52 protein-coding genes (1 of these 52 running past the window's edge) are annotated in these 57,171 nt (G+C 71.0%); 27 read left to right on the forward strand and 25 right to left on the reverse strand.

The genetic code is table 11. The features are described 5' to 3' along the window. Positions 1-13: 13 nt before the first annotated feature. The 4 genes from H4W80_RS30285 to H4W80_RS30295 form a co-directional block, all read right to left on the reverse strand. Positions 14-661, reverse strand: a complete 648-nt coding sequence (locus tag H4W80_RS30285) for a response regulator transcription factor (protein ID WP_318787131.1) — start codon at positions 659-661, stop codon at positions 14-16. Then, positions 652-2,349 (reverse strand): sensor histidine kinase, encoded by a 1,698-nt coding sequence (locus H4W80_RS61235; protein WP_225963744.1) that lies wholly within the window; start codon positions 2,347-2,349, stop codon positions 652-654. Before H4W80_RS61235 ends, H4W80_RS30285 begins: the two co-directional genes overlap by 10 nt. Before the next feature lie 210 nt (positions 2,350-2,559). After that, positions 2,560-2,970 carry a VOC family protein gene (locus tag H4W80_RS30290; protein ID WP_192788197.1) on the reverse strand — a complete coding sequence of 137 codons (411 nt, stop codon included), beginning with the start codon at positions 2,968-2,970 and terminating at the stop codon, positions 2,560-2,562. Positions 2,971-3,032: 62 nt separating this feature from the next. Continuing rightward, positions 3,033-4,184, reverse strand: coding sequence for an ROK family protein (locus H4W80_RS30295; RefSeq protein ID WP_192788198.1), 1,152 nt, complete (start codon positions 4,182-4,184; stop codon positions 3,033-3,035). A gap of 129 nt (positions 4,185-4,313) precedes the next feature. On the opposite strand from H4W80_RS30295, the gene H4W80_RS30300 reads away from it, so the two are divergent. The 4 genes from H4W80_RS30300 to H4W80_RS30315 are packed head-to-tail and all read left to right on the forward strand — an operon-like array spanning position 4,314 to position 8,664. Next, the gene (locus tag H4W80_RS30300) at positions 4,314-5,555 is read left to right on the forward strand and encodes an ABC transporter substrate-binding protein (RefSeq protein ID WP_192788199.1); all 1,242 of its coding nucleotides are present in this window, start codon (positions 4,314-4,316) and stop codon (positions 5,553-5,555) included. 31 nt (positions 5,556-5,586) lie between these two features. Beyond that, complete coding sequence (locus tag H4W80_RS30305) at positions 5,587-6,516, forward strand: carbohydrate ABC transporter permease (protein WP_318787132.1); 930 nt, start codon at positions 5,587-5,589, stop codon at positions 6,514-6,516. Beyond that, positions 6,509-7,372, forward strand: a complete 864-nt coding sequence (locus tag H4W80_RS30310; protein ID WP_192788200.1) for a carbohydrate ABC transporter permease — start codon at positions 6,509-6,511, stop codon at positions 7,370-7,372. Before H4W80_RS30305 ends, H4W80_RS30310 begins: the two co-directional genes overlap by 8 nt. Before the next feature lie 5 nt (positions 7,373-7,377). Continuing rightward, positions 7,378-8,664 (forward strand): alpha-L-fucosidase, encoded by a 1,287-nt coding sequence (locus H4W80_RS30315; RefSeq protein ID WP_318787133.1) that lies wholly within the window; start codon positions 7,378-7,380, stop codon positions 8,662-8,664. On the opposite strand, the gene H4W80_RS30320 is transcribed toward H4W80_RS30315, so the two are convergent. The 3 genes from H4W80_RS30320 to H4W80_RS30330 all read right to left on the reverse strand — a co-directional run bounded on the left by H4W80_RS30320 (position 8,654) and on the right by H4W80_RS30330 (position 11,416). Beyond that, positions 8,654-9,085: a DoxX family protein gene (locus H4W80_RS30320; RefSeq protein WP_192788201.1), complete on the reverse strand. Its 432-nt coding sequence runs from the start codon at positions 9,083-9,085 to the stop codon at positions 8,654-8,656. The genes H4W80_RS30315 and H4W80_RS30320 overlap by 11 nt on opposite strands. Positions 9,086-9,372: 287 nt before the next feature. Beyond that, entirely contained in the window at positions 9,373-10,626 is a 1,254-nt protein-coding gene (locus tag H4W80_RS30325) for a serine hydrolase domain-containing protein (RefSeq protein WP_192788202.1), read from the reverse strand. A 124-nt stretch (positions 10,627-10,750) separates the two neighbouring features. Beyond that, a complete protein-coding gene (locus tag H4W80_RS30330) occupies positions 10,751-11,416 on the reverse strand; it encodes an esterase/lipase family protein (protein WP_192788203.1) in 666 nt (221 codons plus the stop codon). A 143-nt stretch (positions 11,417-11,559) separates the two neighbouring features. On the opposite strand from H4W80_RS30330, the gene H4W80_RS30335 reads away from it, so the two are divergent. Beyond that, a complete protein-coding gene (locus tag H4W80_RS30335; RefSeq protein ID WP_192788204.1) occupies positions 11,560-12,108 on the forward strand; it encodes a TetR/AcrR family transcriptional regulator in 549 nt (182 codons plus the stop codon). A gap of 6 nt (positions 12,109-12,114) precedes the next feature. Here H4W80_RS30335 and H4W80_RS30340 read toward each other — a convergent pair whose 3' ends face one another. The 7 genes from H4W80_RS30340 to H4W80_RS30370 all read right to left on the reverse strand — a co-directional run bounded on the left by H4W80_RS30340 (position 12,115) and on the right by H4W80_RS30370 (position 19,638). Continuing rightward, positions 12,115-13,176 carry a hypothetical protein gene (locus tag H4W80_RS30340; RefSeq protein ID WP_192788205.1) on the reverse strand — a complete coding sequence of 354 codons (1,062 nt, stop codon included), beginning with the start codon at positions 13,174-13,176 and terminating at the stop codon, positions 12,115-12,117. 229 nt (positions 13,177-13,405) lie between these two features. Beyond that, positions 13,406-13,930, reverse strand: a complete 525-nt coding sequence (locus tag H4W80_RS30345; protein WP_192788206.1) for a hypothetical protein — start codon at positions 13,928-13,930, stop codon at positions 13,406-13,408. An 84-nt stretch (positions 13,931-14,014) separates the two neighbouring features. After that, entirely contained in the window at positions 14,015-15,190 is a 1,176-nt protein-coding gene (locus H4W80_RS30350; RefSeq protein WP_318787134.1) for a sensor histidine kinase, read from the reverse strand. A 9-nt stretch (positions 15,191-15,199) separates the two neighbouring features. After that, positions 15,200-16,039 (reverse strand): CPBP family intramembrane glutamic endopeptidase, encoded by an 840-nt coding sequence (locus H4W80_RS30355; protein ID WP_192788207.1) that lies wholly within the window; start codon positions 16,037-16,039, stop codon positions 15,200-15,202. 236 nt (positions 16,040-16,275) lie between these two features. Next, positions 16,276-17,217, reverse strand: a complete 942-nt coding sequence (locus H4W80_RS30360; RefSeq protein WP_192788208.1) for a hypothetical protein — start codon at positions 17,215-17,217, stop codon at positions 16,276-16,278. Next, entirely contained in the window at positions 17,214-17,747 is a 534-nt protein-coding gene (locus H4W80_RS30365; protein WP_192788209.1) for an RNA polymerase sigma factor, read from the reverse strand. Before H4W80_RS30365 ends, H4W80_RS30360 begins: the two co-directional genes overlap by 4 nt. Before the next feature lie 76 nt (positions 17,748-17,823). Then, positions 17,824-19,638, reverse strand: coding sequence for a DJ-1/PfpI family protein (locus tag H4W80_RS30370; protein ID WP_192788210.1), 1,815 nt, complete (start codon positions 19,636-19,638; stop codon positions 17,824-17,826). Between the two features lie 169 nt (positions 19,639-19,807). Between H4W80_RS30370 and H4W80_RS30375 the strand changes: the two genes are divergently transcribed. Both H4W80_RS30375 and H4W80_RS30380 read left to right on the forward strand, forming a co-directional pair. Next, positions 19,808-20,314 (forward strand): GNAT family N-acetyltransferase, encoded by a 507-nt coding sequence (locus H4W80_RS30375; protein ID WP_192788211.1) that lies wholly within the window; start codon positions 19,808-19,810, stop codon positions 20,312-20,314. Positions 20,315-20,402: 88 nt separating this feature from the next. Then, positions 20,403-21,590, forward strand: a complete 1,188-nt coding sequence (locus H4W80_RS30380) for an FAD-dependent monooxygenase (RefSeq protein WP_192788212.1) — start codon at positions 20,403-20,405, stop codon at positions 21,588-21,590. Between the two features lie 23 nt (positions 21,591-21,613). Here the strand turns inward: H4W80_RS30380 and cydB are convergent, their stop codons facing one another. The 4 genes from cydB to H4W80_RS30400 are packed head-to-tail and all read right to left on the reverse strand — an operon-like array spanning position 21,614 to position 25,793. Further along, positions 21,614-22,597, reverse strand: a complete 984-nt coding sequence (cydB, locus tag H4W80_RS30385) for a cytochrome d ubiquinol oxidase subunit II (RefSeq protein WP_192788213.1) — start codon at positions 22,595-22,597, stop codon at positions 21,614-21,616. A gap of 15 nt (positions 22,598-22,612) precedes the next feature. Then, the gene (locus H4W80_RS30390) at positions 22,613-23,983 is read right to left on the reverse strand and encodes a cytochrome ubiquinol oxidase subunit I (RefSeq protein WP_192788214.1); all 1,371 of its coding nucleotides are present in this window, start codon (positions 23,981-23,983) and stop codon (positions 22,613-22,615) included. Between the two features lie 35 nt (positions 23,984-24,018). Beyond that, positions 24,019-25,104 carry a Gfo/Idh/MocA family protein gene (locus tag H4W80_RS30395; RefSeq protein ID WP_192788215.1) on the reverse strand — a complete coding sequence of 362 codons (1,086 nt, stop codon included), beginning with the start codon at positions 25,102-25,104 and terminating at the stop codon, positions 24,019-24,021. After that, the gene (locus tag H4W80_RS30400; protein WP_192788216.1) at positions 25,089-25,793 is read right to left on the reverse strand and encodes a ThuA domain-containing protein; all 705 of its coding nucleotides are present in this window, start codon (positions 25,791-25,793) and stop codon (positions 25,089-25,091) included. Before H4W80_RS30400 ends, H4W80_RS30395 begins: the two co-directional genes overlap by 16 nt. A 197-nt stretch (positions 25,794-25,990) precedes the next feature. Here H4W80_RS30400 and H4W80_RS30405 point away from each other — a divergent pair, with 197 nt between their 5' ends. After that, on the forward strand, positions 25,991-26,899 hold the full coding sequence (locus H4W80_RS30405) for a hypothetical protein (RefSeq protein WP_192788217.1): 909 nt from the start codon (positions 25,991-25,993) through the stop codon (positions 26,897-26,899). Between the two features lie 109 nt (positions 26,900-27,008). Here H4W80_RS30405 and asnB read toward each other — a convergent pair whose 3' ends face one another. Continuing rightward, positions 27,009-28,853, reverse strand: a complete 1,845-nt coding sequence (asnB, locus tag H4W80_RS30410) for an asparagine synthase (glutamine-hydrolyzing) (RefSeq protein ID WP_192788218.1) — start codon at positions 28,851-28,853, stop codon at positions 27,009-27,011. A gap of 143 nt (positions 28,854-28,996) precedes the next feature. Here asnB and H4W80_RS30415 point away from each other — a divergent pair, with 143 nt between their 5' ends. The 6 genes from H4W80_RS30415 (at position 28,997) to H4W80_RS30435 (ending at position 36,613) form a co-directional block, all read left to right on the forward strand. Continuing rightward, a complete protein-coding gene (locus tag H4W80_RS30415; protein WP_192788219.1) occupies positions 28,997-29,464 on the forward strand; it encodes a PPOX class F420-dependent oxidoreductase in 468 nt (155 codons plus the stop codon). Between the two features lie 114 nt (positions 29,465-29,578). Then, positions 29,579-29,926, forward strand: a complete 348-nt coding sequence (locus H4W80_RS61245; RefSeq protein ID WP_225963745.1) for a hypothetical protein — start codon at positions 29,579-29,581, stop codon at positions 29,924-29,926. Positions 29,927-29,934: 8 nt separating this feature from the next. After that, positions 29,935-30,708, forward strand: a complete 774-nt coding sequence (locus tag H4W80_RS30425; protein WP_192788220.1) for a hypothetical protein — start codon at positions 29,935-29,937, stop codon at positions 30,706-30,708. A 26-nt stretch (positions 30,709-30,734) separates the two neighbouring features. Beyond that, positions 30,735-35,030, forward strand: a complete 4,296-nt coding sequence (locus tag H4W80_RS30430) for a cation-translocating P-type ATPase (RefSeq protein ID WP_192788221.1) — start codon at positions 30,735-30,737, stop codon at positions 35,028-35,030. A gap of 100 nt (positions 35,031-35,130) precedes the next feature. After that, positions 35,131-35,256, forward strand: a complete 126-nt coding sequence (locus H4W80_RS62905) for a hypothetical protein (RefSeq protein WP_264086013.1) — start codon at positions 35,131-35,133, stop codon at positions 35,254-35,256. A 103-nt stretch (positions 35,257-35,359) separates the two neighbouring features. After that, positions 35,360-36,613 (forward strand): serine hydrolase domain-containing protein, encoded by a 1,254-nt coding sequence (locus tag H4W80_RS30435; RefSeq protein ID WP_192788222.1) that lies wholly within the window; start codon positions 35,360-35,362, stop codon positions 36,611-36,613. Between the two features lie 18 nt (positions 36,614-36,631). Here the strand turns inward: H4W80_RS30435 and H4W80_RS30440 are convergent, their stop codons facing one another. The 5 genes from H4W80_RS30440 to H4W80_RS30460 form a co-directional block, all read right to left on the reverse strand. After that, positions 36,632-38,188 carry a glycoside hydrolase family 140 protein gene (locus H4W80_RS30440; protein ID WP_192788223.1) on the reverse strand — a complete coding sequence of 519 codons (1,557 nt, stop codon included), beginning with the start codon at positions 38,186-38,188 and terminating at the stop codon, positions 36,632-36,634. Then, positions 38,188-39,180, reverse strand: a complete 993-nt coding sequence (locus tag H4W80_RS30445) for a sugar phosphate isomerase/epimerase family protein (RefSeq protein WP_192788224.1) — start codon at positions 39,178-39,180, stop codon at positions 38,188-38,190. The genes H4W80_RS30440 and H4W80_RS30445 overlap by 1 nt, the downstream gene beginning before the upstream one ends. A 13-nt stretch (positions 39,181-39,193) precedes the next feature. Next, a complete protein-coding gene (locus tag H4W80_RS30450) occupies positions 39,194-40,033 on the reverse strand; it encodes a carbohydrate ABC transporter permease (protein ID WP_192788225.1) in 840 nt (279 codons plus the stop codon). After that, a complete protein-coding gene (locus H4W80_RS30455) occupies positions 40,030-40,971 on the reverse strand; it encodes a carbohydrate ABC transporter permease (RefSeq protein ID WP_318787629.1) in 942 nt (313 codons plus the stop codon). Before H4W80_RS30455 ends, H4W80_RS30450 begins: the two co-directional genes overlap by 4 nt. 72 nt (positions 40,972-41,043) lie before the next feature. After that, positions 41,044-42,198, reverse strand: a complete 1,155-nt coding sequence (locus H4W80_RS30460) for an ABC transporter substrate-binding protein (protein ID WP_192788226.1) — start codon at positions 42,196-42,198, stop codon at positions 41,044-41,046. Positions 42,199-42,526: 328 nt separating this feature from the next. Here H4W80_RS30460 and H4W80_RS30465 point away from each other — a divergent pair, with 328 nt between their 5' ends. From H4W80_RS30465 to H4W80_RS30505, 9 genes are all read left to right on the forward strand, one after another. After that, a complete protein-coding gene (locus tag H4W80_RS30465; RefSeq protein ID WP_192788227.1) occupies positions 42,527-43,414 on the forward strand; it encodes a transketolase in 888 nt (295 codons plus the stop codon). Continuing rightward, positions 43,411-44,364: a transketolase family protein gene (locus H4W80_RS30470; RefSeq protein WP_192788228.1), complete on the forward strand. Its 954-nt coding sequence runs from the start codon at positions 43,411-43,413 to the stop codon at positions 44,362-44,364. The genes H4W80_RS30465 and H4W80_RS30470 overlap by 4 nt, the downstream gene beginning before the upstream one ends. Next, positions 44,357-45,817 (forward strand): FGGY-family carbohydrate kinase, encoded by a 1,461-nt coding sequence (locus H4W80_RS30475; protein ID WP_192788229.1) that lies wholly within the window; start codon positions 44,357-44,359, stop codon positions 45,815-45,817. The genes H4W80_RS30470 and H4W80_RS30475 overlap by 8 nt, the downstream gene beginning before the upstream one ends. Continuing rightward, positions 45,814-46,458, forward strand: coding sequence for a DUF2291 family protein (locus tag H4W80_RS30480; RefSeq protein ID WP_192788230.1), 645 nt, complete (start codon positions 45,814-45,816; stop codon positions 46,456-46,458). The genes H4W80_RS30475 and H4W80_RS30480 overlap by 4 nt, the downstream gene beginning before the upstream one ends. A 44-nt stretch (positions 46,459-46,502) precedes the next feature. After that, positions 46,503-48,017, forward strand: a complete 1,515-nt coding sequence (locus H4W80_RS30485; protein WP_318787135.1) for a sugar ABC transporter ATP-binding protein — start codon at positions 46,503-46,505, stop codon at positions 48,015-48,017. Further along, positions 48,014-49,096, forward strand: coding sequence for an ABC transporter permease (locus tag H4W80_RS30490; RefSeq protein ID WP_192788232.1), 1,083 nt, complete (start codon positions 48,014-48,016; stop codon positions 49,094-49,096). The genes H4W80_RS30485 and H4W80_RS30490 overlap by 4 nt, the downstream gene beginning before the upstream one ends. A gap of 16 nt (positions 49,097-49,112) precedes the next feature. Next, entirely contained in the window at positions 49,113-50,105 is a 993-nt protein-coding gene (locus H4W80_RS30495) for a D-ribose ABC transporter substrate-binding protein (RefSeq protein ID WP_225963747.1), read from the forward strand. Positions 50,106-50,177: 72 nt separating this feature from the next. Then, on the forward strand, positions 50,178-51,152 hold the full coding sequence (locus H4W80_RS30500) for a sugar-binding transcriptional regulator (RefSeq protein ID WP_318787136.1): 975 nt from the start codon (positions 50,178-50,180) through the stop codon (positions 51,150-51,152). Positions 51,153-51,235: 83 nt separating this feature from the next. Then, on the forward strand, positions 51,236-51,373 hold the full coding sequence (locus H4W80_RS30505; RefSeq protein ID WP_192788233.1) for a hypothetical protein: 138 nt from the start codon (positions 51,236-51,238) through the stop codon (positions 51,371-51,373). Positions 51,374-51,381: 8 nt separating this feature from the next. Here the strand turns inward: H4W80_RS30505 and H4W80_RS30510 are convergent, their stop codons facing one another. Further along, positions 51,382-51,750, reverse strand: coding sequence for a DoxX family protein (locus H4W80_RS30510; RefSeq protein ID WP_192788234.1), 369 nt, complete (start codon positions 51,748-51,750; stop codon positions 51,382-51,384). A gap of 150 nt (positions 51,751-51,900) precedes the next feature. Between H4W80_RS30510 and H4W80_RS30515 the strand changes: the two genes are divergently transcribed. The 4 genes in view from H4W80_RS30515 to H4W80_RS30530 are tightly spaced (at most 39 nt apart) and all read left to right on the forward strand, a layout consistent with a single transcriptional unit that may run on beyond the window. Continuing rightward, a complete protein-coding gene (locus H4W80_RS30515) occupies positions 51,901-52,323 on the forward strand; it encodes a hypothetical protein (RefSeq protein WP_192788235.1) in 423 nt (140 codons plus the stop codon). Positions 52,324-52,362: 39 nt separating this feature from the next. After that, positions 52,363-54,045 (forward strand): outer membrane protein assembly factor BamB family protein, encoded by a 1,683-nt coding sequence (locus H4W80_RS30520; RefSeq protein ID WP_192788236.1) that lies wholly within the window; start codon positions 52,363-52,365, stop codon positions 54,043-54,045. Then, entirely contained in the window at positions 54,042-54,911 is an 870-nt protein-coding gene (locus tag H4W80_RS30525) for a hypothetical protein (RefSeq protein WP_192788237.1), read from the forward strand. The genes H4W80_RS30520 and H4W80_RS30525 overlap by 4 nt, the downstream gene beginning before the upstream one ends. Next, positions 54,896-57,171, forward strand: the 5' portion of a protein-coding gene (locus H4W80_RS30530) for an outer membrane protein assembly factor BamB family protein (RefSeq protein WP_192788238.1). It continues 199 nt past the right edge of the window; 2,276 of the gene's 2,475 nt are visible here — the first part of the coding sequence; it begins with the start codon at positions 54,896-54,898; its stop codon lies beyond the right edge, outside the window. Before H4W80_RS30525 ends, H4W80_RS30530 begins: the two co-directional genes overlap by 16 nt.

The following is a 57,171-nucleotide window of genomic DNA, read 5'->3' on the forward strand; positions in this document are numbered from 1 at the left end:
TTATCCGCACCCCTCAGGCGTTCAGGTAGCGCAACACCGCGAGCACCCGCCGGTGGTCGTGCGGGCTCGCCTCCAGGCCGAGCTTGACGAAGATGCTGGTGCAGTGCTTCTCCACGGTGCGCTCGGCGATGACGAGCCGCTCGGCGATCGCCATGTTCGTGCGGCCCTCGGCCATCAACCGCAGCACGGCGCGCTCCCGCTCGGTGAGCATGCGCAGCGGGTCGCCGGGCTGCCGGTGGCGGCCGACGAGCTGCTCGACCACGACCGGGTCGAGCGCGGACCCGCCCGACCCCACCCGGCGGATGGCCGCGGCGAACTCGGCCAGGTCCGACACCCGGTCCTTCAGCAGGTAGCCCACGCCCTCCGTGTGGCCGCCGAGCAGCTCGACCGCGTAGCTCACCCGTACGTACTGCGACAGCACCAGCACCCCCACCCGCGGATGCCGCTCCCGCAGCGTGACGGCGGCGCGCAGCCCCTCGTCGGTGTGCGTGGGCGGCAGCCGGATGTCGAGCAGGGCCACGTCGGGCGGGTCCTTCGCCACATGGGCGAGCAGCTCGTCGGCGTGCTCGACGCACGCCGCCACCGCGAAGCCGGCCTCGGTCAGCAGCCGGGCCAGGCCCTCGCGGAACAGCGTGGAGTCCTCGCAGATCGCTACGCGCACGGCAGGACCACCTTCAGCACGGTTCCCTTCCCCGGTGGGCTGTCGATCGTGAGCTTGCCGCCGTTGGCCTCGGCGCGGTCGGCGAGCCCGGCCAGCCCCGAGCCGAGCGCGGGATCGGCCCCGCCCGCGCCGTCGTCGCCCACCTCGACCAGCAGGCTGCGGCCGACCTGGGCGAGCCGGATCCATGCCTTCGACGCGGCGGCGTGCTTGGTCACGTTGGCCAGGGCCTCGTTGACGATGTAGTAGGCCGCGCTCTCCACGGCCTGCGGCAGCGGCTCGTCCAGCGCCAGGTCGCAGGTGACGGTCATGGGGGCGACCGCGGCCAGCTCCTTGACCGCGCCCGACAGGCCGCGCTCGGTCAGCACCGGCGGGTGGATGCCGTGGCTGACCGCGCGCAGGTCGTCCAGCGCGGCCAGCACCGCCGTCTTGGCCTCGCCGATCAGCGGCGCGGCCCGCCCGGGGTCGGTGCCGGCCTCGGCCAGCCCGAGCGTCATCGCCACCGACAGCAGCCGCTGCTGCACGCCGTCGTGCAGGTCGCGTTCGAGCCTGCGGCGCTCGGCCTCGCCCCACTGCAGCATCCGCCGCCGCGAGGCCGCGAGCTGCCGCAGGCGGGCCCGCAGGTCAGCGGTGAGCCGCTCGTTCTCCAGGGCGAGCGCCGCGGCGGCGCACGCGGCCTCGACGAGAAGGGGCTGTTCGAGGAGGGCGACGTCGTGCACGAGCACGGCGAGCGGCGCCTCGCCCTGGTCGACGCGGGTGACGACCCTGCTCGGCCCCGGGTTCAGGTCGACCGGGCGGCCGTCGGCGTCCACGTACCAGGCCTGCTCGGCCGCCCAGTAGCCGACGGTCAGCCCCGGGTCGCGCAGGGTGGCGGCCAGCTCGTCCCGCAGCTTCTCCGGTCGTTCGCGCCTGCTCAGCCGTACCACGAGGTCGGCCACGCGGCCGTGGTCCATCCGGCTGCGCATGAGCCCGACCAGGTACGCCATCGGGACCGCCATGAAGGACACCAGCATGACGAGCGCGATGGGGAGCTGCAGCGGGTTCCGGCCGAAGAGGTCGGCCAGACGGTCCACGGCGAAGGCGGCCGTCGCGACCATCGACGCGCCGGTGACCGGCGCGACCGCCCGGCGCTGCGCCACGCTGGCCTGACGCCAGCGCTTGACCTTGAGAGCGAGCACCATGCCCGACATGAGGACGGTCAGCTGCCAGGACGAGGCGTCGAGCGCGTCGGTGAAATTCCGGAGCGGCACGGGCATCGGAACGTGCGTGAGGGCCTTGGCCGTGGGCAACACGAGGGACAGGACGTATGCCAGGCCGGTCACCACCTTGTACGACACCAGGTCCAGCCGGCCGGTGGGGAAGGCGAGGAACAGGTGGCAGGCCATCCCCGCCCACAGGCCGCACAGCGCCAGCGCCCACAGCTGCTGTCCGGGGAAGAACAGCACCTGCTGGGGGATCCAGGCGACCCCGAGCACGGCCATGAGCGGGCCGACCTGGTTACGCGGATGCTCCCGCCAGGCCACGATCCCCGCGGCGAGAAACGACAGGCCGGCCAGCGCGCCGAGCACGAAGATCGGGCCGTGCCGCCAGATGGCGCCCGGACTGGCCCCCAGGGCGTTGACGACCAGCAGCCAAGCCCCTCCCGCCGCGACGGCGAGTAATGCGGTGGTGCCCCTGGAACGTGTCGCCATCGCCCACCCCCGATGGGGATTGTACGGGCGAACCATCCGAGATGTGTCTGACCACCTGGGAGTTCACTGCTCGGACTCCGGCTCAGCCTGGGGCGCTGGAGGGGCGGGTGCCCAAGCGGGCCGACCAACAGGCCGGGCGGGTGCGCGTGGTGCGGGGCGGCAAACGGCTGGCCCGTGCCCGGCACCACCTGGAGGCTCAAGGGGTGACAGTCACCTCAGCTCGTTGACGCGGATCATGTTGCCCGCGGGGTCGCGGAAGGCGCAGTCGCGGACGCCCCACGGCTGCTCGGTCGGCTCCTGGACGACCTCGGCCCCGCCGTCCCGCAGCCGCGCGAAGGCGCCGTCGAGGTCGGCGGTGGCCACGATCATGCTGGCGTAGGTGCCCTTCGCCATCATCTCCAGGATGGTACGGCGCTCCTCCTCGGTGATGCCGGGCGCGACGGCCGGCGGGTGCAGGACGACGGACGTGCCGGGCTGGCCGGCGGGGCCGACCGTGATCCAGCGCATCGTGCCGGCGCCGACGTCCTTGCGGACCTCGAAGCCGAGATTGTCGCGGTAGAAGGCCAGGGAGGCCTCCGGGTCGTTGTGCGGGAGGAAGGTCTGGTGAATGGTGAAGTCCATGGCGACGACGCTAGTTGCGGCCACTTGACCGGCGCTTCTCCATTCCTGACCGTTCGCCGTGGTCAGGCGAGGGTCTCCGGGGCGGCGAGGGCCAGGCCGGCGGCGCCGAGGGCGTGCTGGGCGTCGTCCCAGGGACGGACGATCACCTGAACGCGGTGGGCGGCGGTGACCTGGCTGGTCCGCATCGCGGCGAGGAAGCCCGGCTCCAGCCCCGGCCACAGGACGTGGTTCTCGCCGATGACCGCGATGGTGGGCGTGCCGAGCAGGTTGACGACGCCCGCGACGGCCCGCCCGAGCACGGTGCCGATCCCGGCCAGGACGTCCGCCAGCGCCGGCTCGCCGCCGCGGACCCATCGCGCGCGGAGCTCCTCGATGGTGGTGGCCGCCTCGGCGAGGCCGACGCGGCGGGCGGCGCGCAGGATGCCGTCGTCGTTGGTGAGCGTCTCCAGGCAGCCCCGGGCGCCGCAGGAGCAGCGCGGCCCGGTGGCGGCGACCGGCGTGTGGCCGAACTCGCCGGACAGCCCGCTCGGGCCGCGGTGCACCCGCCGCTGCAGGACCGCGCCGAGCCCTACCCCGTCGCCGATGCCGAGCACCAGGAAGTCGTCGTGCTCGCGGCCCGTCCGGTACAGCAGCTCGGCGGTGGTGCTCGCCCTGAGATCGTTGTCGACCAGCACGGGGATCGGCAGTTCGGCGCGCAGCCGTTCGCCGAGGGGAAGTTCGCTCCAGCCGAATCGGGGACATACACGTATGTAACCGGTGGCCGAATCGACAGAGGACGGAGTGACCACCCCTACGGCCCGCAACCTGGGCCCCATGGTGGGGTCGGCCAGCCGGTGGTTGATCACCGCGAGCAGCTGGGGGATGGGGTCGGAATGGCAGTCGAAGGGTGATACATCGGATGTGATCACGCGACCGTCCAGGCCCGCGACGACGGTGACGACGTGGTCGGTGGCGACCCGCACACCCAGGGTCGCGGCGGCCTCCGGAACGACCTGGAGCGGGATCCGGGGCCTGCCCACGGCACCGGCCTGCGGGGCGAGAGCGCGCAGGTAACCGCAGGCCAGCAGGCGTCGCGTGTGCTCGTGCACGGTCGCGTCACCGAGCCGGAGGCGGGCCGCGATCTGGCGGCGGTCCAGGGCGCCCGCGGTGCCGAGCAGCGCCAGGATCTCGACGCGGGTCAGATCCCCACGAGGGACGACTCGACGAGCAATCATCGGATATTTCCACCTCGATCTCATTGACACTACAGAGCGCGACGCCTAAGTTTCACAATTATTAACTCGGCCCCGAGCTTATTGAGTGGAGCTGCGATGGGCAGGCGGATGCATGGCGGACGGCGATCATTGGCAGTCGTCGTAGCGGTGGTCATCGCGGGGGGATTCACCGCCGGTTGTGGGGACAACGGCGGTCAGCAGTCATCGGGCGGCAGCAAGGCGAGCAACGGTGCGGTGACGCTCACCTGGTCGATGTGGGCCTCCGGCACGGAGGACCGCGACGCCTGGCAGAAGGTGGCCGACGAGGTCACCAAGAAATACCCGAACATCAAGATCACGCTGGAGACCTCTCCGTTCAACGACTACTTCACCAAGCTCGGCACCCGCCTGGCCGGCGGCAGCGCGCCGTGCATCGTCTCCATGCAGAGCCTGCGCACCGGCGGCTACGTCAACGGGATGCTCCCGCTGGACGAGCTGATCAAGAAGAACAGCCTGGACACAGGCGACTTCGACTCCTCGATCATGGCCGGGCTGGCCTCCGGCGGCAAGCAGTACGCCTTGCCGTACGACGTCGGCTCGCTGATCGTCACCTACAACAAGGACCTGTTCAAGGCGGCCGGCGTGCCGGCGCCGAAGGTCGGCTGGAGCATGGCCGACTTCGAGGCGACGGCCAAGAAGCTGACCACCGGCGGCAAGTACGGCTTCGCGGCCTACCCCATCGACCTGCCGATGTTCTCGATGATCCTGTCACGGACCGGCGCGGAGCCGGTGGACGCGTCCGGCAAGCTCACCCTCACCTCCGAGCCGATGGCGACCGGCTTCCAGTGGTACGCGGACCTGGTCGCCAAGGCCGGGGTCGCGCCCAAGGTGCCCGGCGTGGACAACAACTTCCCCGACACCCAGTTCCTCAACGGCAACGTGGCGATGAAGGTGGACGGGCCCTGGGCCGTCCTGTCGCTCAAGGAACAGGCCAAGTTCGACGTGGGCCTGGCCACCATCCCCGCCGGTCCCAACGGGACCAAGACCTACTCGGCCGGGTCCGGCTTCGGCATCTCCCAGTCGTGCCCGTACCCGGACGAGGCGTTCAAGGCGATCAGCGTGATGACCAGCGCCGACGTGCTCGGGCAGCTCGCCACGATCGGGCGCGCCTACCCGGCGCGCAAGTCCGTCCAGAACAAGTGGTACGAGAACGCCTTCGAGGGCGCCAAGGAGGTCCTCGACGCCGCCAACGCCTCGGCGACGCCGTTCCGGACGACCTCCAGCTGGGACCAGGTGTCCAAGCTGCTGGCCCAGTACGGCGTGCCGGTCTTCAACGGCCAGGGCACGGCGGCGGACGTCCTCAAGCAGGTCCAGCAGCAGGCACCGGCGTAACGAGCATGCGCAACCATCCACAGGGAGTGACGTGTACAACGACGCCATACCCGGGCGAGCGGCGGTAGCACGCGGACAGGGTGCCCGCCGCCTGCGCGGCGACGGAAGGGTCGCCGCCCTGTTCGCCGGGCCCAGCCTGATCGGATTGACGCTGTTCACGCTCTTCCCGATCGTGATGTCCCTGGTGATCGCCTTCTTCCAGTGGCCCGCGGCGGGCGAGCACGTCTTCACCGGGCTGGGGAACTTCGCGCAACTGTTCGGCGATCCCGTGTTCCGGCGGACGCTGTTCAACACGTTGCTGTTCGTGGTGCTCTACCTGCCGCTCAACCTCATCGTCTCGGTGGGGCTGGCGGTGTGGATCTCGCCGCGCATCAAGGGCCGCCAGGCGCTGCGGGTGATCTTCTTCCTGCCCGTGGTGACGCCGATGGTGGCCAACGCGATCGTCTGGCGGATGATCTACCAGCCCAACGGGTTCATCGACGGCACGCTGCACGCCGCCACCGGCGTGCACGCGCCGAACTTCCTCGGCGAGCAGGGCTGGGCCATGTTCGCCGTCGTCGCGATGAGCGTGTGGCAGGGGTTCGGGTACAACATGCTGGTCTTCTCGGCCGCCCTGGACGCCATCCCGCGGCAGCTCGTGGAGGCGGCGCAGATCGACGGGGCGGGGCCGTGGCGGCTGTTCTTCCGCATCACGCTGCCGATGATCTCCCCGGCGATGTTCTTCGCCACGACCATGACGCTCATCACGTCGTTCCAGGTCTTCACCCAGCCGTTCCTGATGACCGGCGGCGGGCCCGGCATCGACACCGAGACCCTCATGATGTTCGTCTACAACCAGGGCTTCTCCGTCTACCAGTTCGGACTCGCGTCCGCCGCGGCCTGGATCCTGTTCGTGCTGATCCTGGGCGTGACCGCGCTGCAGTTCGCCGGCCAGCGCAGATGGGTGACCTACGATGTCTGAGCACGTGCACGCCGCGCCGGTCTCCCCGTGGGCGCGCAGGGTCCGACTGGTCGTCTCCCATGCCGCTCTCTACCTGGTGGCCGCCGCCTTCGTCTCGCCGCTGGTCTACATGGTGGCCACGTCGCTGAAGCGCGCCGACGAGGTGTTCGGGTCGCCGCCGAGCCTGCTCGGATCGGTGCTCCGGTGGGAGAACTACAGCGAGGCGTTCGAGTTCCTGCCGTTCGGGCGTTTCGTGATCAACGGGCTCGCCGTCGCCGTCTGCGGCACCGTCGTGGTGCTGGTGGCGTCGAGCATGTCGGCGTACGCCTTCTCGCGGCTGCGCTGGCGCGGTCGCGACGGCGTCTTCCTGGTCTTCCTGGCCACCCTGATGATCCCCCAGGAAGTGCTGGTCGTGCCGATGTTCATGCTGATGCGCTGGTTCGGGTGGGTGGACTCGTACCAGGCGCTGATCTTCCCCTGGGCGTTCACCGCCTTCGGGACGTTCATGCTGCGCCAGTTCTTCCTGACCATCCCCGAGGAGCTCGCCGAGAGCGCCCGCCTCGACGGCGCGGGAGCGGTGCGCGTCTTCACCAGCATCATGCTGCCGCTGATCAAGCCCGCGCTCGCGGTGCTGGCGGTCTTCACCTTCATCAACTACTGGAACAGCTTCCTGTGGCCGCTGATCATCATCAACTCGGTGGACGAGAAGGCCACGGTCCCGCTGGGTCTGCAGCTGTTTTTCGGGCAGCAGGGCACTCAGTGGAATCTCATCATGGCCGCGGCCGTGATCTCCATGGCGCCGACCACGGCGCTGCTCATCATCCTGCAGAAACATCTCGTCCGCGGGATCGCGACCAGCGGTCTCGGCGGACGGTGAACCTTGTGAAGAAGAGGGACATCGTGCAGCACCACGCCTGGTTCGCCGAATCCCGGTTCGGCATGTTCGTGCACTGGGGTCTGTACTCTCTGGCGGCCCGGCACGAGTGGGTGAAGAACCGCGAGCGCCTGACCGACGAGGACTACCAGCGCTACTTCGACCACTTCGATCCCGACCTGTACGACCCGGCGCAATGGGCGCGGCTGGCCAAGGAGGCCGGCATGCGCTACATCGTCCTCACGACCAAGCACCACGACGGCTTCTGCCTGTGGGACTCGGCGCAGACCGACTACAAGGCGACGCGCACCCCCTGGGGCAAGGACCTGATCGCGCCGTTCGTGGAGGCCGTCCGCGCCGAGGGGCTGAAGGTCGGGTTCTACCACTCGCTGATCGACTGGCACCATCCCGAGTTCCCGGTCGACTCGTTCCACCCCCAGCGCGACGACGAGGCGTTCAAGGCCGCCGCCGCGGGCCGCGACGTCTCCAAGTACGCCGACTACCTGCACGCCCAGGTGCGCGAGCTGCTCACCGGTTACGGCAAGATCGACTACCTGTTCTTCGACTTCTCCTACCGGGGCAGGCCGGGGACCTGGGGCGGCAAGGGCGCCGACGACTGGCGCTCGGACGAACTGCTCGCGATGGTCCGGGAGCTCCAGCCGGAGGTCATCGTCAACGACCGGCTCGACATCCCCGGCGACTTCGTCACCCCCGAGCAGTACCAGCCCGCCGGGCCGATGGTCGTCGACGGGCACGAGGTGCCGTGGGAGGCGTGCCAGACGCTCAACGGCAGCTGGGGGTACGACCGGGACAACCTCGACTACAAGTCTCCGGACCTGCTCGTACGGATGCTGGTCGACAGCGTCGCCAAGGGCGGCAACCTGCTGCTCAACGTGGGCCCGGACGGGCGCGGCCAGATCGACCCGCGCGCGCGAGCGACGCTCGCCGGCATCGGCGCCTGGATGCGGCTGAACTCCCGCTCGATCTACGGCTGCGGGCCCAGCGGCTTCGCGGCGCCTCCCGACTGCCGCTACACCCAGCGTGGCGACCGGCTCTACCTGCACCTGTTCGCCTGGCCGTTCGGCCACCTGCACCTGCCGGGGCTGGCCGGGCGGGTGAAGTACGCCCAGTTCCTGCACGACGCGTCGGAGATCCGCACGCGGGTCATCGACCCCGGTCAACAGGCCGGTCTCACCACGATGGGAGCTGTGGCGCCGGACGTCCTGACCCTCGACCTGCCCGTGCAGCGTCCCGACGTGGCCGTGCCCGTCGTCGAGCTGTTCCTCACGGAGTGACTTCAGCCCTCTCGTGGGCGAGCTGCCGCGCGGGCGTCAGCAGTGTGGACAGCGCCCAGCGGCCGGGTCCGAGGACGGCGATGAGCAGGAAGCCCCAGCTGAAGAGGGCCGCCTTCTCACCGCCGTTCTCGATCGGGAACAACGCCTGGGGCTGGTGGACGACGAAGTAGGCGTAGGCCATGGTGCCCGAGCAGAGGAGGGCGGCGACGCGGGTGCCCAAGCCGAGCAGGACGAGGATGCCGCCGACCAGTTGGATGGCCGCGGCCCACCAGCCTGGCCACTGCCCGAAGGTCGGCACCGGGCCCTGCGGCCCGCCCAGCACGTTGAAGAGCGTCGCCGCGCCGTGGCAGGCGAACAGCAGTCCCAGCACGAACCGGTACAGGGCCAGGAAGAGCCCCTGATTCTTGTCCAACAGATCCACGGCAAATGCCCTTTCCCGCTGTTGAAAAGTATGGGAGCGCTCCCAAACAGATTCTTGAGATCACGCACATATGTCAATGTCGCATCACTCGTAGGATCGGTCCAAAACGCGCTGTATACCTATAACCTGCCCGAACGCCGCAGACATAAAGTTTCGCCTTCGTGAAATTTTCATCAGCGCCCGACGAAAGTCGGCGACGAAAATTGACATGAATGACCGGGCTCCGGTAAATCCCGACATACGAAAGCCGCCCGGAGCGGGATCCGGGCGGCCTGCTGGAGGGTCGGCTACCGCTTGGCGCACAGCGCGGTGTCCATGGCCTCGATCACGTGCTGGTGGGCCTCCTCGTTCGGGGGCAGCGCCGTGACGGCGACGGTGGCGGCGCGGCCGTCCTCGGTCACCCCGTTGCGGGTCTCGTAGCCGTCGATGTCACCGCCGTGGCCCCAGGTGACGCCGCCGCAGCTCAGCGGCATCTTCATCAGGCCCAGCCCGTACTCCCAGCCGGCCGGGAACCCGGGCGCCTTCATCGTGTGCTTCATCGCCGCCAGCTGCTCCGGCTTGAGCAGCTTGCCGCCCATCAGGGCGGTCATGAAGCGGTTGAGGTCGCTCGGGGTGCCGATCAGCTGGCCGGCCGCCCAGCCCCACGACGGGTCCAGGTTCGTGATGTCCTTCAGCTTGCCGCCGGGCTGCTCCGAGGCGTACCCCTGCGGGTGACGCCCGCGGATCGTCCTGTCGCCCTTGCCCGGCCAGTACGTGTCGCGCAGCCCGATCGGCCTGATGATGCGATCCGTGATCACCTCGGCCACCGGACGGCCGGTGACCTTCTCGATCAGCAGGCCCGCCAACACGTAGTTGGTGTTGCTGTACTCCCAGCTCGTGCCCGGCGCGAACGACGCCTTGTGCGCGAACGCCATGTCCAGGAGGTCCTGGGGCGAGCGGTAGACATCGCGGCTCTTGAAGATGCTCGTCATCCAGCGGGTGTAGTTGGGCAGGCCGCTGGTGTGCTGCAGCAGCTGCCGCACCGTGATGTCGCTGCCGTCGATGCCCTTGCCGCGGACCACCTTCGGCAGGTATGTCTCGATCGGCTCGTCCAGATCGACCTTGCCCTCGCCGACCAGCTGCAGCACCGCCACCGCGGTGAACATCTTGGTGTTGCTCGCGATCCGCACCCGGCCGTCGACCGGGACCTCCGCCTTGGTCGCCAGGTCCGCGACCCCGGCGGTGTAGTGGCGGGTCCGGCCCTTGCCGTCCCGCACCGCGGCCAGCGCCGCCGGGAACCCGTCCTTCTCCACCAGCCCGTCCAGCTTCCGCTGCAGGGCGTCGGGCCGGTGGTTGCGCTTCAGCTCGTCCCGCACCTCGGCCAGCTCGGCGGACAGGCTCTCGTCCGGGCTCTGCCGCACGACGTTCGCGGTGCGGTCGAGCCCGGTGGCCGCGGCGGCCGGCGTCCCCGCCACGACCAGCCCCGACAGCGCCGCCAGCGCCGCCGCCGCGAGGACCCGCACGCGACGGGAGGACTTCGACTCGGAAGAGGTACGCGACATGGGAAACGCTCCTGATTTCTGGGTGGGGGTCGTCCGCTTCGGACATCACCCAGCATGTCGGCGCACGGCATCCTTGATCGATCCCGTGCGCTGGAGCGTTGGGGTACAGCCAGCTGTACCGGGGTCAGGAGGGGCAGGTCCCGTCCAGGGCGCTGATCACCCCGTCGATGAACACCTGCGACTTCGGCTCGTCGGCATGCGCCACCCCCGGGAACTCGGCCCTGCACCACACGCCGTCGATGACGTCGTTACGGGTCTCGTCGAGCGAGCTCACCAGCAGCGTGTACCGGACGGTGCCGGGCGTCGGGTCGCCGCTGTTGAGCTGGCTGATGAAGGTGCCGCTGGGACACATCTGCCCGCCCTGGTTCGCCGGCAGGAGGCAGGCCGGCCAGTAGCCGCGCTGCCCGGTGCCCATCGAGACGTAGCTCAGGGTGGCATCGGCGCCGCCGAGGAACTTCAGGTAGTAACGCGCCGACAGCCCTCCCATGCTGTGCCCGACGAGGCTGACCTTCCCGCCGCCGTTCTCCTGCCGTACCTGCGCCACCAGGTCCCTGATGGCTCCCGCGTTGGCGACGTTCTCCTCGCCCGGCAGGTCGATCGTGTACGCGGGATGGCCGGCCTGCTCCAGCGCCGCCTCCATCTGCGCGAACTCGGTCGGCGAGCCGTTCCAGCCGTGGATCAGGATGACCGGCTCCTTCTGCGCGGCCTGCACCTGCCGGCAGGGGCCCAGCCCGGCCAGCAGGATGCCCGCGGCCACTAACCCTGTGATGCGTCGGCGCCTCGATGACATGAGTCACACCTCGCTACTTCTGAGGGGAATTCACTTACTGAGCACTCGGTAAGTGATGGGTTAGATTTAACACCGTGGCCCGAAGTAGGCAAGACCCCAGCAGACAGGAACGCGCGCGCTTACGGCGAGAGGAGATCATCGCCGTGGCCGCGGAGCTGTTCGCGCGCGACGGCTTCCGCGGCACCTCCCTGCCCGCCGTCGCGGCCCGGGCCGGCATCAGCGAGCCCGGCCTCCTGCATCACTTCGGCAGCAAGGCGGGCCTGCTCCTGGCCGTGATCGAGCGGCGCGACCTCGACAGCGAGGCGTTCGCGATGGAGCTCCTGGGCATGGAGCCCTCGGGGCGGCTGCGCGCCCTGCCGGAGTTCGCGCGCCGCAACAAGGAGCGGGCGGGGCTGGCCAAGCTGTTCACCGTCCTGGTCGCGGAGAGTTTGGAGCCCGGCGCGCCCGGCCACCGGCACTTCGTCGAGCGCTACCGCGCGATGCGCGCCATCGTCGCCGACAGCATCCGCTCGGCCCAGGCCGCCGGGCTCGCCCGCCAGGACATCGACCCCCCGGCCAAGGCCGCCGAGATCATCGCGACTCTCGACGGCCTGCAGACCCAGTGGCTGCTCGATCCGGACACGATCGACATCGTGTCCGGCGTCGAGTCCTACGCCCGCACGCTGGAGCACGACCTGACGTGCGGGCTCTGACAGCCCTCAGCTGGCCGAGGTGTAGGTGACGAAGGTGCGCTGCTTGACGAAGGCGGTGCCGTTGAAGCAGACCACCTTGTCGACGTAGGCGTTCAAGCTGCTGACCGTCCAGAGACCGCCGAGATGGCAGTACTGGGGGCCGGGGCCGAAGCCCGTCACCTGCACGTCGTCGGGGAGTTGCCCCACCCCTGTGAACGTCACCGCCCGGTACGGGAGCGCGTCCTGCACCGTGTTGGGTCCGCCCACGTTGTTGTAGCTCCACGCGGGTGAGGGAGGGTACGGCCCGGCGGTCGTCGGGGACTCGTCCATCGTGTAGGCGAAGTATTTCGGCGGATTCGCTCCCCCGGTGATCGCCCGCTGCCGGGTGTAGGACAGGGTCCACCCGGTGTTGAGCGGGTTGGTGGTGGCGTCGTAGCAGCGCACCTCGACGACCTGTCCGGCCGCGGTCGGGGCCCAGTTGCCGACCTTGCACCGGGCGGGCTGGGCCGGATCGACCGCGGTCACCTGGAGGTCGCCGGTGGGTGTCGTGGGCAGCCCGGGCAGGGTCACCGTCCAGACCCCGGGAGGCCCCACCGACACGCTGTTCAGGCCCGCGTTGGAGTTGTACGACGAGACCACCGAGGAGCCGTCGTAGTACACGTAACCCAAGGCCCTCGGCGGGGAAACGAGCCCGCTGCTCTGCTCGTAGGCGATGGTGAACGGCACGAACACGGGGGCGCCGCCGAACTTGTAGCACTGCACCAGCACCTTCAGGTCGGGAGCGACGAACGTCCAACCGCGGACCTGGCACCAGGCGGGGGCCGGCGTGACCGCGGTCACGTGCGCCACTCCGTCCAGGAGCGGGGTGTTGGGGAACCTGACCTCGACCAGCCCCGTGGGCCCCACGGGCGAGCTGGAGACGCTGCCCGCCGTCCACAGGCCCTGATGGGCGGGCGGCGGAGGCCCCATGGCCACGTCGACGTAGGCGAACCCCCACATGTTCGGGACGGCCGCGAGGGCGCTCGTGGCGGCCGGGACGAGCCCCGCCACCGTCATGAGCGTGACTAAGAGCCGAAGGATCGTTTTCATCGCCCGTCCCTTCAGGACACGGTGCAGGGGACGCCGTTGAGCGTGAAATCGGTGGACTGGTCGTCCGACCCGCGCAAGGCGATCGTCAGGCGTGCGGCACTTGTTGTCAAACAATTGTCGGCCCGGTGACTGAACGTTTCACCGGCGAGCGTTTATGTCGCATTTTCGGCGTCGATTATTTCCCGCCGGAAATAACCAGTGGAAAGAGCGGCCGGGGGTGGTCAGCGGCTCACCTCGGGGTGAGGCGCAGGACGGCGTGGTCGCCGGAGAGGTAGGGCACTTCCAGCCGCAGGTCGTTGATGCGGGCGGACCTGCCGGGAGCCAGGGAGAGCTTGCCCTCGTCGCGGCAGCGCCCGTTGACGCAGCTGCTGGAGATGCTGACGTTCGCCCCCTCGGCCCGCAGCCCGCCGGTGAAGCCCAGGAGCGCGATCGTGACCTCGTCCGGGTCGAGCGAGCTGATGGTGAGCCGCTGCACGCCGAACCGCTTGTCGATCCGGAGCCGGTCGCCCACCCGCACCTCGACCTCACAGTCGGCGTCCTTGCACGACGCCAGGCTGCTCCCGGCGGCCGGGTGATGCCCGGTGGACGAGGGCCGGACGGAGGCGGTCGGCATGGGTGACAACGTGTCCGTCGTGGGCGGCAGCGTGTCCGTCGCCACCGACAGGGGCGTGGACGGCGCGGTACGCGAGTCGGCGCAGGCAGCGGCCAGTACGACCAGCAGAGCGGCGGCGGTGAACCGGACGACGGTCGGCATGGGGCTCCTCCAAGCGGGCACTCCTGACGTTGTGCCCGCCCGAGCTGCGAGAATAACCCTGTGTAACTACATGACCTCGGTCCGTCAGTCCCTGTACGGGATGAGGGCCCGGACGCCGAACCCGCCGCCAGGGCGGGGCCCGGCCGCCAGTTCGCCGTCGAGCATGCGTACGCGTTCCCGCAGCCCGTCCAGCCCTCGTCCGCCCGACGGCACGACGGGTGCGGCGTCGGCGGGCCCATCGGTGATCACCTCGATCACGAGGTGATCGTCGTGATGCTGGACCGTGACCGCGGTCGGCCGCCCTTTCGCGTACTTGATCGCGTTGGTGAGCGCCTCCTGCACGACCCGGTAGGCGGCCAGCTCCACGTCCACGGGCTGCGGCCGCCGGTCGCCGCGTTCGGCCAGCTCGACGGGCTGGCCGGCCAGCCGGGCCTGTTCGACCAGGTCGCCGATCCTGCCCAGGGCCGGCGCGCGGCCCGCGACCGCCGGATCGCCGGTGGCCTCCAGCACTCCGAGCAGGTACCGCAGCTCCGTCAGCGCCCGCCGGCCGGTGTCGCTGATGGCGGCGAGCCCGGCCCCGGCGCGCTCCGGCGCGCTGCCGACCAGGAACTGCGCCGCGTCGGCCTGGACGACCATGGCGGTCACATGATGGGTGACCACGTCATGCAGCTCGCGGGCGATCCGCGCCCGTTCGTCGGCCGCGGCCACCTGCGCGCTCAGGCGCCGTCGCTCGGCCTCGTCGGCCCGCCACCGGCGCATCCCGGCACCAGCCATCCAGATCACCGCCAGCGTCAGATAGAACGCGAGGAACTCCGGGAATCCGTTGGGCGACCCCAGGCCGTGCAGCACGACGACCAGCAGGGCGTAGCCCGCGGTCGACGCCGCGACGAGGCCGCGCCGGAACCGGGCCTGGTAGGCGCCGGCGGCGTACAGGGACAGATAGAGCCCGACGCCGGCGAACGTCGGCGGACAGCTCAGCGCCTGATGAAGGGCGAAGGCGGCGCCGGTGATCGCGAGGCAGGCGGCGGGCCATCGGCTCCGTACCACCAGCGGCGCGGACTGGGCCACGGCCAGCGCCACGGCCAGCGCGTCCGGCGGGCGCTCGGGCAGGTCGCCGAGCTGCGGCCCGATGGCGGACATCGTCGGCACGGTCGCCAGCAGCATGAGCGCCGCCGCGAGCGCGGTGTCCTTCACGGACAGGTGGCGGGCTCGCCACGAGTCCGACCAGACGCGGGCGGAACGGGTGGCGTTCGCGAACACCGGGCAAGCCTAACGACCCCTGCGGCGCGCGGGCAGCAGTCCGCCGCGCCGGTGCGCGCGCAGGAGCATCGGCACGGCGAGCAGCACGCTCACCAGGACGGGCACGATCGACGCCTCCAGCCCGAACTCGCCCCCGGTCAGCAGCGCCGGACCCGAGACCTCGGCGGTCAGCAGACCGGGCGACACGTGGCCGGAGACCGGGATGCCCAGCAGTCCCTCGGCGGTGTTCCAGGCGAAGTGGAGCCCGGCGACGAACCAGATGCTGCGCCGCCAGAGGTAGGCGGCGCCGAGCAGGACTCCGGCCTCGACGGCGATCGCCAGCGAGCTCCACACGGTGGCTCCCGGGTTGGCCAGGTGCATGCCGCCGAACAGCAACGCGGTGATCGCCAGCGCCACCCGGCTGCCCCACATCGCCTCCAGGGCCTGCAACGCCAGGCCGCGGAACATCAGCTCCTCGGTGACCGCCGCGCCGACCGCCGTCGCGGCCACCGCGAGCACGGCCGCCAGGAGGTTCCCGGACGACCAGGAGAACGAATAGCCGCCGGCCGCCGCGATGAGGAGCGCGCAGACGAGCACGAACCCCAGCCCGACCCCGGCGCCGGACAGCACCTCCCGCCCGGCCCCTTCTCTGGCGATCTCCGGCGTGGGCCGCCCGGCGACGAAGCGCATGACCGCCCAGTAGACGGCCACCGCGGCGACCGCGCCCACCACGGCGAGCACGGGCGCTCCGCCCCCGGCCAGCGCCGACACCACGCTGAGGCCGAGCAGCCCGATCAGCAGCCAGGTGAGGGGGAAGCGGGCGATCCTGCGCGTCCGGCCGTCGCCGGGGATTGCGGCTGGCGTGCTCATGGTGACCTCCGTTGACGTCGGCCGCGCGGTCGGCGACCTGGGGACGACGGTATGAGCGCGGCGGTGCCCGGCGAATCACCACTGAGCGGACGATTCAGGTAGCTCTCACGGGGGATGGGCCGGCGCTCCTGGCGGCGCTGATCGCGGTCGGGCCTGGCGGGCGGCTCGCTGTGCCGGCCGGGTGGCGCACCGGAACCGCGCGCAAGTCGCGGGCCCGGCGCGCCGCCTGGCCCCGGCTACTCGTCCACGATCTTCGTGTCGCCGTAGACGGGGTTCCTCGGCAGTCGCTCCTTGGTCACCATCAGCCGCACGACGCCGGCCTCCTCCGACTGGACCTCCCAGACCATCCAGTCGTCGCCGACCTCGGCCGACTGCCGCTTCGGCTCCACCCCGTAGCCGTCGTTGCCCGGCACGGGGGTGATGACCTGGAAGACGGCCTTGAGGCCGCGCCTGCGGACCTCGGCCATGACCTCGCCCACGGTCTTCCCGTCGGCCCGGTAGCCCGCCAGCATCTCGCCCTTCTTCATGGCCGAGCGCCAGTTCCGGTACTTCTCCCCCGGCCGCGCCGCCCGCCCGAGCTGGACCGAGGCCCAGCCGGTCCAGCCGCGGGCCACCTCGACGGTCATCGCGCAACCCTCGCTGCCGAGCGCGCAGCCCTCGGGCGTCGTGCCGTTGGCGATGGACTGACCGTTGTCCGCCAGCGGGCCGCTCATCCGCATGCCCGTGATCTGACCCACCTGGGTCGGGGACACCGGCACGACCTCCAGGTTCACGTTCAGGCCCACGGCCTTGAAGCCCTCGGTGTACCTGGCGTGGTCGGCGAACGGGTCCTTGATGGTGGCCACGTACGTGTCGCCGCGCAGCTCGATGTCGATGGCGGAGTTGGCGTAGGAGGAGGCGGGGCCGCGCGCGCCGAGGACGGCGGGGGCGATCACGGCGGCTGCGGCGAGCCCGGTGACGGCCACGGCGCCCACGGCCAGGCGGGCGCGCCACCTGGAGACCCGAAGACGTACGGGCTGGGTGGCAGGCCCGGTGGCAGGCCCGGCAGCGGGCGCGGCAGGCGCGGTGGCGGGTTCCTCGGAGGTGATCGCGGCGAGGAGCGCCCGCGCCCCCGCGCCGGACGCCCGGCCTGCCAGATCCTCGTCGCGGACCCTGGCGAGGTGCTGCAACTCGTTCATGCGGACTCCATGATCAGCTGGTTACCGGTCACGCCCGCCGCGGCCAGCGCCTTGGACAAGCGCTTGCGCGCCCGGTGGAGGCGGATGCGGACGGCGTTGCGTGAGCAGCCGAGGACGGTGGCGATCTGGGCCCGGTCCAGGCCCTCCCAGGCCACCAGCGAGATCAGCTCCCGGTCGTCGTCGGGCAGCTCGTCGAACGCCCGCGCAATCGCGCTCAGTTCGAGGCCGGTCTCGGGCGCGTGGGCGTAAAGGTCGGCGAGGTCGGTGTCGAGCTCCACGCTCCTGTGCCGGTGCCTGGCCTGGCCCCGGCGGTGGTTGGCCAGCACGTTCCTGGCCACTCCGTACAGCCAGAGCCTGGCCTCGTCGCCCGGTGGCAGCGCGTCCACGCGGCGCCAGGCGATCGCGAACGTCTCGGCGACCACGTCCGCCGCGTCCTCCGGCGAGTCGCAGCGGCGCGTGGCGTAGCCGAGTATGCGCTCGTACGTCTGCTGGTAGACGGCCTCGAACCGGGTCTTCCGGTCGTCATCCACAGGCGGTCCCCATGGTCGGCCTCCTCGGATCTCGGGGGTGGAACACCCCGTACATGTCTGAGGCACCATCAGCATTTCAGCCGTTTTTCGGGGGTTTTCCCATGGGGGCCGGCACGACCGGCGGCTCCTCGGGGGCCGGCGCGTCGAGTGGGTCCGGGCGCCGGGCGCGGAGCCGGCGGGACACCATGCCGGCCGCGACGGTGAGGGCGCCGCCCAGCAGGGCGAGCAGCACGGGGACGAGGGTGGCGGACCACGGCCAGGCGCTGCCCGTCAGCTTGACGTCGAGCACCGGGTACTCCAGCGTCTTGGCGGCGAACCGGGCGGTCTGCACGTCGTAGGTGCGGGCGAGGTCGCGCAGCACCGGATCGAACGCGAACTCCGGGTCGGCGTGGAGGTACTCGGGCCGCGGCCCGGCGGTGACCGCCGGGTGGCGGCGCGCCGCGTCCAGCCCCGGCACGAGGAGCCGGTCGAGGCCGGCCGCCGCCACCGTCGAGCGCGGGACGAACGTCAGGCCGTGCCTGGAGCGGATCACGCCGTCGCCGACCGCGACCGTGTGCCCGACCATGGAGTACTCGGTGTAGGAGACGAACGCGGAGGCGAGCTCCAGCTCACCGACGCCCTCGGTCAGCTGGACGCCGATGGTCGACGGCCCGGTCTGGTAGGAGGCGTTGAGCGCGACGACCACGTCCGACGGCTCCAGCGCGGCCTCGGGGATCTGCGCGGCGCGGCCGGGCACATAGTGACGCCAGTGGACCCGCTGGGCCGCCGCACGCGCGGTGTCCGCGTCGAGCAGCCGTTCGATGATCCGCAGGCCGCCCTCTACTCCGGACAGCACGCCGGCGGTGGTGATCACGTTTCCGTCGTCGACGTACCGCGTGCCGCTCGTCCACCTGACCTCGCCGAAGTCCTTGCGCAGCCCGGACAGCCGCAGCCAGTGGGAGGTGGCGGGCCTGCCGTCCAGCAGCCCGCTCGCGGCCAGCGTACGAGCGCCGGTGCAGACGCTGACGGTCAGCGCGCCGGCGGCCGACTGCTGCCGCAGCCAGGCGCCGATCGAGGCGGACTCTGCCGGGTCGGGCGGCTGCAGGGCCGGGATCACCACGGCGTCGAGGCTGTCGCCCCGCTCGCGCATCAGCCGCGTCAGCTCGTCGAACGTCAGATCCGGCACGATGTCCAGGCCACCGGTCAGGGGCACCAGCCGGGGTCCCGCCGAGACGACGTAGGTGTTCACCCGGCCGGTGCCGGCCAGCACCTCGTACGGACCGAGCAGGTCGGCCGCGTTGGCGCCCTTGCCGCCGACCAGGAAGGCCACCGTGGGCTTGGCCGGGTCATGGGCCCTGGCCAGCGGCCGGGCCGACACCGCGTCCGGGCGCGCCCGGTACATGTCGCCGAACTTGCCGATCGTGTTCACCGCGGAGACCGACGCGGGGATCAGCAGCACGGCCGGCACCACGGCCGCCCGCCTGACCCACTTCCACGGGACGCGCAGGCGGTGGTGACGGTGGAGGTACTCCTCGCGCCGCCACAGCATGGCCACGGCCATGAGGACGAACATCAGCGTGTGCCCGATCGACATCACCAGGTGGCCCGGCAACGCGCCGAACCAGTACGGGACGAGCAGCACGAGGAACGGCGCGAACATCGCCAGGCTCATCTCGCCGATGGCGGCCCGGCCGTGGCGGCGCACCCGCATCCAGACCGCCATGCCGATGGTCATGTCGGCGGCCATGATCAGCGTGCTGACCTCGAACCGGAGGTGCCCCGGCAGGACCGCGCCCCACACCAGGCCGAGCAGCAGCATCCCGAGGCTCATCGCGACGACCATCTCGATGTAGTGCCAGATGAAGCGCCCGGCCAGGCGCGCCCTTCCCGTACGTGGATCGTGAACAGTCATTGCCGGACTCCTGAACGTCGTCGATGGGGGTCGTGGCGCCCTGGCTGGCCGGAACCAGTTCAGCCCGGCGGCCGGAAGCCGGGCAAGCGGTGACCGGCCGGCCTGTCCGAATAGCCGGGCATCATGTCGCTTTGGCCTGGCTCATCCAGCTCATCGATACCGTTCTTCCATGAGCGGAGTATTCAACGTGTTCCCGGCTTCACCCGGCGACGGGGACGCGGTGGGCGAGATCCACGCCGAGTCGTGGAAAGCGGCCTATGCCGGATTCTTTCCTTCGGAGTTCTTCGACGAGGCGGTGAGCCACCGGCGCGGCAAATGGCACGGCGTGCTCGCCGAGGGCAAGGACACCATCCTGCTGGCCACCCTGGACGGGCGGCCGCTGGCGTTCTCCTACTTCGGCTCCTCACCGGAGCACCCCGGGTCGGCGGAGATCTTCGGTTTCTACGGCCACCCGGACGGCTGGGGCACCGGCATCGCGGGCGTCCTGATGGCCGCGTCCCTGGACGGGATCCGCGCGCGAGGCTTCGGGCGGATCCACCTGTGGACGCTGCGTGACACGCCCCAGTCCCGCCGCTTCTACGCCAAGAGCGGCTTCACCGAGTCCGGCGCGGTCCGCGGCCACGACTTCGGCGACGGCAACCCGATCGAGCAGATCGAGTACGAGCTGATCCTCTGAGGTGCGCGCCCCCGCTGCCCGGTAACCGACAGAACTCCTGTTACGCTTAGCGACAGATAGGTTACCTTGTGTAATTACGGGGGCTCTTGTGAAGGTCGCCTGCGTCGGTGGCGGACCCGCCAATCTGTACTTCTCCATCCTGATGAAGCGGGTGGACCCGTCCCACGACATCACCGTCTACGAGCGAAACCCGGCCGGATCGACGTACGGCTGGGGCGTGACCTACTGGGACGAGCTGCTCGGCTACCTCCTCGCCGCCGACCCCGACTCCGCGAGCGCCATCCGCGCGAACTCGGTCCACTGGGACAGCTGGGTCGCGCACATCCGCGACCGCGCGACGGTGACGGTGGATCACGGGGACGAGGGCTACGGCATCGGCCGGCACCTGCTGCTCGACATCCTCAGCGAACGGGCCCGCGCCCTCGGCGTACGCCTCGAGTACGAGCGCGAGATCACCGGCGAGCACGAGCTGCCGGAGGCCGAGCTCATCGTCGCCGGCGACGGCGTCAAGAGCACGCTGCGCGGGCGCCACGCCGACCACTACGGCCCCGAGTTCGCGGTCGGGAACAACTACTACACCTGGCTCGGCACCACCCAGATCTTCAAGGCCTTCACCTTCGCCTTCGCGGAGACCCCGCACGGCTGGATCTGGTGCTACGGCTACGGATTCAGCAGGACGCACAGCACCTGCGTCGTCGAGTGCTCCCCCGCGACCTGGCGAGGGCTCGGGCTGCACGAGGCCAACGAGGCCGACAGCCTGGCCCTCCTGGAGAAGCTCTTCTCCGAGATCCTGGACGGGCACCCGCTGATCGGCCGGGCGCACCCCGACGGCAGCTCGCACTGGCTGAACTTCCGCACCCTGACCTGCCGCACCTGGCACCGCGACAACGTCGTCCTGCTCGGGGACGCCGCGCACACCACGCACTACTCCATCGGCGCGGGCACCGCCCTCGCGCTCGGGGACGCCGCCGGCCTGGTCAACGCGCTGCACGAGGAGACCACGCTGCCGGCCGCCCTCGCCCGCTACGAGCGCGACCGCAGGGCCGCGATCCTGGGCACCCAGAAGAGCGCCCGCCGCAGCGCCCAGTGGTACGAGAACCTGCCGCGCTACATCGACCTGCCGCCGGGGCAGATGTTCACGCTGCTCGGCCACCGGCACTCGGCGCTGCTCCCCCACCTGCCGCCGAAGCTGTTCTACGTGATCAGCCAGCTGGTCGAGCCGCTGCCCGGGCTCGTGTCCTGGCTGGCCTCGAAGGTCACGCGCACCCCGGGCTGAGCGACCGGCCGAGCGGGCGCACGTCAGCCGGCGCCGATCCGGTGCCGGAAGACCCAGTACGTCCAGCCCTGGTAGAGCAGCACCAGCGGCAGGAAGATCACCGCGACCCAGGTCATGAGGCCGAGCGTCTTCGGGGTCGCGGCCGCGTTGACGACGGTCAGGCTGTAGGCCGGGTCGATCGTCGAGGGCAGGACGTCGGGATGGAGGACCGCGAACAGGCTGATCACGGTCAGTCCGATGGCGACCGCCGACAGCAGGAACGCCCAGCCCTGGCGGCCCCGGCCCACGGCCACCAGCGAGAGCACGAAGGAGACGACGGCCAGGGCCGCCAGGACGGCCGTGGCCAGGCTCCCGCCGTGGAGCTGCGTCCAGGCCAGGAAGACCACCACGAGCACGGCCGCGACGACGCCCGTGCGCACCGCCACCGCGACCGCGCGCCGGCTGATCTCCCCGGTGCTCTTCAGCGCCAGGAACACGGCCCCGTGCGTGGCGAACAGCGCCAGCGTCGTCAGCCCGCCGAACAGCGCGTACGGGTTGAGCAGGTCCGCCACCGTGCCCACGTACTCGTGGCGGGAGTCGAGCCGCAGGCCCCGCACGATGTTGGCGAAGGCGACGCCCCACAGCAGCGCGGGCACGAACGAGCCGGCCACGATGCCCGCGTCCCACCGCCACCGCCAGGTCGGGGAGTCGCGTTTGCCGCGGAACTCGAAGGCCACCCCGCGCACGATCAGCGTCACCAGGATCACCAGCAGCGGCAGGTAGAACGCGCTGAACAGCGAGGCGTACCACTCGGGAAAGGCGGCGAACGTGGCCGCTCCCGCGGTGATCAGCCACACCTCGTTGCCGTCCCAGACGGGTTCGATGGTCTCGATCATCGCGCGGCGTTCCGCGTCGTTACCGGCGACGACGGGCAGCAGCATGCCTACGCCGAAGTCGAACCCCTCCAGGACGAAATAGCCGAGCCAGAGCACGGCGATCGCCACGAACCAGACCTCGGTCAGCTCCATGCCGCGATCTCTCCCCTAGTAGGCGGGCGACGGCTCGCCTGGCTCGGTGACGTCGTCGGACGGCGGTGCCATCCGGCCGTACTTGATCATGAGGCCCGCCTCCACCACGGCCAGCACGCCGTACAGGAGGGTGAAGACGATCAGCGAGGTGAGCACGGTGCCCACCCCGACGCTGGGCGAGACGCCGTGGACGGTCTTCATCCGGCTGAAGACGATCCACGGCTGCCTGGCCGTCTCGGTGAAGACCCACCCGAAGCTGTGCGCGAGGAAGGGCAGCACGACGGACCACACGGCGGCCCGCCAGATCCAGCCCTTGCCGCGTAGGCGCCCGCCGCGGGTCAGCCAGAGCAGGACGAGCGCCACCAGCCCCGCGAGCATGCCGAAGCCGATCATCAGCCGGAAGGACCAGTAGGCGAGCGGGATGTAGGGGCGGTAGTCGCCCGGGCCGAACCTGCGCTGGTACTCCCTCTGGACGTCGTTGACGCCCTGCACCTTGCCGTCGAACGAGCCGGTGGCCAGCTGTGACAGCAGGCCCGGGACCTCCAGCGCGAAGAGCGGCCTCGTGCCGTCGAGCGTCCCGATGGTGAACAGGGAGAACGGCGCCGGCTGCCGGGTGTCGTAGAGCGCCTCGGCGGCGGCCATCTTCATCGGCTGCGTCTGCGTCATGATCTTGCCGAGGACGTCGCCGGAAATGAGGGTGCCGGCGGCCCCCACCAGCACCGCGACCGCGCCGAGCCGCAGGGACGGGCGGAAGACGTCAGCGTCCCGCTTCCTGGCCAGGTGCCAGGCGGAGACGGCCATGAGGATCACCCCGCCGGCCAGCCAGCAGCCCAGGATGGTGTGCGGGAAGGTGGCCAGCAGGACCTTGTTGGTCAGCACGGCCCCGAAGTCGGCCAGCTCCGCCCGCCGGTGGACGGTGACGCCCACCGGCCACTGCATGAACGAGTTGGCGGCCAGGATGAAGTAGGCGGACACCATGCTGCCGATCGCGACCGTCCAGATGCACGCGAGGTGGACCAGCTTGGGCAGCCGGTCCCAGCCGAACATCCACAGCGCCAGGAACGTCGACTCCAGGAAGAACGCCAGCAGCGCCTCCAGCGCCAGCGGGGCGCCGAAGACGTCACCGACGAACCTGGAGTAGGAGCTCCAGTTCATCCCGAACTGGAACTCCTGCACGATTCCCGTCACCACGCCCATGGCGAAGTTGATCAGGAAGAGCGTGCCCCAGAACTTGGTGGCGCGCAGGTAGGCCGGGTTGCCGGTGCGCACCCAGGCCGTGTTGAGGATCGCCACCAGCACCGACAGCCCGATCGTGACCGGCACGAACAGGAAGTGGTACACCGTGGTGATCCCGAACTGCCAGCGCGCGAGATCCACGGTGTCCATGTTCCAACGTTAAGTGCCCGATCGGGCACTCCAGGTTACGACACGCTCGAATGGAGAGCCACGGGACGAGGCCGTTCGCAGGTGCTCGCGACGGTCACCGCCGTGCCCGAGCCCGCCGCGGCCAGCAGCGACTCCATGACGTCGAGCACGTGGAAGGCCAGCGAGCCGCCCGCGCGCAGCTCCTTGTCCGCCGGGGTCGCCGCGAAGTCGATCAGCCCCACCCCGCGCCCGGCCCCGATGTAGCCGGCCGACTCGGGAAGCTCCTGCCAGCCGTCCTTACCGGAGATCAGGACCTGGCCGTCGAAGCGGTTCGGGTCGGGCACGACGAGCGAGCCCTTCTCACCGTGCACCTCGATGTTGGGCGCCTTGGTCGCCACCCCGTCGAAGCTCATCACCAGCGTGGACAGCGCACCCGAGGCGTGCACCAGCACTCCGGTGACGTGGGTGTCCACCAGGACCGGGATCTCCTCCCCCTGGCGGGGGCCCGAGCCGATGGTGCGCTTGGGCCGCGTGCGGCTGGCCGCGCCGATGACGCTCGCCACCGGTCCGAGCAGCGTCACCAGGCTGCTGATGTAGTACGGCCCCATGTCCAGGAGCGGGCCGCCGCCGGGCACGTAGTAGAAGTCGGGGTTCGGATGCCAGCGTTCGTGACCGGGGGTCATCATCGTCGCGGTCGCCGCGATCGGCCTGCCGATCAGGCCGTCGTCGATCGCGTTGCGCGCGGTCTGCGTACCCGTGCCCAGCACCGTGTCGGGCGCGCACCCCACGCGCACGCGAGCGGCGGCGGCCGCCTCGAGCACGCGGGCGGCGTCCGCGCTCGTCGCGGCAAGGGGCTTCTCGCAGTAGACGTCCTTGCCGGCCGCTATGGCCTGCAAGGCCACCTCGGCGTGGGCGGCGGGAACGGTGAGGTTGAGCACGACGTCCACGCGCGGGTCCGCCATCAGCTCCGCCACGCCCAGCACGTCGACCCCCTCGTAGGGGCGCACCGCCTCGCGGGCCCGGTCGAGGTCGAGATCGGCCACGGCCACCAGCCGCAGCTGCGGCAACCGGTCGATGGTCTGGAAGTACTGGGCCGAGATCGCCCCGCACCCCACGACGCCGACGTTCACCGGCTGGCCCACAACATTCCCCTTTCGATGATGGTGCGCACGCTGTCGTGCTGCAGGACGTCGAGGCTGTGCCCGGGGGTGGTGACGAAGATCTTCCCGTTCCCCCACCGGCGGGTCCAGATCGCCGGCGAGGTGACCTCCCGGTGCCAGGGGTCCCACGGGCGGACCTTCTGCGTGGTCGTCGCCAGCACGTCGATGTAGTCGTCGGTCAGGACCCAGTACTGCTCGGTGACGAGGTCGAAGTCCGCGATGCCCTCGGTGATGGGGTGCGTGGCCGCCTCGGGCAGCATGTTGACGGTGTACGGCACGAAGTTGTCGGCCTGCGAGCCTTCCCGCTCGGCCGGTTCCTTGCCGGGATGGCAGGCGAACTGCCCGCCGATGAGATGCAGGTAGTCGGAGGAGTTGCGGTAGGAGTCGGCGATGCCGCCGTGCCAGCCGGCCATCCCGGTGCCCGCGCGGATGGCGGCCTCCAGTCCGATCAGCTCCTCCCTCTCGATCGTGCCCATCGTGTAGCACTGCACGATGAGGTCGATGCCGGACATGAACGCGGAGTCCGCGTACGGCGCAGGAGACTCCGCCCGATGCACCTCGAACCCCTGCTTCTCGAGGAAGGGCACGAAGAGCTCAGTGGCCTCGACCGGGGCGTGCCCTTCCCAGCCACCGCGCACCACCAGCGCCTTCCTGCCGTGTTCGTCTGCCATGCTCCCGCCTATCACTTAAGGGACAAACGACTCTGATAGTCGCATTTCATGCCTAACTATCTGAAGAGGTGTCCAGCATCTGATGCATGAAGGCTACGGATCAGGGCAGCGCTGTCCGGGCGGATCCCCCGGCGCCGGCTTACACGTGGCTTAGTCCGTCGGGGTTCTAATCGGACAAACCCGATGTGGAGGACAAGGTGCCACCAACTGACCAACCACACGAGGAACTGTCATCCCAACCGGACGGGCCGCGCAGGCGCGTCCCACGATCGCTGATCGTCGCCGCCGCCGTCGCGCTGGCGACGACGGGCGGGGTCGGAGCCGCCTCGGCGGCGTCGGGAACGACGCCGACGGGCTCGCCGACCCCCACGCCGACGATCAGCGAGACGCCCACCGAGACACCGACCACGACACCGACCGGAACACCGACCGACCCGCCGACCGACACACCCACGGACACGCCCACGGACACGCCCACGGACACGCCCACGGACACGCCCACGACGGCGCCTCCTGACATAGCGCCGATCAACCCGTGGGGGTTCGTCGGGACCATGCACGGCGAGTTCAAGGTGGCGACGAAGGACGGCTGCGGCACCGTGACCCTGTTCGCCCAGACCGGGCAGGCGACCGCCGTCGCGGAGGACTCGATCACCGTGCGCAGCCAGGACGGCTTCGAGCGCACGTACGCGATCGACGACAACACGCACACCATCGCCGGACGCCGCGGCAACAGCGCGGTCAAGCAGGACGACTGGGTGTCGGTGACCGCGACCGGTGCCGACCAGACGGCTACGACCGCCCCCGGTGCCGACCAGACGGCCCAGACGGCCACGGCCGCCACCGTCTACGACCTGTCGCGGCCCGTCAAGCGGATCTGGTCGTACAAGGGCTGGAAGCAGGCATGGCAGTGGCAGGGCCCGCCTGCGTGGCAGACCCCGACCGCGTGCCCGACGCCGACCACGACACCGACCACGACACCGACCGACACCCCGACAGAGACCCCGACAGAGACACCGACGGAAACGCCCACCGAGACCCCGACGCCCGATCCGTCGTCGTCAGTCTCGGAGACCCCGACCCCGACGCCCACGCCGACCTCCTGATCGGCCGGTAGCGCCGTCTTCGTCCCGAGCGGCTCCCCTCTCACTCGGGCGTCGAACGGCGTGCCACCTCTCCTCCCGCAGGCTGACCGGTCTCTCGTCCGGCCGGCGGTCAGAGGGCGAGGTGAACCCGGTACTCCCTGAGCCACGCGTCGAGCTGCAGCAGCCGCTCCAGCGAGGCGCGGGCGGCGAGGAAGCTGGACTCGCCCACGGGGCGGTCGATGAGCGCACGCGCCTTGTCCAGGTCGAGCAGCTGGGCGCAGGGCGTGTCGCGCTCGACCAGGGCGCGGGCCTCCTCGCGCAGGGCCTGCTCGTAGGCGGGGTCCTGCGTGGACGGGTAGGGGCTCTTGACCCGCTGGAGCACCGACTCCGGCAGCAGGCCGGCGGCGGCCGCGCGCAGCAGGCTCTTCTCCCGCCCGTCGAAGGTCTTCATCGCCCAGGGGGCGTTGAAGACGTACTCCACCAGCCGGTGGTCGCAGAACGGCACCCGGACCTCCAGCCCGACGGCCATGCTCATCCGGTCCTTGCGGTCGAGCAGGATCTGTACGAACCGGGTCAGGTGCAGATAGCTGATCTGGCGCATGCGCCGCTCGTGCCCCTCCTCGCCGGGCAGCTCGGGCACCTCGGCCATGGCCTGGCGGTAGCTCGCGTCCTGGTAGCCGGAGACGTCGAGCTTGCGCTCCAGCTCCTCCTTGAACAGCTGCTCCACCCCCAGCCGGTCGGTGAGGCCGCCGATGAACCACGGGAAGGTGTCGGCCCCCACCGCCGCCGGGTCGTGGAACCACCGGTAGCCGCCGAACACCTCGTCGGCCGACTCCCCGGACAGCGCCACCGTGGAGTGCCCCCTGATCGCCTCGAACAGCAGGTAGAGCGAGCTGTCCATGTCGCCGATGCCGATCGGCAGGTCGCGGGCGCGCAGCACGGCGGCCCGCACGGCCGGGTTCATCAGCTCCCGCGAGTCGAGCACGATGTCGGTGTGCTCGGCGTCGATGTGCCCGGCCACCTCGTGGACGTACGGCGCGTCGGGCGTCGAACGGGTCGGATCGGGCTTGAAGTTCTCGGTGTAGCCGGCGAAGTCCACGGCGAACGAGCGGACCCTCCCCAGGCCCTGCTCCGCCAGGCCCCTGGCGGCGAGCGCGGTGATGGTGCTGGAATCGAGGCCGCCCGACAGCAGCGCGCACAGCGGCACGTCGCTGATGAGCTGGCGGTGGACGATGTCCTCCAGCAGGTCGCGCACCGTCTTGACCGTGGAGTCCACGTTGTCCCGGTGCTCGTGGGACTCCAGCTGCCAGTAGCGGCGCTTGCTGCACCCGTCGCGGTTCACCCGGATGAGCTGGCCGGGGCGCACCTCGTACATGCCCTTGAAGATGCCGTGCTCCGGCGTCTTGACGTACGCGACCAGCTCGCGGAGCCCGTCGGCGTCGAGCACCCGGTGGGCGAGCGGGTTGGCGAGGATCGCCTTGGGCTCCGAGCCGAACAGCACGCCATGGGAGGTCGGGTAGTAGTACAGCGGCTTGATCCCCATGCGGTCGCGGACCAGCAGCAGCTCATCGCGCTCGGCGTCCCAGACGGCGAAGGCGTACATGCCGTTCAGGCGGGCGGCCAGGTCCTCGCCCCACTCGAGGTAGGCGCGCAGGACGACCTCGGTGTCGCTCTGGGTGCGGAAGCGGTGCCCGCGGGCGGCCAGCTCCGCGCGCAGCTCGCGGTAGTTGTACACCTCGCCGCTGTACGTCAGGACGGCCGGGTCCCGCCCGTCGTCGGCGGCGACCATCGGCTGCCGGCCGCCGGGGAGGTCGATGATGGCCAGCCTCCGGTGACCGATGGCGGCGTGCGGCGCCATCCAGAGCCCCTGGTCGTCGGGGCCGCGGCAGGCCATCGTGTCCGTCATGGCCTGCGCGGCGGCCCTCTCGTCCAGCAGGTCCCGCTCGAAGTCAACCCAGCCGCAGATGCCGCACATTGCCCGGCTCCTCCCGATTTCTCCGACGTCCCCCTGATGCCCTGGCCAGGGGGGTTATCACGCCGGGGCGCGCCCGCGGCCCGGCAGGCGCCACTCCGGATGAAAGGATCGAAGCGTTTTCGTATGACCGAAAGGCACATGAGATGGCTCCGAACATCGCCACCGCCCGCCACGTCGACCTGCCCGAGCTGCTCGAGTTCCTCCGCCCTCGGCACCACGGCCTGCTCTCGACCACCCGCAAGGACGGCCGGCCGCAGCTCTCACCCGTCAGCTGCGGGGTCGACGAGGACGGCCGGATCGTGGTCTCCACCTATCCCGACCGGGTCAAGGCCCGCAACGCCCGCCGCGACGAGAGGGTGTCCATCTGCGTGTTGTCCGACGACTGGAACGGCCCGTACGTCCAGGTCGACGGGCACGCGGAGGTGCTGGACATGCCCGACGCCCTCGAAGCCCTGGTCGAGTACTACCGGTGCATCGCCGGCGAGCACCCCGACTGGGACGAGTACCGGGACGCCATGCGGCGCCAGGACAAGTCGCTGATCCGCATCCACATCGACCGCTGGGGCCCCATCGCGACCGGCGGCTTCCCCGCCCGCCTGATCTCGGAGTGACACCCGCCCCGGCCTTGGTCGCCGGGGCGCCACATGGGCCGCCGCGCCGGCCCGGTCCCCGACCAGCGCCTCCTCCGCGGCCCGCGGGCCAGGCAGGCGATCACGCGCCACGCCGTGGACGTCGCGTCGCTGGAGGGGCTCAACGGGCTCAGCATCGGCCGGCCGGCCACCGACCTCGGGCTCAGCAAGAGCGGGGTCGCGACGCTCTTCGGGACGAAGGAGAAGCTGCAGCTCGCCACCGCCGCCGCGGCGCGCGAGGCGTTCCGCGAGGCCGTCGTCCGGCCCACTTCGGACGTGCCGCCGCGTCGTCGAGGGATTCGCCGGCACACGATCGCCCTCCTCCTGACCTGGGCTTTACTAAAGGAACGAATAAAAGACGGCAAAAATCCCCAAATCTCTCTCGTCCGGAATAGAGGGCCCGCGCCGTGGATAGGGACATATAAGGAATTAGCGTCCTGCTAGGAGGGATCATGGCCGTCACCCAGCCGCGAGGGCGCACGACCGCCGGACCCGATGGGAATGGCAGCAAGCGGTTCAGTCTGGACCTGCCGATGCTCGGCATCCAGGTCCGGCAGCCCGAAATGCGGATGCCGCACATAGAAATGCCGAACATCGAGATGCCACGCATCCAGATGCCCAACATCCCGATGCCGCATGTCAGCAAGCAGGAGCTCGGCCACTACGTCGACGTCGCCCGGACGTTCCTCCCTCCGCCCGAACGCATGGCCTATTACGGAGCGCTCGGCGCGCTCGCCGCCGTCGGAGTGCTCGAATGGCCCGTCGCGGCCGCCATCGGCGCCGGGACGATGCTGGCGCGGCGGGGACTGCCGCGGACCTCGTTCGGGAGGCCGCGCGCGGCCACCACGCCGGCCAGGGAGCCCGAGGCCCGGGAGACCACGACCCCGAGCAGGCGGACCACGACCGGGACGACCAAGCGGGCCACGACCGCCACCCGGCGCGGCGCGGCCGGCACCACGACCGGCACGACCACCGGCAGGCGCAGGGCCGCCACGACCGGCGCCGCCGGCGGCACGACCGAGGGCGCCACCGGAACGACCGGCGGCACCACCCGGCGCACCGCCGCCAAGCCGTCGACCGGCGGCACGACCGGCAAGAGCACCACGAGAAGCACCACGAGGAGCACCGCGCGCAAGCCGGCCGCCACCTCCGGCGCCACCACCAGGAAGACCACCTCGACTTCGAGCTCGACAAGCAGGCGAAAGAGCACCGCGCCGAGCGGGTGACCACGACGCCGTAGACGGGAGACCACATGGCGTTGTTCGGCCTGCTCAACGCCGGCACGTTGCTGAACATGTTCCCGGAGCCGGTGCGGAGCGTCCTCCCGCGCTCCCGCCGGGTTCAGCCGTGTCCGGGCGGAGCTCGTATCGAGTTGCGCAACATCGGCGGCCCGCGCACCCAGCGGAGCGCCCGCGAACTGGAAGACCGCCTCAGAGCGGTGGGGGTGCCGCGCGCCGAGGTGAACGGGGCGCTCGGCTGCGTCTTCGTGGCCTGCGACGTCACGACGGACGACATGGACAAGCTCGTGGCCGTCGTGGAGGAGTTCGACGAGGCCGAAGCCGAGGCCGGGGACGACGCCCCCGCCCTCGCCCAGGACGGCGTGGAGCAGCAGGACCGCTCCGTGGTCAGCCTCGGCCTGCACCTGGCCGGCACCGGGCTCGCCCTGGCCGGCCGGCTGGCCGGCGTCCCGCGCCTGTCCACGGCCGTGCCCGGTCTCCTCACGCTGGCCGAGCACACCCCGCTGGTACGCAGGGAGCTGGAGGAGCGCATCGGCAAGCCCGGCGCGGACGCGCTGATCGCGGCGACCCGGGTCGTCTCCCACACGCTGGCCATGCGGCCCATGTCCCTGGTGATCGACTCGGTCGCCGCGGCCGGCCGGTACATCGACTCGCGTGCCGGGCTCAAGGCGTGGGAACGGCGCGAGGAGCAGTTCGCGGCCGTGACCGGGGCGTACCGCCACACCAGGGCCGCCACGCCGCCGCGCCCTGGCCGGCTCCCCCGCGGGCCTGTGGAGCGCTACGCCGACGCCGCCAGCGCGGTGTCGCTGGCCGGGCTCGGCCTGACCACGCTGCTCAGCAGCGACCGCGAGCGGGGGCTGTCCGTGCTGATCGCCGGCATCCCCAAGGCCGCGAACCTCGGCAGGGAGGCCTTCGCCAGCGCCGTCGCGCGCGGCCTCGCCGGGCGCGAAATGATCGTGCTCAACCGGAACGTCCTCGTCCGCATGGATCGCATCGACACCGTGGTCCTCGACGCCGCCCTGCTCACCACGGGCGCATGGGCGATCGACGACGTGACCTCGCTCGACCCCGACGTGGACAGGGACGAGCTCTACACCCGGCTCTACGCGCTGATCGACCTCGCCGACCCTTCGGCCCGGCGCGAGCGCGACGGGTGGAGCGTCGAGCCCCATGAGGCGCAGGACGGCACGGCCGTCATGGTCAAGCGCGACGGGACCCCGATCGCCGTGGTCCGCCTGGTCCCCGAGCTGCATCCGCTCGCCGAGGAGCTGGTCGCGGCGGCGCGGGGCACCTGCGAGGTGGTCCTGGCCGGCGGGGAGCCCGCCCTCGCCCATCGGCTGCGCGTGGACCGCGTGGTCCAGAACGGGCCGCGGCTGGGCGCGTCGGTACGGGCGCTGCAGTCGGAGGGCCACGCCGTGGCCGTGGTCTCGCAGCGCGGGCGCAGCGGGCTGCGCCAGGCCGACCTGGGCATCGGGGTGCTCGAAGGGGCGCGGCGGGTCCCCTGGGACGCCGACGTGATGGGCGGGCTCGAAGGCGCGCACCTGCTGCTGCAGTGCCTGCCGGCGGCCAGGAAGGCCAGCGTCCGCGGGGTGCTCGTGGCGGCGGCCGGCTCGGTCGCCAGCACCGGCCTGGCCTTCCTCGGCCCGGCCACGGTCGCCGTCGGACGCGCCGCCCTGGCCCGCGACTGCACCGCGCTGGCCGCTCTCACGGTCGGCGAGTGGATGGGGCGCAGCGCCGGGAGCCGGCCCGCGCCGGTCCTCGCCGACCACACGCCCTGGCACGCCATGGCGGCCCGCGACGTCCTGGCCAGGCTCGACACCTCGCCCGACGGGCTGAGCGAGGCGGAGGCCGCGCGCCGCAGGACGGGCCCGGCGCAGCCCGCGGCGGCCGGCCCCGAATCCCTGCTCAGCGCGAGCCTGCACGAGCTGGCCAACCCGCTGAGCCCGGTCCTGGCCGCGGGCGCGGGCGTGTCGGCCGGGCTCGGCTCCGCGCTGGACGCCGTGCTCATCTGCGGCGTGATGGTGGTGGACGCCGTGCTCGGCGGCGCTCAGCGGCGCAACGTCGCGCGGGCGCTGCACCGCCTCACCGAGACCACCGCCATCCGGGTACGGATCCGCCGTCCCACGGGCTCCGTGGCGGGCTTCGCCGACGACCTGGTGCCCGGGGACGTGATCGAGCTGCGCGCCGGCGACGCCGTACCGGCCGACGGGCGGCTGATCCAGGCGGCCGGGCTGGAGATCGACGAGTCCACCCTCACCGGCGAGTCGCAGCTCGTCACCAAGACGGACACGCCGACCGCGGCGCCCGCCGTCGCGGACCGCACCTCGATGGTCTACGAGGGCACGACCGTCGCGGCGGGCCACGGGTTCGCCGTGGTCGTGGCCACCGGAGCGGCCACCGAGGCGGGCAGGACGGCCAGGCTCAGCCAGGAGGGCCCGCCACCGAGCGGGGTCGAGCTGCGCCTGCGCACGCTGAGCCGCCGGATCCTCCCGGCGGCTCTCGGTTCCGGCCTGCTCCTGATGGCCGTCGAGCTGGTACGCGGCTCGCCGCTGTCGCAGGCGCTCGCCCCGGCGGTGAGCATGATGGTGGCGGCGGTCCCCGAGGGGCTGCCGTTCGTCGCCACCGCGGCCGAGCTGGCCTCGGCCAAGCGGCTGTCGGCCCACAACACGCTGGTGCGCAACCCGTCCACGATCGAGGCGCTGGGCCGCGTGGACGTGCTCTGCTTCGACAAGACCGGAACGCTCACCGAAGGCCACATCAGCCTGCGGCGCGTGTCGGACGGCAGGGTCGAGCAGTCGGTGGAGGAGGCCACGCCGCGGCTGCGGGCCATCGTGGGCGCGGCGCTGCGCGCGGGGCCCAGGTTCGAGGGCGGGCGGGCCATCCCGCACCCCACGGACCGCGCGATCGTGGAGGGCGCCGGCAAGCTCGGCGTCACCCCGAGGTACGGGCTGCGTACGTGGCACCGCGTGGACGAGCTGCCCTTCGAGCCGGCCCGCGGCTACCACGCCGTACTCGGCCGGTCGGAGGCGGGACAGCTGCTGAGCGTCAAGGGCGCTCCCGAGATCGTGCTCACCAGCTCCACGACCATCGCCGTCGACGGGGAGCGCGTGCCGCTGGACGACCGGATGAGGCGGCAGCTCGAAGAAGAGGTGGACCGGCTCGCCCTGCGGGGCTACCGCGTGCTGGCCGTCGCCGAGCGGCCCGCCTCCAGCCGCGCCGACCTCGACGAGTCGCGCATCGAGAGCCTGTGCTTCCTGGGGTTCCTGGGGCTGGCGGACCCGGTGCGCCCGACGGCGAAGAGCAGCGTGGAGGACCTGGCGCGGGCCGGCGTACGGGTCGCCATGCTCACCGGCGACCACCCCAGCACGGCGGAGGCCATCGCCGCGGAGATCGGCGCGCTGAACGGCCTGCGCGTCATGACCGGCCCGGAGCTGGAGCAGCTGGACGACGACGCGCTGGCCGAGGCGCTGCCGAAGGTGGCGGTGTTCGCCCGGGTCACGCCCGAGCACAAGGCCCGGATCGTCACCTGCTGGCGCAAGGCCGGCAAGGTCGTGGCCGTGACCGGCGACGGCGCCAACGACGTGCCCGCGATCCGGCTCGCCGACGTCGGCGTCGCCCTCGGGTCGCGCGCCGCACCGGCCACCAGGGCCGCCGCGGACATCGTCGTGGTGGACGACCGCATCGAGACCATCATCGACGCGATCGTCGAGGGCCGGGCCATGTGGACCTCGGTGCGCGACGCGCTGGGCATCCTGCTCGGCGGCAATGTCGGGGAGATCGCCTTCACCCTCGGCTCCAGCCTGCTCACCGGGCGCAGCGCGCTCAACGCCCGCCAGCTGCTGCTGGTCAACCTGCTCACCGACATGCTGCCCGCGATGGCGGTGGCCATCAGGCCGCCGAGCGCCGCGAGCCCGGAGAAGCTGCTGGCCGAGGGCCCGGAGGCGTCGCTGGGCGCGGCGCTGACCAGGGACATCTACCTGCGCGCCGTCACCACGGCCGTGGCGGCGGGCGCGGCCTGGGTGCTGGCTCGGATGACCGGCACCCGGGGCCGGGCCGATACGGTGGGGCTCATCGGCCTGGTGGGGGCGCAGTTGCTGCAGACCCTGGCGCTGGGCGGCGGGGATCGCACGGTGGTGCTCGCCTCGGTGTCGTCCCTGGCGGCGCTGGGCGTGATCGTCTCCGTGCCCGGCCTCAGCCAGCTCTTCGGCTGCCAGCCCGTAGGGCCGCTGGCGTGGGCGATCGCGCTCGGGTGCGCCGGGGCCACGACCTGGCTGGCGACCATGATCGAGCAGTCGAACGGTGAGGGATAGTCACCTGGTGTTCACCCTATAGACATCCGGATCCTCACCGTATATACATCTTTCTACCCAAATATGACTTGAAGCGTAGTTTCGATGAAGAGGTAGAGAGTTGTCTGAATTTCTGGCCTCCCTGCTAGCAAAGGCCGCGATGATGCTCCTCGAGGCACTGCTCGCCCGGTTCGTCCAGAGCCTCGCCGCGTCGATCTTCAGCCCGGCGGGCCTCAGGGTCGCCTGACCGCCCCCGCGCGGGCCTATCGGCGTTCCCGTTGCGTACACCGTTCCCTCTGAGTACAGTGTTCGCACAGAGGGAACGCCGTACGCAGCGCGGGGAGATGGCGATGTCCACCAGTTGGGATCTGAAGGGCGCCTGGGACACCGACGGCCGGTGGGAAGTGCACGAGCGGGCCGGCCTGTCACGGGCGGGGCTGGATCGGATGCGTCAGGTTCTGGCCGGACATGTCGAGCGTGGGAGCGTACCCGGGCTGGTCGCGCTGGTCGGACGGGGCGGCGAGACGCATGTGGAGGCCCTCGGGACCCTGCACGCGGGCGGCGCCGAGCCGATGCGGCGTGACACGCTCTTCCGCATGGCGTCGCTGAGCAAGCCGGTCACGGCCGCCGCGGTGATGATCCTGGTCGAGGAGTGCCGGCTACGGCTGGACGAGCCGGTCGACGAGTGGCTGCCCGAGCTGGCGGACCGGCAGGTGCTCAGGAGCATCGACGCCCCGCTGGACGACACTGTCCCCGCGGCGCGGCCGATCACCGTGCGCGACCTGCTGACGTTCACCTTCGGGTTCGGGGTGGTGCTGGCCGCGCCGGACACGTACCCGATCCAGACCGCGATCCGCGAGCTCGGCCTGGACACCACCTCGCCGGACTTCGGGCCGGACGAGTGGATCCGCAGGCTCGGCACGCTGCCGCTGATGCACCAGCCGGGCGAGCTGTGGCAGTACCACGTCGGCTCCGACGTGCTCGGCGTGCTCGTCGCCAGGGTGGCCGGACAGCCGCTGGAGGAGTTCCTGCGCGAGCGGCTGTTCGGGCCGCTCGGCATGAAGGACACCGGCTTCCACGTGCCCGCCGACCGGATCCACCGGCTGCCCACCGGCTACGCGCACAACCCCGATAACGGCGAGCTGGTCGTCTGGGACGAGGCCGCCGGCGGGAAGTACAGCCGCCCGCCGCTCTTCCAGGCCGCCGGCGACGGGCTGGTCTCGACCGTCGACGACTACCACGCCTTCTTCCGCATGCTCCTGAACAAGGGCGCCTTCGGCGGCGCGCGCATCCTGTCGCGGGCCTCGGTCGAGCTGATGACGACGGACCACCTGACGCCGGGGCAGAAGGTCGAGAAGGACGCGTTCGGCGACCACTTCGGCCGGCACGGCGGCTACGGCTTCGGCATGGCGGTCCGCACCCACCGCCGCGACCTGGCCTCTCCCGGCCAGTTCGGCTGGGACGGCGGCCTGGGCACCACCGGGTACGCCGACCCGGCCGAGGACCTGGTCGGCATCCTGCTGACCCAGAGCGCGATGGACTCCGTCCACACGCCCCGCCTCCACAAGGACTTCTGGACCACCGCCTACCAGGCGATCGCCTGACCGCCTGGCAGGCCCGGGTCACCCGTCCTGTTCGTCGCAGAAGATGACCACGCGGGCCACCTGGCGCTCGTCCTCGACGGCCTCGCCGGGGCGGCGCCGGCCGCGCGCGACGACGTCGCCGGTGCGCGGGTCCACGACGCGGTAGGCGGTCGGCAGCCCGTCCTCGCGCGTCGGGCGCAGCGCGCCGCCGTTCTCCTGGTAGACCACGTGCAGCCGGCCCGGCACGCGCAGGGCGCGCGGGCTGATGAACGTCTCCCAGTCCGGCTCCATGTCGGTCGTGGGCAGGCCGTCCAGGATCTTGCCGAGCAGCCCGACGTACGTGGAGCCCTCGAAGTCGAGGGACTCGCGCCAGCCGCCCGACGGGGCCAGGAAGTAGGGAGCGTGCCCGGGTTCGTCGGCGTGCAGCTTCCACTGCCAGATGTTCGCGGCGCCGTAGACCACGCCCATGGCCCCGCCCGCGCACAGGTTGCTCCACGCCTCGTGGCCCTGCCACCAGCCGGCGGCGTTGGTGGCGCCGCGGGTCTGCTCGTAGGTGGGCTCGCCGTTGGCGACGGCCTTGACGGGCGTGTCGCGCCGCATGAGCGCGACCCGCTCGGGGACGTGCTCGCCGCCGTGGCCGGTCTGGCACCACTGGAAGTCCAGCCAGTCGGCGTCCTGGCAGGCCCGGTTGTCGGCGTGCGGGCGGTAGTGGATGCCGGTGGGCTGGGCGTAGCAGTCCCAGGCGTGGACCTCGGCGCCGCCGGCCGCGATCTGCGGCTCGCGGCCGGAGCCGTCGGCGCCGACCAGGTAGATCGCGGGGCGGGCGCCGTAGCGGGCCACCAGGTAGCGGCAGTAGCGGGCGTACTCCTCGGGAGGTACGACCGTGCCGGCCACGTCCAGCCCCTTCCAGCCGAACCCCTGGAAGACCGGCTGGAGCACGGGCACGATCTCGTGCTCCACCAGGATGTCCAGGAGCCGGTCCAGATACTGGAAGTAGGCGGGGTTGAGCGCGTTGACGTGGCCGGTGGGCAGGTCCTCGAAGGCGACGTCGAAGCCCTCGTCGGCGGAGCGGTCGCGCGGGCCGACGGCGCGCATGTCGGGCTGGACCGACATCAGCAGCACCGCGTTGAAGCCCTTGGCCTGCCGGTCGACCGCGTACGTGCGCACCTGCTCCTCGGTGGCCCGCCAGGGCAGGCCCCAGGCGGTGTCCGCGACCATGATCGCCGGGGTGCCGTCGGCGTGGACGAGGCTGCGCCCGCCCGGCGACATGGTCCAGAAACCGTGCCGCCGGAAGCGGTGAGTGGCCGGTTCGGCGGCGTCCACCTCGATGATCCCGGACGCCCCGCGAAGCCCGCGGTCGTCGAGGGACGCGTCGGTGGTCCAGTGCCAGCGGCCGTGCGCCAGCGGCGAGCTGAACCGGATCCGCCACGTGCGGCCGCCGTCGTAGAACGCCGGCCTGCGCAGGCTCAGCCCGGTGTCGTGGGTGAAGTCGGCCCACACCTCGACGGCGGTGTAGGCGTCGGGGAGGTCGGCCGAGGCGGTGAGCGTGATCTCCACCTCGCGCCAGGCTCCCCCGACGCGTGTCACGTCGCCCATCAGCCGTCCACCTGGGCGCTGAGCAGCGCCTTCCTGGCGATGCGCTGCGCGGCCAGGGCGTCCTGGCGGGCCTGTGCCTCGGCGAGGGCGTCCACGTCGAGGACCTGCAGGGCCCGCCAGATCGTCCGCATGACCTCGATGCCGGCGCGGGCGGCCTCCACCGAGTCCTCGCGGAAGGGGAACTGGTCGAGCTGCCAGACGCCCTGCCAGCCGGCCTGGCGCAAGGTGTGGAAGAACTCGAAGGTCTCGACGAGGTGGATGGAGCCGACCACCATGTCGTCGTCCCAGCCGCGGAAGTTGTCGTTGACGTCGATGGCGTAGAGCCGGTCGTGTTCGAGGATGAGCTGGGCCGCGTCGGCCGGGGACTCGAGGCCGTACAGAGAGTGGCCGAAGTCGAGCAGGATGCCGACGTTGGGCACGTCCATCTTCTCGATGGCCAGCAGGGTGCGGGCGGCCGAGGAGAAGGTCATGCGGTTACGCGGCTCGCGCGGCTTGTACTCGATGGCGAAGCGCAGGTCGGGGTGGCGCTGGGCCAGCTCGCGGACGGCGTCGATGGACATCTGCCACAGCGCCTTGTAGTCGGCCTGGAAGGGGTAGTCCCAGCCGTCCTGGCCGGGCCAGAGCTTGACGTAGTCGCAGCCGAGGCGGCGGGCCAGGTCGGCGGACTCGCTGACCAGCTCGATGGCGTCGCGCCGGACGGCGGGGTCGGGGTTGGTGAAGCCGCCGCGGGAGAACTTCCTGGTGTAGATCTCCGGCGTCAGCGCGATGGCCCGCAGCCCGTTGGCCTTCAGCCGGTCTTCCAGCTCGTCCACGTCGAGGTCGGCGGGGTTGAAGGGGTAGTTGATGTCGACCACGGACAGGCTGCCGACCTGGCCCGCGCGGTCGATCGCCTCCAGCGTGGAGACGGGCGGGCCGTAGCCGTCCGTGGCGTAGCGGTCGCGGAACTGCCCGAAGTGCCAGAGGCCGGCGCCGAACAGTGGTTCTGCTGCCATACGGAATGGTCTCCTATCCCTTGATCGCGCCGGCGAGGGCGCCTTGTGTGAAGAAGCGCTGGAACATCAGATAGACGATGAGGACCGGGAGGATGGACATGATGATGAAGGCGTTGAGCTGCCCGTAGTTCGAGGCGAACTGCGACTGGAAGGCCTGCAGCGCCAGCGGCACCGTACGCACGTCCTGGTCCTGCAGCAGCACCAGGGCCATCCCGTACTCGTTCCAGGTGGCGACGAAGTCCAGGATGAACAGCGCGGCCAGCGCGGGCTTGGCCAGCGGCAGGATCACCCGTACGAACAGGCGCCAGTTCCCCGAGCCGTCGATGCGGGCGGCCTCGTCGAGCTCGCGCGGCAGGGAGCGGAAGAACCCGTACAGGAAGAACACCTGGGACGGGATGCCGAAGGCCAGGTAGGGCAGGATGATCCCGTTCGTGGAGTTCAGCAGCCCCATGCTCGACAGCGTGGTGAACATCGGGGCGATGGCGACCTGCACCGGCACCATCGCGCCCAGGGTGATCACGATGAGCAGGATCCGCTGCCGCTTGAAGCGCAGCCGCGCGATCGCGAACGCCGCCGCGGCCGAGATCATCAGGCCGAGCGGCACCTTGATGAGCGCGATGTAGGCGCTGTTCCCGGCCACGGTCCACAGCTCGCCCCGCTCGGCGGCGGCGGTGTAGTTGTCCCACCGCCACACCTCCGGCAGCGCCCAGATGGAGGAGCGGCCGATGTCCGCCGTGGACTTCAGCGAGGTCAGCACCATGAAGGCGAACGGCGCGAGCCAGATGAGCGCGCAGACGACCAGCGCGATCCACAGCCCGATGAGCGGGTAGTTGGCACGGCGGACAGCGTTCATCGCTCGTCCTCCTTCAAGGTCCACATCAGGTACGGCAGGACGAGCGCCAGGGTGATCACGAGGAGCACGACGGCCAGCGCGTTGCCCCCTCCGAAGTTGTGGTTGATGAACGACTGGCTGTAGGACCACAGGGCCAGCACCTGGCTCGACTGGGCCGGGCCGCCGTTGGTCATGCCGACGATGAGGTCGAACACCTTGAGCGAGCTGATCACGGTGAGCACCAGGACGACGGTGAAGGTCGGCCGCAGCGCCGGGAGGGTGACGTTCCGGAACGTCTGCCAGGCGGAGGCGCCGTCGAGCTTGGCCGCCTCGACCAGGTCGGCCGGCACCGTCTGCAGCCCGGCCAGGAACAGCACCATGGAGAAGCCCGTCGTCTGCCAGACGAAGGCGACGAAGACGGAGTAGAGGGCGATCTGCGGGTCGCCGAGCCAGTCCTGGATCCACGACGACAGGCCGAGGGACGTCAACGTGCTGTTGACCAGGCCGGAGTTCGGGTTGTAGATCCAGGTCCACATGGTCGCCACGGCGATCGAGGCCAGCACGGCCGGGATGTAGAACGCCGAGCGCAGCAGGTTGCGGCCGAGGAGCCGGTGGTTGAGCGCCAGGGCGAGCAGCAGGGCGAGCACCGTGGGCACGACGAGCGAGAGCACGACCCAGAGGACGCTGTTGCGCAGGGCGGTGTGGAAGACCGTGTCGTTGGTGAAGATGTCCTGGTAGTTCGCCAGTCCCGCCCAGATCTGCGGCACGGTGGGGAAGCCGTTCCACCGCACGAAGCTGAGGTAGATCGCCGAGACGATGGGGAACAGCAGGAAGATCCCGTAGAGCGCCAGCGCGGGCGCCAGGAACGGCAGCGCGCCCAGAATGGGCAGGCCGCGGCGTGGCGTGCGGGGGCGGTGCGAGGGGTGGGTGGGTCGTGACGTGGTCGGGGCGGTGGACACGGTGGCCAAGGCCGCTCCTCCTCGGTTGATCGGACCGGCCGGAGGGCGATCCCCCCGGCCGATCACGGCTGGTCAGTCCTTATGGGTGTCGATGAACTTCTGCAGCAGCGCGCCCGCCTCCTTGGGGGCGATCGAGCCGCTGGTGACCCCGTTCTGGATGCGCCAGTACTCGGTCGTCACGTCGGTGGGGAAGTTCTGGTCGTTGTTGAGGAAGAACCCCTTGGCCTTGCCGGTCAGCTCGGCGATCTGGGTGTTGATCGGCGCGAGCGGGTTGGCGCCCTTGGTGTCCTTGTTCACCGGGACCGAGGAGAAGACGCCCAGGTACTTGCCCTCCACGGCGGCGGAGGTGAAGAAGTCCAGGAACTTGGCGGCCTCGTCCGGGTGCTTGCTCGTCTTGCTGATGTACATGCCCTCGGAGAAGCCGTAGAGCCGGTCGGTGCCGGTGGGCATCGGGAAGACGCCCACGTTGTTCTGGTCGTCGCCAGCGTCGATGTTCTGCTGGGTGAACCAGTCGCCCTCGAGCTGCATGGCCGACTTGCCCGAGTGGAACATCGCGCCCGCCTCGGCCACCGGCAGGCCGGCGAAGCCCTTGTTGAAGTAGTTGTCCGACCACTGCTTGAGCTGCTCGAAGGACTTGTCCACGCACGGCTGCCCGGCCCAGCTCGTCGCGCGGGTGTTGAGCTTGTCGCCCAGCTCGGCACCGCAGTTGGTCTCGATGAACGTGTCCAGCAGGCGCATGACGTGCCAGTTGTCCTTGCCGCCCATGGTGATCGGCGTTAGCCCGGCGTCCTTGAGCTTCTGCGCCGCCGTGGCCCACTCCTGGTACGTGGTGGGCGGCGCGCTGATGCCCGCCTTGGCGAACTGGTCCTTGTGGTAGTAGACGACCTCGGTGCGCTGCGTCCAGGGCACGCCGTGGTAACCGCCGTACTGCTTGTACGCCGCCAGCGTCGACGGGTTGAACCGGTCGGCCCACTTGTACTGCTCGTAGTACTTGCCCAGGTCGAGGCTCACGCCCGACTTGACGAGCTCGCCGCCGAGACCCGGCCCGGCCCAGTTGTAGTAGATGTCCGGGCCGGAACTACTGCCGGCCGTGGTGCGCAGCGCGTCCTTGTGCGCATCTACCGCGCGGTACTGAAGATCTACCTTGATGTTCGGGTTCTGCTTCTCGAAGTCGCCGATAATCGACTTGAACGCGGCGGTCGCCGTGTCCGCGTTCTGAGTGACCATCCACCAGCTCAGCTTGACCTGCCCCCCGCTGGTCGCGCTGGTGTTGTCTTGGACTCGGCCGCTGCAGGCGGTCAGGAGCAGCGCAGACGCTGCCAGAGCTGCCGCTTTGCTTGCGATGTTCATTGCCTCTCCAGAGGGCTGGAGGCGATTGAATAGCTATTCAATACCGCCTGTCTATTCGAGCGGAATGTAACGTCGGCGACATACAACCGTCAAGAACCAGGCGAGCCGCAAGCTTCCGCACCTCATTGACATGAACGCGATAGCGGCCGTAGCTTCAAAATATGCCTAGTCATATTGGAATAGATATTCAAGGCGTGGCCCGGTGATGTCGTTGCTCGCTGCCGATCCGACGCGTTCGGCCGTCTATCGCCAGGCGGCCGAGCGGATTCGCCGGGCCGACCGGCACACCGCGGCCGCGGAGCTGGACCAGCTGGCCACGGAGGTGCGCCGGAGCATCATCCGCATGATCGACCGTGCCCAGCTGGGGCACGTCGGAGGTGACCTGTCGGTCACCGACATCCTGGTCACCTGCTTCTACGGCGTGTTGTCCGTCGATCCGGAACGTCCGAGGTGGAGCGGGCGCGACCGTTTCGTGCTGAGCAAGGGACACTGCGCCGCCGCCCTGTACTCGACCCTCGCCCACTGCGGCTTCTTCCCCGAGGCCGAGCTGGACACCTTCATGGCCCCGCTGTCGGCGCTCAACGGTCACCCCAACCGCATCAAGGTCCCCGGCATCGAGACCAACACCGGCGCGCTCGGGCACGGCCTGCCCGTGGCCACCGGGTGCGCGCTGGCCGCCCAGCTCGACGGCGCGGACTGGCGCACGTTCGTCGTGCTCGGCGACGGGGAGCTGCAGGAAGGCAGCAACTGGGAGGCGGCCATGGCGGCCGCCCACCACGGCCTGTCCTCGCTGACCGCCGTCATCGACCGCAACCGGCTGCAGCAGGGCGCCAGGACCGAGGACACCAACGCCCTGGGGGCGCTGGACGACAAGTGGCGCAGCTTCGGCTGGGAGGTACGCGAGGTCGACGGCCACGACCACCTCGCCCTCCTGGAGGCGATGAGCGGCTCGTCGACCGGCAGGCCGGTCGCCGTCATCGCCCACACGATCAAGGGGAAGGGAGTGTCGTTCATGGAGGACCGCGTGGAGTGGCACCACAAGGTGCCGAGCCCCGACCAGGTCGAAGCGGCCCTCGCGGAGCTGGCCCGATGACCGTGACCGACCAGCAGACCGCCTTCGACTGCCGGCAGGACTTCGCCGCGGAGCTCCTGGCCCTGGCCGCCGAGGACGAGCGGATCGTGGCCGTCTGCAACGACTCCGTGGGCTCCAGCAACCTCGTCGGCTTCCGTGAGCGTTTCCCCGACCGGCTGATCAACGTCGGCATCGCCGAGCAGGACCTCGTCGGAGTCGGCGCGGGGCTGGCCAACGCCGGCAAGATCCCCTTCGTCTGCGCGGCGGCGCCGTTCCTCACCGGCCGCGCCCTGGAGCAGATCAAGGCCGACGTCGCCTACAGCGAGGCGCACGTCGTGCTCTGCGGGCAGAGCCCGGGCATGGCCTACGGCGAGCTCGGCCCCACCCACCACTCGATCGAGGACCTGTCCTGGATGCGCGCGGTCGCCGGGCTCGACGTGATCGTCCCGGCCGACTCCGTCCAGACCCGCGCCGCCGTCCGGTGGGCGGCGGCCTCCGGCAGGCCCAGCTACGTGCGCATCCCGCGGTTCAAGGTGCCCGTGGTCACGCCCGAGGGCGCGCCCTTCGAGCCGCGCAGGGCGGTGCTGCTCGCCGACGGCGACGACGCCACGGTGATCGCCATCGGCTCGCTGACCTCCCGAGCGCTGCAGGCGGCCGCCCTGCTCCGCGAGGAGGGCGTCCACCTGCGGGTCCTCAACATGCCCTTCCTCGACCCGCTGGACGAGGAGGCCATCGTGGCCGCCGCGCGGGAGACCCGCGGCATCGTCACGGCCGAGGAGGCCACCGTCAGCGGCGGGCTCGGCGCGGCCGTCGCCGCCACCGTCGTCACCCGCCACCCCGTCCCCATGCGCATCCTCGGCGTGCCCCGCGTGTTCGCCCCCACCGGCGACACCGCCTTCCTGCTCGACCACTTCGGCCTGTCCGCCGACGGCATCGTCAGCGCCGTCAAGGACCTGCTGCGCCATGGCTAGCCCGCTCATCCTGGCCATCGACCAGGGCACCAGCTCCACCAAGGCGCTGCTCGTGGACGAGGGCGGCCGCGTCGTCTCCCGCGCCGTCGTACCGGTCGCCGAGAGCCAGCCCCGCCCCGGCTGGGTCGAGCAGTCCGCCGGCGAGCTGTGGCAGAGCGTGCGGCGGGCGGTCGCCGAGTGTGTCGCCCCCGAGCAGGCCGCCCGGGTCGCCGGGGTGGGGTTCAGCAACCAGCGCGAGTCGCTGGTGCTGTGGGAGCGCCGCACCGGCGAGCCGGTCGGGCCGCTGCTGAGCTGGCAGGACCAGCGCACCGCCGACCACTGCCACGAGCTGGCCGGCTCCGCCGAGCTGGTGCGCTCGGTCAGCGGGATGCCCCTGGACCCCATGTTCTCCGCGCTCAAGGCCCGCTGGCTGCTGGATGCCCACGACCCGGACCGCGGGCGCAGCCGCGCGGGCGAGCTGTGCCTGGGCACCGTCGACTCCTGGCTGCTCAGCCGCCTGGGCGGGGAGCATCTCATCGAGGTCGGCAACGCCTCCCGCACCCAGCTCCTCGACGTCGGGACCGGGGACTGGGACCCGCGGCTCCTGGAGCTGTTCGGAGTGCCCGCCGAGGTCCTGCCCCGGGTGGTCGCCTCCTGCGGCCCCTTCCCCACCGTCCGCGACCTCGCGCCGCTGCCCGACGGGGTGCCGGTGCTGGCGGTCATGGGCGACTCGCACGCCGCGATGTTCGCCCACGCCGGCTGGCGGCCCGGCGTGGTGAAGGCCACCTACGGCACCGGCTCCTCCGTGATGGCCATCGGCGGCCCTCCGGACGCGCCCGGCCTGTGCCGCAGCATCGCCTGGGACCTCGGGGACGGTCCCGTTCACGCCGTCGAGGGCAACATCCGCGCGACCGGTCGCGCCGTCAGCTGGCTGGCGGAGCTGTTCGACGTGCCCGCCGACGTGCTGCTGGCCGAAGCCGCCGACCCGGGCAACGTCCACTTCGTGCCCGCCTTCGGTGGCCTCGGCGCCCCTTGGTGGGATCCGGACGCCAGCCCCGTCATCATCGGGCTGACGCTCGCCACCCGCCGGGCCCAGCTCGTCGCCGCCGCCCTGGAGGCGGTCGCCTTCCAGGTCGAGGACGTGGTGGCCGCCGCCGATCAGGCCGTCGGCCAGGTGAGCGTGCTCATGGCCGACGGTGGGCTCACCCGCAGCGCCCGCTTGATGCAGCTCCAGGCCGACGTCAGCGGCCGGGCCGTCGCCCGCTCCGGCGAGCACGACCTGTCATGCCTCGGCGTGGCCGACGCCGCCGGGCTCGCGGCCAAGCTGTGGACGCTCGGCGAGCTGGAACGCCGCCCGCGGCCTGCCGACCGCTTCGAGCCCGCCCTGGACGAGACGGATCGCGCGGCCAGGAGAGCCGCCTGGCACGAGGCGGTGCGCAGGTCCCGCCCCTCCGGTGAAGGGAGCATCACATGACCGCAACGGCGCCGACCCCCCGTCGGCGCGTCCCGATCCGCTGGATCACCGCCGCGGCCGTCGCCGTGCTGGTGGTGCTCATGGCCGTCAGCACCGAGTACCGGACGGCCGAGACCGCGGCCGCGGCGGCGCCGAAGAAGTTCGACCCGGCCGCGTTCGGGGCCCAGAACTACGAGGCCAAGATCGTCCCGGCCGTCAAGAGCGCCGCCGTGGACCTGCCCGTCCTGCTCGACGCCCTGGCCGCCGACAAGGAGGCCGCGAGCCAGAAGTACGGCAAGCGCCAGGGCACCGGCCCCTACACCTTCGCCGTCAAGGTGACGGGCGAGGCCGGCGCGGCCAGGTCCGGGCTGCTGCCCGTCACCGTCAAGGGCCTGCCGGAAGGCACCCGCGTCTCCGTGCAGATCGGCCCCGCCATCAACGGCACCGCGCTGCGCGACGCGGTGGGATTCATCACGTTCGGCCAGTTCACCAACCAGGTGGAGTACGCCGACGCCGCCACCGCCCTGAACAACCAGCTGCGCGACAAGCTGCTCAAGGGGCTGGACGCGGCGGCGCTGGACGGCAAGCAGATCTCCGTCACCGGGGCGTTCACCCTGCTGACGCCCCAGACCGTGACGATCACGCCGGTGGCGATCTCATGAGCGCGCCCGTCTCTGGGCCCGTCTCTCGGCCCGTCTCTGGGCCCGTGCTGCGGGCCGGCGAGGTCACCAAGGTGTACGGCGGCACGCACGCGCTCAAAGGCGTCGACTTCGACGTGGCGCCCCGCCGGGTGACCGCGCTGTTCGGCGAGAACGGCGCCGGCAAGTCGACCCTGATGAAGATCCTGGCCGGGATCGAGCGGCCCACCACCGGCCACGTCGAGCTGGACGGGCGGCCCGTGCGGCTGCACTCCTCGCGCGACGCCGCCGACCAGGGCATCTCCATCATCCACCAGGAGCTCAGCCTCTGCCCCAACCTCAGCATCCAGGACAACCTGTTCCTGGCCCGCGAGGTCCGCACCGCGTACGGCTCCATCGACCGCAGGGCGCAGCGCGAGGCCACGGCCGCGGTCCTGCGCCGGCTGGAGGAGGACGTCGACCCGGACCGGCTCGTCGGCGACCTGCGGCTCGGCCAGCAGCAGCTCGTGGAGATCGCCCGCGCGCTGCTGCAGCGGGCCCGCGTCCTCATCATGGACGAGCCGACCTCGGCCCTGACCGCGCCCGAGGTCGAGGTGCTCTTCCGGGTGATCAGGGAGCTGACCGCCGCGGGCGTCGCCGTCGTCTACATCTCCCACCATCTGGACGAGGCGCTGGAGATCGCCGACGACGTCGTGGTGCTGCGCGACGGGCGGCTGGTCGCCACGGCCCGGGCCGACGAGGTCGACATCCGCTGGATCGTCGAGCAGATGGTCGGCCGCGACCAGGACACGCTGTTCCCCAGCCGGGAGCCGGTGCTCGGCGAGGAGGCGCTGGCCGTCCGCCGGCTCACCGTGGCCGACCCGGGCGTACCCGACCGGCTGGCCGTGAACGGCCTGTCGCTCAGCGTGCGCGCGGGCGAGATCGTCGGCATCTACGGGCTGATGGGCTCAGGCCGCACCGAGCTGCTGGAGACGCTGGCGGGCCGCCTGCGGCCGTCCTCCGGCGAGATCCTGCTGGAAGGCACGCCCCTGCACGAGGCCGGGATCCGCGACCGCATCGAGCGGGGCGTGGTGCTGGTGCCCGAGGACCGCCAGCGCGACGGGCTCGTCCAGACCATGTCGGTCGGGCAGAACCTGTCCCTGGCGGCGCTCGGCACGTTCGTCCGCGGCCTGTTCGTCTCCCAGGAGCGCGAGCGCGCCGCCGTCACCCGCACCATCGCCGACGTCACCGTCAAGACCAGCGGCGCCCAGGCGGCCATCGGGTCGCTGAGCGGCGGCAACCAGCAGAAAGTGATCATCGGCAAGGCGCTGCTGACCGGGCCGCGCGTCCTGCTGCTGGACGAGCCGTCCCGCGGCGTGGACGTGGGCGCCAAGGCCGACATCTTCGAGCTGATGGCGGCCCAGGCCAGGAGGGGCCTGGCCGTGCTGTTCACCACATCCGACGCCGAAGAGGCCCTGCACATCCCCGACCGGCTGCTCGTGCTCGCCCGCGGCGCCCTCGTCGGCGAGTTTCGGCGCGGCGAGCTGACCCGGGAGGAACTCATGCGCGTGTCCGACGGCGGAACTCAGGACGGTTCGTCATGACGGCGACGGCGACCACCGCGGCCCCGGAGCGGGCCGCCACCCGCGCCCGCCGCCTCTCGCTGCTGAACGTGGCCTTCGAGCTGCGCGCCTTCATCGCGCTCGCCGTGCTCATCGTCATCTTCGGCCTGCTGTCGGACTCCTTCCTCACCGTCCCCAACCTGATCACGATGACCAAGCACGTCGCCATCAACGGCGTGATCGCGCTCGGCATGCTGCTGGTCATCCTCAAGGGCGGCATCGACCTGTCCGTCGGCTCCATCGTGGGCCTGTCCGGGGTGGTCGCCGGCGAGCTCCTGCAAGGGCTGCACGTCGGCGGCGTGATCGCCTACCCGCCGGTGTGGGTGGTGATCGTGCTGTGCGTCGCGGTCGGCATGGCCGTCGGCCTGATCAACGGGATCCTCGTCACCCGCTTCAACGTGGCGCCGTTCATCGCCACGCTCGGCATGCTGTACGTGGCCCGCGGCGCGGCGATGCTCATCTCCAACGGCGCCACCTACCCCAACCTGGGCGGCAACCCGGCGCTCGGCAACACCGGCTTCGAGCTGCTCGGCAGCGGGCGCCCGCTCGGCCTGCCCACCTCCATCTGGATCATGATCCTGCTGGCCGTGGCGGCCGTGCTGCTGCTGGCCAAGTCCCCGTTCGGCCGCTGGCTGTACGCCACCGGCGGCAACGAGCGGGCCGCGGACCTGTCCGGCGTGCCGATCCGGCGGGTCAAGACGATCGTGTACGTGATCTCCGGGGCCTGCGCGGCGGTCGCCGGGCTCATCATCGCCTCGGAGCTCACCTCGGCCGCGCCGCAGGCCGGGGAGACGTACGAGCTCAATGCCATCGCGGCGGTGGTCATCGGGGGCGCCGCGCTCAGCGGCGGCCGGGGAACCGTGCGCGGCACCCTGGTCGGCGCGTTCGTCATCGGCTTCCTCGCCGACGGCCTGGTGATCCTGGGCGTGTCGACGTTCTGGCAGATCCTCATCAAGGGCGCGGTCATCATCCTCGCCGTGATGCTCGACCAGGGCCAGCAGCGATTCAAGCGACGGGGAGCCGCCGCGGCGGCGGTCGCCGCGAGCAAGAAGCACGACTGAACCACAAGGAGACACCATGCCCCCCACCCGCATCGTCACTTTGGCACTGTCCGTCCTGCTCGGCTGCACCATGCTGGCCGCCTGCGGCAGCGGCGGCGGCGACCAGCCCGCGAGCACCGCCAAGGCGGGCGGCAGCAGCAGCGCCGGCGGCCTGATCGCGATCATCACCCCGTCGCACGACAACCCGTTCTTCAAGGCCGAGGCCGAGGCGGCCAAGGCGCAGGCCGAGAAGCTCGGCTACCAGACCTCCGTGGCCTCCCACGACGACGACCCCAACAAGCAGAGCGAGCTGATCGACGCCGCCATCTCCCGCCAGGCCAAGGCGATCATCCTGGACAACGCGGGCGCCGACGCCTCCATCGGGCCGGTCCGCAAGGCCGCGCAGGGCGGCATCCCGGTCTTCCTGATCGACCGGGAGATCAACGCCACCGGCGTCGCCAAGGCCCAGATCGTCTCCAACAACTCCCAGGGCGCCCAGCTGGTCGCGCAGTCGTTCGTGGAGGCCATGAAGAGCAAGGGCAACTACGTCGAGCTGGTCGGCAAGGAGTCCGACACCAACGCCAGCGTCCGCTCCAAGGGCTTCGCCGACGTGATCTTTCAGTACCCGGACCTGAAGCCGGTGGCCAAGGAGAGCGCCAACTGGGACCAGCAGGAGGCGTTCACCAAGATGGAGACCATCATCCAGAAGAGCCGCGACATCCAGGGCGTCATCGCCGGCAACGACACCATGGCCCTGGGCGCGGTCGCGGCGCTGAAGGCCGCGGGACTGCTGAAGAAGGTCGTGGTCGTCGGCTTCGACGGCAGCCCCGACGCCATCGCCGCCATCAAGGCGGGCGAGATGCACGCCACCGCGCTGCAACCCGCCGCGCTCGGCGCCACCAGCGCCGTGGACCAGGCCGACCAGTTCATCAAGACCGGCAAGACGGGCAAGGACGAGAAGCAGTCCATCGACTGCGAGCTCGTCACGGCCGACAACGCCGACGAGTTCGGGGTGTTCGCCAGGAAGTGACCCCGCCGGAGTCTCCGCCACCGCGGTACGGACAATAGGCTTCATTCAGGAGTGAATAGAAAGGGGTGCGCGGTGGTCCAGAACCCGGAACGTAGGCGCGACACGACCAAGGATCACCTGCGCCTCCTGGCCCGGGTGGCACGCATGTACCACGAGCAGAACATGCGCCAGCCCGAGATCGCCGCCACGCTCAACATCTCGCAGCCCCGCGTGTCCCGCCTGCTCAAGGAGGCGGTCACGCGGGGCATGGTCCGCACGGTGGTCACGCTCCCCGAAGGGGTGCACACCGAGCTGGAGGAGGAGCTGCAGCGGCGCTACGGGCTGCGCGACGCCGTGGTCGTGGACGTCGAGGACTACCAGGACGACGTGATCCCGTCGCTGGCCTCGGCGGCCGCGGCCTACCTCGGCGTCACCTTCACCGGCGGCGACGTGATCGGCATCTCGTCCTGGAGCGAGACCCTGCTGGCCACGGTCGAACGCCTGCCGCAGAAGAACTCCCAGGTCGCCGACCGCGTCATCCAGCTCGTCGGCGGGGTCGGCAGCCCCGAGGCGCAGGTGCACGCCACCCGGCTGGTCGCCCGCCTGGCCAACCTCACCTACGCCCGGCCGATCTTCGTGCCCCTGCCCGGCGTGGTCGCGACCACCGCGATCCGCGACGCGCTGCTGGAGGACCCCGGCGTGAAGGACGTGCAGGCGCAGTGGCACGACCTGACCGTCGTGCTGGTCGGCATCGGCAGCCTGGAGCCCTCGCCGCTGCTGCTCAGCAGCGGCAACGCGGTCAGCCAGGCCGACCAGGAGGAGCTGCGCGGGCTCGGCGCCGTCGGCGACGTCTGCCTGCACTTCTTCGACGCCACGGGGAAACCCGTCGACTCGGGCTTCGACCAGCGCGTCATCGGCATCGACGCGCCGTCCTTCCGCGCCGTCGAACGGCGGGTGGGGGTCGCGGGCGGCATGCGCAAGCTCTCCGCGATCAAGGCCGCGATCGAGGGCGGCTGGGTCAACGTCCTCATCACCGACCTGACGGTCGCCCGCCTGCTCTGCTCCTGATCGCGTTACGCTGGATCCACCGAACGAGGAGGGCCCAGGCCGAGGCCCGCCGGGTCGGCGCGCGAAGAGATCCCCAGCTTCGGGTGTACAGGTGGAACCCCACCGTCCGCGGGCTCAGGAAGAACTGGGCGCCGGTCGCGGCCGGCTCCGTACGTGCCCGCTCGGCCGAGGGTGCGGAGCCCAGCGCGGCGACGCGGCCGCTGGCCACGGCCGGCTCGTAGCCGCGGGTTCACCTCACGAGGTCCAGGGCCAGCGTGGCCACCGCCAGCCCGAGAAACCCGATCGCCAGGAAGAACGTCGGCGAGAAGTCGCTGACGCGCAGGTGGGTGTAGAGGGCGCAGACGAAGTAGAGGATGAGCCCGGCCGCGGCGGCCGTGCCGACCAGGGGGACGCCGAGGAGCCCGAGCGCCAGCCCGAGCGCGCCCGCGACCTTGAGCGCGCCGATCGGGAAGACCAGCCACGACTCGGGCACTCCCGCCGTCTTCAGCGCGGGACCGAGCGTCCGCATGATCGGTTCGAGCCGGGTCATGGCGGCGAGGCCCGAGAACGTGTTGGCGGCGATGGTCACGAGGGCGGTGACGACATAGGCGGTGGTCAAGAGAGCTCCTTGGAAAGCGGAAGCGGCGTTCGCCACTGAGAGCCCTCGACGCCGGCGAATGTGACATAGCCCGCGGCCGGAAAAATCTCACGAATGGGGTAACCCTTTTCCTGATCAGTTGCGATGAAATGAGCAGACGAGGAGGGGCGCATGGACATCGTTGCGATTGCCGGCCAGGTCATGCCCTATATAACGGCGGCCGTCGGCGCTTACGGGGCCGCGGTGCTGACCAAAACGCAGGACCTGGCGGCCGACGAGTCGGTTAATCTCGGACGCCGGCTGCTGCGGCGTTTCGCCAAGCGGGAGGAGAGCCGCGACCGCATCGAATCCGCCGTACAGGACCTGGTGGAGACGCCCGGGGACGAGGACCTCGTAGCCGCGCTGCGCGGCCAGCTGAAAAAGGCTCTCGCCGCCGATCCCGAGCTGGTCAGGGACGTCACGGAGCTGCTGCGGACGGCTCCCGCCGGCGCGATCGTCGGCAACGACGGCAGCCAGATCGTCTCCGGCAGCTCGATATCCGGTGACAACATCCAGATAGGCCAGGCGCGGGATATCGACATCCGCCGGCGCTGAAGCGTTTACTTGGGTCCGCGTTCCACGTAGATATATCTCGTGATCAGGCGACGGCGGATTCGCGAGTCGTGGGTGTGGCATGCCCTGCTGTGCCTGGCCTTCCTCGCGATTCTCGCCCCGCCGGCCCCGCGTTTTCCCGTGGAGCGGCCGGGACCGGCCATTCCCGCCGGGACTCGTTCCCTGTTATGGCAGGCCCATTTCCGAGGTGACTGGCCCGGTGCGCTCTTCCTGGACGACGTCCTGGTCCTGACGCACGGCGAGCGGGTCGAAGGCAGGAACGCCGTGACAGGTCAGATCCTGTGGTCCTTCAGCGCGTCGGACATCGGCGTCCATCTGCCGCCGGATGAATCGCTGGAGGCCACGGGTGACTACGTCGTCGCGGTGGCCCAGCGCGACGACGAGGACAGCGAGGTGGTCTCCCCGGGCGCCGGCCTGCTCGCCTTCAACGGGCGCACTGGGACGGTCCTCTGGAACCTCACGTCGGGGTTCTACGGCTCCGAGATGCCCGATCCCTACTTCACCTACCTCGGCTCGGGCGGGGAACGCGTACTGATCGAGATCCCTTCCGCCGGCGTGGTGCGGGCTCTGGACGCCGTGGACGGGCAGCCGCGGTGGGAGTCCACCATCTCCCCCGGATGCCACGTCGAGTCGGGAAACGCGGACGAGTCGGTGGCCGCGTACTTGATGAACTGCGCCGGACATTTCCGACTGCGCGTGCTGGGGGTCTCCACCGGGCGTTTCCTCTGGGAACGGGAGGTCTTCCCGTCGGGGACTCCCGTGATCGGGATCAGCGGCCGGGCGATCGGTGTGGAGAGCGACAACGCCTTCACCGTCTACGACACCGACGGACGGCGGCTCTACGAGCACACGGCGGGCGAGACGTGCGTGTGCTTGTGGGCCGCCACGGCCGAGGGCCTGGTGGTCGTACGGCAGGACGACGTCAGCAAGTCCATGGTGGCGGACGCGGTGGACCGGCGATCGCGCCGCGTCACGCCCATCCGCGGCGAGGCGGGAGAGTTCGAGACGGTCGAGGCGGTGGACGGGAGGATCTACGGGAGGAGGCGGCTCGGCGCCACGCTCCAAGGCTCCGCCATCGTGACAGTGGATCCGGCGACGGCGAAGCAGACGCCTGTCGTCACGTTCCCGATCTACGAGGACGTGATCGGCATCAGCCGGTACGCGTTGCTCCTCGCCCCCGACTCGAACGAGGACACGAAGTCACTGCTGGCGTACAGAACGGTCGCACCGCCGATGACCGACCCTGGCCGCACGGCTAGAGGTGGCGTCGAGACCCGGGCCTGGCCGGACACGTGCTCCCTCATCCCGCCCTCGGCACTGGCGGCCGAGTTTCCGAAGGCCCGCTACCGGCCACTCCCACTGCCGGGCCCGCCCGGACTCGGCCTGAGCACCCCCATCGGCTGCGACCTGGTCCCCGGTGACGCGAAGCACCCCGTGCTCACGATCAGCGTCCTGTGGGTGGGCGCGACGGCGGGCGAGGCGGAGACGATACTGCAAACCATCGCCGCCGAGTGGGATGAGAAGGACCCCAGCCGGATCTCCAGCCCCGAGCCCTGGATGCGCTTGTACGTCAGCACGTACATGACCGATGAAACGGTCGTACGGGTGGGCGGCGCGCTGGTCCGCATGGACGGCGCGGGGAACCGTGACGTCGCGGTGCGGCTCGCCCGCGCGCTGGCCGGCAGCCTCCGGGCGGCGGCATGACCCGCCTGCCCGGCGCGGAGCCGGGCCAGCCGGCCACCGCGGCCCCGGTGCTGCGGGATTCGGTGGTCGGTGGGGACAACATCCAGATCACGACCGCACGGGACGTGACGATCATCTCACGAGGTGTCCCCAGGCTCCCGCGGTTGATCGCCGCCGGGGTCGCGCTGGTGCTCTGCGGCGTGGCGGCCGGGCTGTGGCCCACCTTGGTGGACGCGGCCGAGGATCTGGCCGGCGCACCGGTCCTGGCCGGCACGGTCACGTCGAGGCTCGACGTGACGGACTCCGTGGCGACGCACGACCAGCTGCCGCCCGCCGATCACGCCATGCTGATGCGAGGCCCGCGCCTCAAGCAGCTGACCGAGATGCTGTCACGTAATCACGCGGCGCGCGTGCGGAAGATGAACGTGGTCGTCGTCCTCCAGGGGCGGCGCAGCGAGCCGATCAGGATCATCGACGTCCGGCCCCGGATTCTCCGCTCCGGTCCCGTTCCCACGGGCACCTGCCTCACCGTTCCCTCCCAGGGGGACGGAGCCGAGTACGAGGTCAAGGTGGACCTCGATCGCCAGACGCCTGAAGGCGGAGGTTCGCGGTTCTTGCCCAAGAGCATCGACCTGGCCGACGGCGAGCGCGTCACGATCGACTTCACCGCGACGGCCGAACTCCGCTGGTACGAGTGGGACATCGAGGTGGTCTACGTCTACAAGGCCGACGAACAGCCCGCGAGCGCGTTCTTCCGCGAGGCCGACGGGCAGCCGTTCAGGGTCACGGGAGAGGCCAAGGGGTACGCCACCGTTTACGGCGATCCCACTCTCCTCGGCGGGGGCTATCGGGTCTGGAAGAGGAACCAGCCGTGCCGCGGGTGGTGAGGGCATGCCTCCTGGCCGTCCTCCTCCTGAGCATGGCCCTGGTGCCGGCGAGCGCGCCGGCCGGCGCCCTGCCGAGAGCGCGGCTCGTCTCCCTCTGGCACGCCGACGTGCCCATCCCGCGCGAGGGTTACGAGCACGCGCTGACCTCCCGCGACTTCCTCCTGCGCACCGGGCGGGGCGTGCTGGCGTTCGGGACGGACGACGGGCGCCCGAGGTGGAGGTACCAGCTCACCACCGCGTCCGCCACGGGCTGGGACCTCGCCTCCGGCGTCGTCCTGATCGACTACTACCGGCCGGCCAGGCAGGCGAGCGGCAGGCATGAGCTGATCGCACTGTCGAGCACCACCGGCAGGCAGCTCTGGCGCAGGCAGGGGACGTCCCTCCCGCCAGGCTGGAGGAGATCGTCGGCTCCCCGGGACCGCTCGCCGGTGTTCGCCGTCGGGGCGGCCGGCGCGGTCAAGGGGATCGCGACCGGGACGGGCCGCGAGGTGTGGAGTTTCCGCGTGCCCGCCGGGTGCGACGTCTCCGGCTCGGCGGCCCGCGCCGCCGACGTGGTGCTGTTCCTCGCCTGCGGCCGGTCACCGCGCGTGCTCCTGCTGGACGCCGCCACCGGTACGACGCTCCGCTCGATCCCGCTCCCCGCGGGAACCTCCCCGGACTTCCAGGTGGCCGACGGCGTGATCGCGTTCTTCGGGGACCGCGCGATGACGCTGTTCGACGACCGCGGACGGGCCGTCCTCCACCACGGGGAATGCTGGCCGCGCTGCGCCGTGGCGCGGGGGCCCGGCCTCGTGCTGACGACCTATCACAGCGGCGAGGACGACGTCCTGGCGGCGACGTCCTGGCCGGACGGCGCGCCCCTGTGGCAGGTGAAGCCGGCGCCGGAGTACGCGAAGCTGGTCGAGGGCGGCATCGGAGCCCGGGCCGGGCTCGGCGGGTTCCCGGTCGTCGATTCGATCGAGCCAGGGACCGGGGCGGCGACCTCGTACAGCCTGCCCCTCCCGGCCGAGGTGCTGGCGTCGGCCGGTCAGCGGCTCTACGTCGGGAGCGTCATGCACGCGGCGGGGCAGACCGCCCGCGTGCGCGTCACGGCCCTGCGGCGCGTCCCGCCGGGCACAGGCCCCTCGCTGCTCGCGGGCGTGAACCCGGGCCGCTGGCCGGACGCCTGCGCGCTACTGCCAGCCGGGACGTTCTCACCCGGTCAGCCTCAGACCGCCCTGTACGGATACACGCTGCCCAGGCCCGTCTCCTGTAGCTACACAGAGCCGGGCGCCGGCTCCTTCAGCCTCCGCGTGATCTGGATCGCCGACGATGAGGACGAGGCCGCGGATATGGTCCAGGCCCTGGCAGACGTGTACGCCTACCGGTCCGCCGGGATCGGGGACCAGGCCGTGGTGGACGGCTCTCCGCCGAGCAGGATCTACTTCCGGGCCGGCCCGGTGGTGGCGGCCGTGACGTCGAGCGACCTTCCCATCCGGCGCCGGTTGACGGCGCTCGCCGGATCGATCGCCGACCGGTTACGCGACGCGGGCCCCGGCGTCCGGGCACCGGCCACGCTTCCCGTCGCGCCTTCGCGGCGGCTCGTCCTGTCCCGCCTGCCCGGGACGAAGGTGACGGTGGCCCAGGACCTCACGGCCCCGCCCGTGGTCACCGCGTACGTGCTGGACGGGCACCCGTACGTCCGCGAGAAGGGAACCTTCACCCGGCTGGGCACGAAGGTGCACGCGCTCTCGCCGAGCGGCGCCTGGGGAGCCCGGACGACGGAGAACCACCCCTCGCGCGGCCGGGACCCGGTGACGATCCTGGACACCGCGAAGCGGTCGGTCCACCGGATCCCGACCGTCGAGGCTCCCATGGGTGTGGCCTCGCCCGTCTGGTCACCGGACGGGCGGCGGCTGCTGCTGACCGCCACCGACGCGGACACGATCACCGGGTTCGTGATCATCGACCTGGCCACGATGCGTCCCCGGTTCGTCCGCGTCACCGAGGGTGACCGTTACTCGGGCGCGTTCCGTTGGGGAGCTGACGCCAGGACCGTCGCCCTGCAGTCCGGACCCAAGACCGAGTACGAGGACGCGGCCGAGGGCGCGGACAACGATTTGGACGTCACGTTCTTCAACCTCGACGGCACCGTGAACCGTCGCCTCGGGAACGTCGGGAAGCTGATCGACGGACAGAACTGGGTGTCGCCCTCCGGCCTGGTCTTCGCCACCCACTGCCCTGGACGCACGAGCCAGACCTGCCTGTGGCGGACCGCGAA

It is taken from the genome of Nonomuraea angiospora (assembly GCF_014873145.1).
GTDB lineage: Bacteria > Actinomycetota > Actinomycetes > Streptosporangiales > Streptosporangiaceae > Nonomuraea > Nonomuraea angiospora.

Bases quoted from the DNA above. Each gene is read 5' to 3' on its own strand.
- H4W80_RS61235 (WP_225963744.1), bottom strand. From the start codon at position 2,349: ATGGCGACACGTTCCAGGGGCACCACCGCATTACTCGCCGTCGCGGCG.
- H4W80_RS30290 (WP_192788197.1), bottom strand. From the start codon at position 2,970: ATGGACTTCACCATTCACCAGACCTTCCTCCCGCACAACGACCCGGAG.
- H4W80_RS30295 (WP_192788198.1), bottom strand. From the start codon at position 4,184: ATGATTGCTCGTCGAGTCGTCCCTCGTGGGGATCTGACCCGCGTCGAG.
- H4W80_RS30310 (WP_192788200.1), top strand. From the start codon at position 6,509: ATGTCTGAGCACGTGCACGCCGCGCCGGTCTCCCCGTGGGCGCGCAGG.
- H4W80_RS30325 (WP_192788202.1), bottom strand. From the start codon at position 10,626: ATGTCGCGTACCTCTTCCGAGTCGAAGTCCTCCCGTCGCGTGCGGGTC.
- H4W80_RS30330 (WP_192788203.1), bottom strand. From the start codon at position 11,416: ATGTCATCGAGGCGCCGACGCATCACAGGGTTAGTGGCCGCGGGCATC.
- H4W80_RS30340 (WP_192788205.1), bottom strand. From the start codon at position 13,176: ATGAAAACGATCCTTCGGCTCTTAGTCACGCTCATGACGGTGGCGGGG.
- H4W80_RS30345 (WP_192788206.1), bottom strand. From the start codon at position 13,930: ATGCCGACCGTCGTCCGGTTCACCGCCGCCGCTCTGCTGGTCGTACTG.
- H4W80_RS30355 (WP_192788207.1), bottom strand. From the start codon at position 16,039: ATGAGCACGCCAGCCGCAATCCCCGGCGACGGCCGGACGCGCAGGATC.
- H4W80_RS30360 (WP_192788208.1), bottom strand. From the start codon at position 17,217: ATGAACGAGTTGCAGCACCTCGCCAGGGTCCGCGACGAGGATCTGGCA.
- H4W80_RS30370 (WP_192788210.1), bottom strand. From the start codon at position 19,638: ATGACTGTTCACGATCCACGTACGGGAAGGGCGCGCCTGGCCGGGCGC.
- H4W80_RS30375 (WP_192788211.1), top strand. From the start codon at position 19,808: ATGAGCGGAGTATTCAACGTGTTCCCGGCTTCACCCGGCGACGGGGAC.
- cydB (WP_192788213.1), bottom strand. From the start codon at position 22,597: ATGGAGCTGACCGAGGTCTGGTTCGTGGCGATCGCCGTGCTCTGGCTC.
- H4W80_RS30390 (WP_192788214.1), bottom strand. From the start codon at position 23,983: ATGGACACCGTGGATCTCGCGCGCTGGCAGTTCGGGATCACCACGGTG.
- H4W80_RS30400 (WP_192788216.1), bottom strand. From the start codon at position 25,793: ATGGCAGACGAACACGGCAGGAAGGCGCTGGTGGTGCGCGGTGGCTGG.
- asnB (WP_192788218.1), bottom strand. From the start codon at position 28,853: ATGTGCGGCATCTGCGGCTGGGTTGACTTCGAGCGGGACCTGCTGGAC.
- H4W80_RS30415 (WP_192788219.1), top strand. From the start codon at position 28,997: ATGGCTCCGAACATCGCCACCGCCCGCCACGTCGACCTGCCCGAGCTG.
- H4W80_RS30425 (WP_192788220.1), top strand. From the start codon at position 29,935: ATGGCCGTCACCCAGCCGCGAGGGCGCACGACCGCCGGACCCGATGGG.
- H4W80_RS30430 (WP_192788221.1), top strand. From the start codon at position 30,735: ATGGCGTTGTTCGGCCTGCTCAACGCCGGCACGTTGCTGAACATGTTC.
- H4W80_RS30435 (WP_192788222.1), top strand. From the start codon at position 35,360: ATGTCCACCAGTTGGGATCTGAAGGGCGCCTGGGACACCGACGGCCGG.
- H4W80_RS30440 (WP_192788223.1), bottom strand. From the start codon at position 38,188: ATGGGCGACGTGACACGCGTCGGGGGAGCCTGGCGCGAGGTGGAGATC.
- H4W80_RS30445 (WP_192788224.1), bottom strand. From the start codon at position 39,180: ATGGCAGCAGAACCACTGTTCGGCGCCGGCCTCTGGCACTTCGGGCAG.
- H4W80_RS30450 (WP_192788225.1), bottom strand. From the start codon at position 40,033: ATGAACGCTGTCCGCCGTGCCAACTACCCGCTCATCGGGCTGTGGATC.
- H4W80_RS30460 (WP_192788226.1), bottom strand. From the start codon at position 42,198: ATGGTCACTCAGAACGCGGACACGGCGACCGCCGCGTTCAAGTCGATT.
- H4W80_RS30465 (WP_192788227.1), top strand. From the start codon at position 42,527: ATGTCGTTGCTCGCTGCCGATCCGACGCGTTCGGCCGTCTATCGCCAG.
- H4W80_RS30470 (WP_192788228.1), top strand. From the start codon at position 43,411: ATGACCGTGACCGACCAGCAGACCGCCTTCGACTGCCGGCAGGACTTC.
- H4W80_RS30475 (WP_192788229.1), top strand. From the start codon at position 44,357: ATGGCTAGCCCGCTCATCCTGGCCATCGACCAGGGCACCAGCTCCACC.
- H4W80_RS30480 (WP_192788230.1), top strand. From the start codon at position 45,814: ATGACCGCAACGGCGCCGACCCCCCGTCGGCGCGTCCCGATCCGCTGG.
- H4W80_RS30490 (WP_192788232.1), top strand. From the start codon at position 48,014: ATGACGGCGACGGCGACCACCGCGGCCCCGGAGCGGGCCGCCACCCGC.
- H4W80_RS30495 (WP_225963747.1), top strand. From the start codon at position 49,113: ATGCCCCCCACCCGCATCGTCACTTTGGCACTGTCCGTCCTGCTCGGC.
- H4W80_RS30515 (WP_192788235.1), top strand. From the start codon at position 51,901: ATGGACATCGTTGCGATTGCCGGCCAGGTCATGCCCTATATAACGGCG.
- H4W80_RS30525 (WP_192788237.1), top strand. From the start codon at position 54,042: ATGACCCGCCTGCCCGGCGCGGAGCCGGGCCAGCCGGCCACCGCGGCC.